Source organism: Flavobacterium lacustre (genome assembly GCF_027474525.2).
In the GTDB taxonomy this organism is placed as follows: Bacteria; Bacteroidota; Bacteroidia; order Flavobacteriales; family Flavobacteriaceae; genus Flavobacterium; species Flavobacterium lacustre.
Window position 1 is genome coordinate 2,363,634 of record NZ_CP114882.2, and the last position, 57,671, is coordinate 2,421,304.

The following is a 57,671-nucleotide window of genomic DNA, read 5'->3' on the forward strand; positions in this document are numbered from 1 at the left end:
TTGATCCCGTTGTAACGGTTGTTGATCCTGAATTGGCTTCTCAAATTGTTTGGTTAGATGCTTATATTACTAATGTAGATCGTACTTTCAGGAATACGAATATGTTGATTTGGCATAAAGAATTATGGTTGATTGATCATGGTGCTTCGCTTTATTTTCATCATTCGTGGAGTAATTGGAAGAATCATGCACAAAGTCCTTTTGCATTGATAAAAGATCATGTGTTGTTCCCTCAGGCTTCTTTATTATCTGAAACGGATGTCTTATTTAAAAAAATATTGACTGCCGAAGTATTGCACTCTATTGTGGATTTGATTCCAGAGGAGTGGTTACTTTGGGAAGATACTGATGAAACTCCAGAAGCTATTCGGGAGGTGTATTTTCAGTTTTTGATTACGCGTTTGAATCATTCCGAAATTTTTATAAACGAAGCACAAAATGCAAGAGAAACACTTATATGAGTATGCCGTAATCCGTGTTGTGCCAAAGGTAGAACGCGAAGAATTCCTCAATGTGGGTATTATTCTTTTTTGTAAGAAAGCGAAGTTTATACAAGTACTTTGTTCTATTAACGAAGCTAAACTCCAATTGTTTTCGGGGGATTTAGATTTGGAACAACTGCATTTTAATTTACTGGCATTTGAGAAAGTGGCACATGGTGATAAAACGGGAGGACCAATTGGTCAGTTTGATATTCCTTCCCGGTTTCGTTGGTTGACTGCTATTCGTAGTTCTGCGATACAAACGTCTCGACCCCATTCTGGTTTGTGTGATGATTTGGAACAAACGGCGCAACGATTGTTTGCAGAACTGGTTTTGTAATTGGTTGTCTCTTTTCTTATGATTGTATATGCGATTCTATTTTTTTCTCTAATACGATAAATTCTAAAGGTTCTTTTGCAATTGCACTATGTGCGTGGCTTGCCGGAAAGGGTTCTCTTGCTCCGGTATCTTGATAGCCGTTGCGTTTGTACCATGCTATTAATTCTTCCCGAACGGATATTACGGTCATTACTATTTTTGGTAAACCTAGTGCCAAAGCCTGTGTTTCGGCTTGGTGTAAGAGTTGTTTTCCTATGCCGCTGTTTTGTAAATCGGGGGAGACGGTCAGCATTCCTAAGTATAATTGTTGCTCTTTTTCAATGAGTAGCACACATCCTATAATTTGTTCGTTCTGTGTGAACTTGAGGATGGTATTTTTCTTGTCTTGTATGGTTTCTGTAAGTTCTTGTTCGGTGGTTCGGAGTCCTTCGAGCAGGTTGGCTTCGGTGGTCCATCCTTTCTTGGATGTTTCTCCCCGGTAGGCTGAATTGATTAATTGATTTAGGGCTGAAACGTCTTTGAGTGTTGCTTTTGTAATCATGATTCTTCTTTGTGTTCCGATTTTTTTTGTGTTTTCAAAGATAAAGAAAAGGATAACATGATTGTGTTTTGAACTTGCGCTTCTGTGTGAGGATGAGTGCTTCTTTTGCGGCTGTAATTTGGTTGTTTATTCTTATATTTAAAAGTTAAAGTATTGATAATCAAAGTATTTTATCGATTGGTACTGAATTTTTTTTAACTTTGGATAAAGAAAATTATAACAATTTAATCCGTATCATTATGAGAAATTTAAATATTATTTGGGTGATAGTGATGGCTTGTGTATTGAACATGACGCCTGTATTTGGACAATCGGAAGCTAAAAAGAATAAGATTATTGCTGACAGTCAAACGGCGAAAAAGGAGTTTATTAAGAGTGATCCTTTGATGAAAGCCCTTTTTGATCAGGCTTATGGTTATGTTATTTTTCCTAATGTGGGGAAAGGTGGGCTTGCGATAGGCGGGGCAGCCGGAAACGGTGTTGTTTACGAGCATAATAAAAGGATTGGTATGGCGAAGTTGTCGCAATTGAGTATTGGGTTTCAAGCTGGCGGACAAGCGTATCGGGAGGTTATATTCTTTGAAACAAAAAATGAGATGGAACGTTTTAAAGAGAGTCGGTTTGAGTTTTCTGCACAAGCTTCGGCAGTGGCGGTCACGGAAGGGGCTTCTGCAAATGTAAAATATACCAATGGTGTCATGGTGTTTACCATGCAAAAAGGCGGACTTATGTATGAAGCATCGATTGGTGGACAAAAATTTAAGTTTAGTTCTTTATAAAACTCTTTTGCGGATAGGAAAATTACAAATGTGCATGAGAGAATCGCAACTGCAGGCACAAGAATCACAACTGCAGCCCCGAGAATCGCAACTGCAGGCACAAGAATCGTAACTGCAGCCCCGAGAATCGCAACTGCAGGCAGGAGTATCGCAACTGCAGCCCCGAGAATCGCAACTGCAGGCAGGAGTATCGCAACTGCAGGCAGGAGTATCGCAACTGCAGCCCCGAGAATCGCAACTGCAGGTAGGAGAATCGTAACTGCAGGCACAAGAATCTTTTAAATAAAAAAGGAGTTTACTGTTAGTAACTCCTTTTTTGTTTGTTTATAATTTATGTTTTAATTGGATGTCTGGAATTGTGATATCCCGTGTTGTGTTTATTTTATGAATGTAAATTTTATACCACTGATTTGTTTGTACTCCGGACTTGTGGAACCGTAGAGGGATTTTATGTAGTTCTTGACATCTTTGGCGGTGTCTACAAGCCCTGTGATTGGGGTGTAAAGTGATTTGTTTCTGGCAATCATGGCGTTGCTGTATGGCGTGTATGTGGCGGTTACGGAGGCGTTTGCTGTTTCGAGTTGGGTTATGTATGTAGTGAGGGTCACTACTTTGATTGGGGTTTCGTTTGGGATGTATTTGGGTTCTGTTTTTACGAGTTCTACTAAGTTTTTGAAATGATCGATTCTCATATCATAACTTTGTTGGGAGGTCGAGATTGTTTTGGCGGCTGCTTCTCCCTCTGCTGTTGCTGTGCCGGTAGCGGCGCTTTTGCCTTGTATTTTTTTGTTGATGGTCTCGGCGTCTTTGAGCAGGGTTACTGGGGCATTGACTGCTTTTAAGGCTCCCAAAACTTTGGTTGCTAATGGTTTTAGGGGTTTGAACGCCAGCATTCTCACTCCCTCGGCATTGTCTGCGGGAACTTTGGTTGTTTTTACGGTTTGAATGGTTGCTTTTGCACTTGTTTTCATTGTATTGAGTGCTGCCAGTGCTATGCTGGTGTTTGAGGGGTTGTAAGTTGCGCCGTAGCCTGTGCAAAAAGAGATGAGTGTCTCGAAGTTTGCCACGTTTTTTGTGTGTCCTGTTTCTGATGTAGAAGCCATAATTTTGAGGGTTTTAAATGTTTAATTATATACTCAAAATAATACTATTCCTACTTATTGTGCAATACCCACTTTTAGTGATATTTCATTTATTTTTTGGGGAGGGTTTGGGGATGAAACGGATTTAAAACGATTTTCGCGGATTTGTTTTGGTGTTTAAGAGCGGGATGCTCGCGCTAGCGTTACTATTTAGCTATTTGTATTCTTTTTTGACTGTAACATTTGTAGGTTTTTTTGGGAATCAAAATCTTTTGCTATTCCGCTGTCGATTCCTTCTTGAATTGCAATTCTTAGAGCAATAACTTTATTTTCTTCTTCTTCAAGCATTCTGAGTCCGGCACGAATGACTTCGCTAGCATTTTGAAAACGACCTTTTGAAACACTTTTTTCGATAAATGTTTCGAAATGATTACCTAACGATATGGATATGTTCTTTCCCATGATAATTGTATCAAAATTTTGTAATTGTTGTAGGTTACTCTCGAAAATTTGAGATAACGTTCAGGTCCTACAGCGGGTTTGGGACTAAATTAAACCTATTCTTCGGATTTGCCAAAATTCCCAAATACAAAACAAACTTTTGATTAAGTCAATTGCCTAAATCCGTTGTAGATGTTGGAAGTAGTTACGATAAGGCTTTAATTTTTCTCCATTGAATTTCAATAATAGTACGTGATGACTTAATTATATTTTCTCGTATCTGTCTGAATTTCCCAATATTAAAATCTTTATCTGTAAGCAATAAAATATCTAACATGTCTTGTAAATAGTCATGAAAAATAGCATATTCTTTTTTGTTTGGATTGATTAACATTTCAAGCTTGGCTTTAGTGTATAAAAATTTTTCATATATCGGATGAGTTATGTCATCTTTAACTGGACTTGAATCATCCGGCATAAGGATAGTTGAATATGAAATGAAATCACTCACAGAATGGCGGAATTCGTTGATCCAATCTTGACGATTTTTTGTTGCTATTGTTGACTTGAATTGGGTTAGAGTAATTTCTTTAGCGTTTTCTATTTGCTTATTCATATTTATTTCGTTTGACTTACGTAAACAATGTGCAATTATTAAATTGATAACGGCAGAAGCCACTCCGATTAACAAAGCAGCTATCCAAGGCATATTATTATGATAAAAACTTTCAGATTCTTTACGAACAGTCACGTCTTTAATTTCAATTGGATTTTTAGAATCAATAATGAAATTAGTTAAAGTTATTTCTTTCTCCTTCAAATTTTCTTTTGAATAAATATTGAAAAAAGATAAAAATATTATATGAACGAGGAGAATTTTTCTCATAAATGTTGGCGTTTTAGCTGTTGTTCGTAATTTTTATTTTAATGTCTCTATTATATGTTCAATATCCTTTAGGTCTAATTCAAACCATTCTCCTCTTAATCTTTTTTCCGAATATGTTTCATGTAATGCCTTTTCAATACTTTCTGCTATTTTTCTAATTGGAAATTTCTTGGATACAATTATTTCGATTGTTGGTTTTTCACTTTGTAAAGTTCTTTCTCTATATTCTGGTTTGTTAGAAATTCCTATTTTGTAATAGTTGTTACTTGTATCGTGCATTAAATAAACAGAACAAAAATCTGTTGTTATTTCTTTAACCATTACTGCTTGTTTTAATTCAGTTGGTTTGTAATCGGGTATGTTTTTCTTTACGAATTCGACATATTCTCTTGTAAATTTTTTAATTACTATTTGAATATTGTTTTTCGTTGAATAAAAGTCATCTCCACCAATTTCTCCACCTAAAATATCTCTTTTATCGCTAACTAGTGAGATTTTCCATTTAATGAAAATAGAATTTGAAAATATTTCAAGTTCAGTTTTTGTAATTAATCCTTTGTATTCTAAAATTTTTTCGTTTAGGCTGTTTTTCGATGATATTGGGTTTTCATGTAATTCAAATTGAATTTGTTTTCCATTTTCAAATAAAAATAAGACTTTATCAGATTGCCTTGGTCTTATTTGTTTTGGGTTAAAATGAAATATGATGTAGTCATTGTTATCAATGTAATTTAAAGTAAAAAGAAAATCTGTTATAGAGTCATCAGATTTTGTTTTAATACCTGTATTTCTTCCAAATCTTGAGCTGACTGTATGCCAATTAATTATTCTTGAGTTAGTAAATTCGTCAACAATAAGATTAGGTATGTTAATGAATCGCTCACTAATTCTTTGCTCATCACTATTTCTAATTATATATATTAACTCATAGTCTTTTAAAAGAACAACCTTGCAAGGGTCAATTTGAAAAATGAAGCCATCTTTTTTTGAATAGTTTGTCTGCTTTTGACGGTTTGAATCATTGTATGTAAAAATTGGTTCACCAATTTTTACATATGCACCATCTTTGACTAACCATTTGTCAAACGAATAGTTATAACTAGGACTTTTAAAATATTCTTTAAACTCTGAATTTTCTATCGAATTTTCATTTTGGAATTCTCCTTTTGGATGAAGTTTGTAAAAAAAAATTCCATTAGAAAGGATGTCGTCTTTTTTTAAAGTATGTTCTAAAATTCCAGATCTTGAAGCAATTATACTCGCTGATGTGAAGTTAAATCCGCTTTTTTCTCCAATACGAATTATACAAATTGGCTGGCCAATTTCAATCCATTCTCCATTCGGTTTATTGTATTCGTAAAAGTAAAAGGATTTATTTCTATCATTTTCTGGAAAGTCATTTATTTCAAATTCACCAAGACCAAATTCAGACGATTTATCTGTTTCGTTTTCAGAAACATTTTCAATTTTTTTCTGGTCAGATTTAAATATGTTTCTAAAAAAAGTCATTTTTGGTTAGGTTTAAGTTTCTTAAAATTACTCACAACTAATATATTGTGTATTAGAGTTGCAACTGGAAACACTAATTAGTTAGCTTGTCGCTATTACTCCTTTGCTTAACAAACGTAATGATTTTACTTACATATAACTAATTTTCGTAAAAAAAAACCGACTGAAATAGTTCTCAGTCGGTTTATATGGTGTTTAGTAGTTTTGCTGTTAGGCTAAGAAGGCTTTGAGTTCTTCGTAGGTTTTGATTTTTACGCTTACTTTCTCTTTGTTAAGCACACTTTCGATTTGTGCCGGGATAGGTAGTTTTACGTTTAATGTAGGTTCTACGGTATCGAGAAACTTGATAGGGTGGGCAGTTTCTAAGAAAATACCAAGTGCATCAGGATGGTTTTGTAATTCTTTTTTCAATCCCAAATAGCCTACTGCTCCGTGAGGTTCTGCAATGTAGCCATCGGTATTGTAAATGGTTTTCATGGCTGCAAGGGTTTCTTCATCGGAGAAAGTGAAAGAAGAGAAGTCTTGTTTGAACTGCTCTAAATCGTTTTGGTACATTTCCTGAATGCGGATGAAATTACTTGGATTCCCTACATCCATTGCATTTGAAATGGTGGCAATAGATGGTTTTGGATCGTATAATCCGTTTGCCAAAAAGCGTGGTACAGTATCATTTGCATTGGTAGCGGCTACGAAATGTTCGATAGGTAATCCCATTTTTTTGGCGATGATTCCGGCGCATATGTTTCCGAAATTCCCACTTGGGCAAGAGAAAACTAATGGTTTGTTTTGTTTCTTTAAGGCTTTGTAAGCAAAGAAGAAGTAAAACATTTGTGGTAACCAACGGGCTATATTGATGGAGTTTGCCGAGGTTAGTTTCTGGTGTTTTAAGCTGTCGTCTAAAAATGCTTTTTTGACCATGTCCTGGCAGTCATCAAAAACGCCATCGACTTCGAGTGCTTTGATGTTTTGTCCTAAAGTGGTTAATTGACGTTCTTGTATGTCACTTACTTTTCCTGAAGGGTATAAAATTACGACTTCGACACCGGTAACGCCAAGGAATCCGCTGGCTACGGCGCCTCCTGTATCACCAGAAGTGGCTACGAGAACGGTATTTTTATTGTCTTTTTTATCTTTGTTGAAGTAGCCTAAACAACGGGACATGAAGCGGGCGCCTACGTCCTTGAAGGCCATGGTTGGACCATGAAAAAGCTCTAAGGAATAGATTCCTTTTTCGACTTCGACCACCGGAAAATCGAAACACAGGGTTTCGGCAATGATTTGTTTTAGGGTTTCTGCCGGAATTTCGTCGCCTACAAATTGTTGGATGGCTTCAAAAGCGATTTCTTCGTTGCTCTTATTTTCGATATCTTCAAAAAAAGAAGGGGCTAACGGGGTTATTGATTCCGGGAAATACAATCCTTTATCGGTTGCTAATCCTTGTATTACGGCTTCTTGGAAAGAAACTTTCGGTGCGTTATGGTTTAAACTGTAATATTTCATTTTTACTAATTTTAGCATCCTAAACGCTCCCTAAAGGGAAGGGAGGCGAAAGGGATTCATCCTGTGTTATTGTGTGTTATCTTCCTTTAATGCGTGGGAATTAGATGATTTTCATTCCTTCGTCATTTACTTTAGAAACGTGAATTTCATACGGTAAATTCATTTCTTCGTAGACAGCGCTCATGGCTTCGGCTATTTTTTGTGCGGTTGCTTCCCCTTTGCTTAAAGCGAAAATAGAAGGACCTGAGCCTGATATTCCTGAACCTAATGCGCCGTGTTCGTAGGCTGTTTTTTTGATTAAATCGAAACCCGGAATCAAGACACTGCGTAAAGGTTCTACGATTTCGTCATGAAGGGAACGGCCTATTAAGTCGTAATCCTGAGTGTATAATCCGGCTACTAATCCGCCTACATTTCCCCATTGCGTGATGGCACTTTTGAGGGAAACGGTTTGTTTTAAAACCGAGCGGGCATCCGAAGTTTTTAACTCAATCTGAGGATGTACTACGGTTGCGTATAGTTCCGGTGGGCTTTGAATTTTGATAATGTCTAAAGGATTAGAACTGCGCACCAATGTAAATCCGCCTAAAAGGGCAGGAGCGACGTTATCGGCATGGGCGTTTCCGCTGGCCAGTTTTTCGCCTTGCATGGCAAAAAGCACTAATTCTTTTCGGGTGAATGGTTGTCCCAATAATTCATTGATACCAAAAACGGCACCTGCAGCACTTGCAGCACTACTCCCAATTCCGCTACCGGCTTTGATGTGTTTGTAGATTTCGATATCAAAACCAAATTCGGTATCTATTGCTTCTAACATTGCCAAAGCGGCTACACCAGCTACGTTTTTTTCGGTTTCTAAAGGCAAGTCGGCACCTACTATTTTAGTGATGCGAACGCCTTTTGTAGCTGATTTTCGAATAATCATTTCGTCACCTGCCGTTTCTAAACACAGTCCGAGGACATCAAATCCGCAGGATAGGTTGGCGATTGTGGCGGGGCAAAATATTTTTATTTCATTCATAATAGTAGTCTTAAAGTCTAAAGTCTAAAGTCATAAAGAGGTAAAGTCTTAGGAATGAATATAAAATCAAGTGGTTAACTTTTAGACTTTATGACATTCGACTTTACGACTTATTTATACGTTTCCAATTCTGATTACATCAGCAAATATTCCTGAGGCTGTAACTGCTGCTCCGGCACCTGCACCTTTTATCAATAACGGTTGGTCTACATAACGGTCTGTGAAGAATAAAACAATGTTGTCTTTTCCTTCCAGATTGTAGAACGGATGCTCTTTTGGAATGAATCTTAAACCAACGCTTGCTTTTCCGTTTTCGAATTGTGCTACATATTTCAAACGGGAATCTTTGCTTAAGGCTTCTTTGTAAATGGCATCAAAATGCGCGGCATGTTCGATTAACGATTCAAAGAACGCTTCGTTTGAAGTGGTTTGTAAGCAGGCAGCAGGCATAAACGATTCATTGGCAATGGCATCGATTTCCATTTTATATCCACTTTCACGGATTAGAATCAGAATTTTTCTGGCTACGTCAATTCCGCTTAAGTCAATTTTAGGATCCGGTTCCGTAAATCCTTGCACACCCGCTTCTTTTACCACATCATGGAAAGAGTTATTTTCGTCGAAATTGTTGAAAATAAAGTTTAAACTTCCAGATAAAACGGCTTGTATTTTATGGACTTTATCGCCAGAAGCGATTAGGTTTTTTACGGTATCAATGATAGGTAATCCTGCACCAACATTAGTTTCAAACAAGAAAGGCGCGTTGTACTGACGGGATAAGTTTTTCAGGTTTTTGTAGTTGTCATATTCCGAAGCACATGCAATTTTGTTACAAGTTACTACGGCAATGTTTTGTTTTAAATACTGCTCGTAAGTTTTAGAAACGCTTTCGTTAGCAGTGATGTCTACAAAAATACTGTTGCGTAAATTGAGTGATTTTACTCTTGAAATGAATTCCTCTTTATCTGCAGGTTCTCCAGTTTCTAAAGCAAACTGCCATTCTTTCAACGGAATTCCGTCTTCGTCAAAATACATTTTTCTTGAATTTGACAATGCAATAACGCGCAGGTTTATTTTTAGATTCTCTTTTAAGAATTTCTTTTGTTGGTGAATTTGCTCGATGAATTTTTCGCCTACATTTCCAACCCCCATTACAAACAGGTTCAACTGTTTTGTGTTTTCTTCAAAAAAGTTCTCGTGTAATGTATTCAGTGCTTTTTTTACATCTCTTTCGTTGATAACTGCAGAGATGTTTCTTTCGGAAGCTCCTTGTGCAATGGCGCGAATGTTGACGTTGTTTTTACCCAAAGTGCTAAACATTCGACCGCTAAGCCCTTGATGATTCTTCATGTTTTCGCCTACCAAAGCAATAATGCACAGGTTTTTCTCTACAATACAAGGATCGATTTTGTTTTGCAGGATTTCATTTCCAAAGGCTTTATTGATGGCGTTTTCTGCTGTTTCAGCATCGGAATTTTGAATACCGATACAAATAGAATGCTCAGAAGAAGCCTGAGTAATAAAGATTACGTTGATGTTTTCCTGAGATAATACCTCGAAAAGTCTTTTGGAAGAACCTGAAACACCAATCATTCCCGGACCTTCAAGAGTTAGTAATGAGATGTTATCGATATGACTGATTCCTTTGACCGGATTGGTTTGAGAAGAAATAGTATTGGATATTAAAGTTCCTTCTGCTCCCGGTTCAAACGTGTTTTTGATCAGGATAGGAATATTTTTTCTCAATACCGGTTGAATGGTTGGCGGATACAATACTTTGGCTCCAAAATGAGATAATTCCATTGCTTCCTGATAGGAAATAGTGGCTATAGGTTGTGCTTGTTTTACAATTTTTGGATTGGCAGTAAACATTCCGTTTACGTCTGTCCAGATTTCTAAATCGGTTGCCTCTACCGCAGCAGCAATAATAGCCGCAGTGTAATCTGAACCGCCACGACCTAAAGTAGTGTTGATTCCGTCAAGTGAGGAAGCGATAAACCCAGGCATGATTACAACTTGGCTTTCATTTGTGGCAACGAAATTTGAAATCAATTGATTTGATACTTCAAAATTTACGGCTGCTTTTCCGAAATTATTGTTGGTTTTTATCAATTCGCGACTGTCTTTGTAGGCGCTGTTTTTGAGGTGTTGTTTTAATGCTTCGGCAATGATGTAAGACGACAATAATTCTCCGAAACTTAAAATAGTATCTGATGTTCTAGGGGATAATTCTCCTAAAAGGAAACAACCGTCTAAAAGGGTTTCCAGGTGATTGACGATTCTTTTGATGTGGCTTAAAAGGCTGCTTTGTTCGCTTACGGGAATAAGTTCTTTTAAGGCGTCTAAATGTTTTTTCTCGATTAAGGCTACGATTTCTTTGAAGCTTTCGTCGTTTGCGGCAGCTTTTGCGGCAGCGAGTTGCAGTAAATCAGTCACTTTACTTAAAGCAGAAACTACTACGATTACTTTTTCTTCTTTTGCTTTATGTAGAACAATATCTAAAACCAGTTTTATATTTTGTGCATTGGCTACCGAAGTTCCGCCAAATTTTAATACTTTCATTTTGTTTGTTTTATTTTAAAAATGCAAATGTTATTTATATATCCAAGACCTTTCTTCCGTTAGGAAAAGTATAAAATAGGATTATATGTAAAATGTATACCCCTAAGGGGTAGTTGTAGTTGTTGTAGTAAATGTAACAGCAGAAGCAACTCTTTTTGGAGTTGTTATCGAAGATTGATATGATGTGCTGTTGTTTTTCATTTGATTCCCCAAAAGTACAGTTTTTTATAAAAAACAAAAACCATAATTCGGTTTTTGCGAATATTTTAAAAATATAGCGCTAATTAATTGAATATTGGTTATTTGGTAACAGATGTGTAGGATGGTTGTTAGATTCTTATTTTTAGACGAAATTAAACGGAATGAAAAAGGGATTTGCTAACTGTTTTATTTAATGAAATTTCCTGTTTTGACGGGTTTGGATTTGGTTGCAGTGCAATTAGCGCTGTTTGCAGGAAAGAAATCGTTTGGATTATTAGTACTTTACCATCACTTAAAGTGTGTGGTGTAAACGGTTTAGGATGGAATTGTTAATCTTTGAGTCTGTTTAATCGTTGATTTTAAATTATTATCAACAAATGTTGCTTTTTAATATTGATTTATTGAATTTTGGGTATTCAAATACGATACAAATGGATAATACACATTACATAAGCACACAAGTACTTTCGTTGGAAAACGTACAGGAAATTATTGCGCATGATAAAACATTGGCATTATCAGAAGAAGCTAAGGTAAATATCCAGAAATGCAGGGATTATTTGGATAAAAAAATGGCGGCCCAATCTACTCCTATATATGGTATCAATACTGGTTTTGGTTCGCTTTGTAATGTGAAAATTTCAAATGAAAACTTATCAAAATTACAAGAGAATTTAGTGAAATCGCACTCTTGCGGTACAGGTGATGAAGTGCCAAGCGAGATTGTTAAGCTGATGTTGTTGCTCAAAATCCAATCGCTGAGTTACGGGCATTCGGGTATTCAATTGCAAACGGTTGACCGATTGATCGCTTTTTATAACAACGGTATTCTTCCTGTTATTTATACGCAAGGTTCTCTTGGTGCTTCGGGTGATTTGGCTCCATTAGCGCATTTGTCTTTGCCTTTATTAGGCGAAGGCGAAGTTTATTTTGAAGGTAAAAAAGTGCATTCGAGTGTGGTTTTAAAACAGTTTAACTGGGAACCTATTGTTTTGCAATCTAAAGAAGGATTGGCGTTGTTGAACGGAACGCAGTTTATGAGTGCTTATGGTGCGCATATTTTGATTAAAACCAATAAGTTTTCCTATTTGGCAGATTTAATTGCAACGATTTCTCTAGAAGGATTTGACGGACGTATTGAGCCTTTTCATGAATTGATTCATTTTATCAGGCCTCACAAAGGACAAATTGTAACGGCTAATCGTGTGAAAGGTTTTCTGGAAGGAAGTGAAATCATCGAACAATCAAAAACACATGTTCAGGATCCGTACTCTTTTCGATGTATTCCGCAAGTGCATGGCGCTTCAAAAGATGCGATTGATTATGTGAAAAAAGTATTTAAAACCGAAATCAATTCGGTAACAGATAATCCTAATATATTTATAGAAAGCGACCAGATTATTTCCGGAGGGAATTTTCATGGACAACCTTTGGCTTTAGCCTTAGATTTTATGGCAATTGCATTGGCAGAACTGGGAAGTATATCCGAGCGCAGAACGTATCAGTTGATTTCGGGCTTGCGCAATCTTCCTGCTTTTTTAGTAGACAATCCGGGACTGAATTCCGGTTTGATGATTCCGCAATATACAGCCGCCAGTATTGCGAGTCAAAATAAACAATTGGCTACGCCATCAAGTGTAGACAGTATTGTATCGAGCAACGGTCAGGAAGATCACGTAAGTATGGGTGCTAATGGCGCCACCAAAGCGTTGCGAATTATGGATAATTTAGAACGGATTTTGGCTATTGAATTGATGAATGCTTCACAGGCAATTGCTTACAGGCGTCCGTTACAATCCAGTGATTTTATAGAGCTGTTTTTGAGCGCTTACCGAGAAGAGGTCCCTTTGGTAGCAGAAGATCGCATCTTGCATTATGACATAGAAAAAACAGTATCTTTTTTGAATAGTTTTCAAATTGAAGACGATTTGTTAACAATGGCTTAACATTGGCTTAAAATAATGAACTAATTTTGTAACTCTAAATTTAATAAAATGTCGATAAATAGTATTTTCCAATTTTTAGTTCCAAAAGACAAAAAATTCTTTCCTCTTTTTGAAGAAGCGTCTAGTAATTTAATTGAATTAGCTTCTAATTTGCATGAAGCTGTAAACCTTCCTTTGAAAGAAAGAGAAGTTCTTTTTCAGAAGATAGATGCATTAGAGCAAAAAGGAGAAGACATTACGCGTCAAACCAATCTGGAATTGAGCAGAAATTTCATTACACCATTTGACAGAGAAGATATTCACTCTTTGATTACTTCGATAGATAATGTTGCGGATAATCTTCATGGTGCGGCCAGCAGAATGCGTTTGTATCAAGTAGATAAGATTACAAAATCAATACGAAAATTGACAGAAATCAATCTTGAAGCATGTCAAAATATTGATGTTGCCGTAAAAGAATTGAAAAACCTTAAAAAGATTAAGAATATTACAGATGCTTGTGCAAGAATCAGTAAGCTGGAAAATAAATCGGATACGGTTTACAATAAAGCGGTATTTGAAATTTTTGAAAATGAAACGGATGCCAAAAACATTATTAAATATAAAGAAGTGTTGTCCGTTTTAGAAACAGCAACTGATAAATGTAAAAGTGTTGCCAGTGTTTTAGAATCAATTTCGGTAAAACATTCTTAATTCAATCAGTTTATACTGAACTATATTTATGGATTTCACACTACTTATTATAATCATAGTTTTAGCATTAATTTTTGATTACATCAATGGTTTTCATGATGCAGCTAATTCTATAGCGACGATTGTGGCCACTAAAGTATTGACACCTTTTCAAGCGGTACTTTGGGCAGCATTTTTTAACTTTTTGGCCTATTGGGTTTTTGGTTTTGGAGTGGCTGATACCGTTGCAAAAACAGCTCATACCAGCAGTATTAATTTAACCGTAATATTAGCGGGTATTATTGCAGCAATTATTTGGAACTTATTCACTTGGTGGAAAGGGATTCCTTCTTCTTCCTCGCATACATTAATTGGCGGATTTGCAGGTGCAGCTATTGCACACGGATTTTCTGGAGTAGTTCAGGATCCGGAACATTATGGACTTAAAATAGTTAGTTGGTTAAAAGCCGCAAAAGAAGGAGAATTGTTGCCTTCAGGTGTTTTAATTGTAATTTTATTTATTGTTTTTGCACCATTGTTGGGAATGATTATATCGTATTTCATTTCGTTATGGATGATGTATTCATCAAAGAAAAACATATATCCGAAATTACTGACTGTAGCATTGATGCTTTTAGTTGTTTGGTTTTTATCATCGGTGTTAATTCCTTACGCAGAGATAAAAAAGCCTCGATTTGAAAGTCATTTTTGGAGTGTTATTACTGAACCCCACAATATAAAATGGTTTTTGGTTGCTTTCATCTTTTTTAGTTTAGCGATATTTAATTTGTTTTTTAGTTCTTTTTCTACCTCACAATCAGAGGCTGTATTGAAAAAGATGCAATTATTATCTTCAGCAGCTTTCAGTTTGGGACATGGAGGAAATGATTCACAAAAAGTAATGGGTATCATTGCAGCAGCAGTAGCTGTTTATATCAGAATGAATCCGCATGTTGACTTATCAGGAGGATGGTTAGATTTAAATGTAATTTTACCAGATGAAGATAAAGGTATTGCGGCTAATATGCCAAGTTGGATTCCGTTAACTTGTTATTCTGTTATTGCTTTAGGAACATTGAGCGGTGGTTGGAAAATTGTAAAAACAATGGGTTCAAAAATAACAAAAGTGAATGCTTTTGAAGGCGTTGTAGCAGAATCTGCCGGAGCATTGACTTTATTTATGACCGAACATTTTAAAATTCCGGTTTCAACTACACATACTATAACAGGATCTATTATTGGTGTTGGTGTAACCAAAAGAGTTTCAGCAGTACGCTGGGGTGTTACTGTAAGATTGATTTGGGCTTGGATTTTAACCATTCCAGTTTCGGCAGTTTTGGCAGCCATGGTTTACTCGTTACTTAATATGATTTTATAAAATATAATTAGACTTCATAAAAAAACCACTCAAATTGAGTGGTTTTTTTATGAAGTCTAATTTTGAATCAAATTTTTATGAATGCGTCTTCGTTTATAATGCGTTTGCCTAAGATTATTTTCACCTGAAATGATACTAATATTACCGTCAATTTCTAACATAGCTAGTTTTACATCTTTGAAATATTCGACACCATGTTCTCTCATGGCTTCTTTTAATTCGTCGGAAGTAATATTTAATTTACTTAATATTTCAAAATCCAGATTGCCGTTATGAATTAGAATTTCGGGTTTTTCCTGCATGAAATCACTAAACTTTCGGTATTTGTACATTAATTTCTTTAGTATAAAATTAATGGCAAAAAGTACGGTTGCAGCTGCTAAACCGCCCCAAAGACTGGTGTTATTGCCAACCATGGCATTTTGAACTGAATTACTGATCAGTAATATTAAAATGACATCTGCAGTATTGAGTTGGGATAGTTCTTTTTTACCAAAAATGCGTAAAGCGATTACCATAAAAAGATAAACGGCCGCACTGCGAATGATGATTTCAAGATAGGTGTTTATCATTTTGTTTGGTATTTAGAAGATGGCTTTACACTTTTTTGTTATTTCTAATTTAAGATTCTAAAACTGAAATACAGATTATAGCTTAAAGTTTTTTTCAATGGCTTTTATCATTTCGCCTGCAATATCTTTATTCGTAGCGCCTTCAATTCCTTCGAGTCCCGGTGAAGAGTTTACCTCGAGTAGTAAAGGCCCTTTTGAAGAACGAATAATGTCAACTCCGGCTACTTTTAAATCCATGGCTTTTGCGGCTTTAATCGCAATCTTTTTTTCTTCTGGTGTAACTTTTATGATAGAAGCCGTTCCTCCTAAATGGATGTTTGCTCTAAATTCTCCGGGCATTGCTTCACGCTGAATTGCCGCAACTACTTTCCCGTCTATTACAAAACAGCGAATATCTTTTCCATTGGCTTCTTTGATGAATTCTTGGACTAAGATATTAGCATTTAAACTTTTGAAAGCATTGATTACACTTTCTGCTGCTTTTTTAGTTTCGGCTAATACAACTCCTTTTCCTTGGGTTCCTTCCAGTAATTTTACAATCAAAGGAGGTCCGCCGACCATTTTTATTAAATCATTGGTGTCCAAAGGGGAATTAGCAAAACCAGTGGTAGGAATTTCTACACCATGATTCAGTAATAATTGCAATGAAAATAATTTGTCCCGAGATTGTGTAATTGCTGTTGATGAATTCAAACAAAACACTTTCAGGGCTTCAAATTGTCGGGTCAGGGCACAGCCATAAAAGGTGATGCTAGGACGGATTCTTGGTATGACAGCATCAAATTCATTTAATATTCGGCCACCGCGATAATGAATTTCGGGATTTTTTGCATCCAGTTTCATGTAGCATTCTTTTATATTCAAAAAATGCATTTCATGTCCTCTCATTTCGCCAGCTTCCATGATTCGTTTGTTGCTGTACAATTCCGGATTACTGGCCAATAAGCCAATGCGTAAACCAGAACTTGCTTTTTCGGAGTTTTTATAAAGTTCTTTTAGACTTTCTGGAGTTGGTTGTCCTAAAAGGTATTTTTGTTCCGGATCAACCAGAACTCTTCCGCTCATGGCTTCTCTTCCTAAAAGCATTCGAAAACCCATAGAATCTCGATTGGTCAATGTCATTTCTATTGGCCATTTAGAGTCGCCAATTTTTAAATGTGTCTGAATTACATAGCGTTGTTCTCTGAATCCACTAGAACTTTTTACGATGCGTTTGTCTATTAATGGGGCTTCACAATGAATAACTGTTTTGAGATTATTCTGAATTGGGTTAATGTCAAATTTTACCCAATTGGATTCGTTTTTTATGAAAGGGGCGATATTTATAGCGTGTAACGCTGATGTTTTGGCGCCTGAATCTACTCGTGCTTTTATGGTTGGAATTCCTAATTCAGGGAAAGAACACCATTCTTCGCTACCTAAAATAACTTTATTATCGGACATAGATTAATTGTATTGGATCTGTTTTTATGAGGGTCAAATGTAAATATTTGTTTTTAAAATAATATGGGATTTACTATAAAGAATATACCCGCTATGTTATGAAAACGTAACGGGTATATTTTATAATAGTTAAACTAAAGAATTTATTGGTTTGTTGGTTCTTCCGCTTTATGAACTTCAACGGTTAATTCTTGTGAACCCTCTTCAATATCCATGAAAATTTCGTCTCCGGATCCAATTTTTGAAGTGATAATTTCTTCGGCGAGTGAATCTTCCACATATTTCTGAATGGCTCTTTTTAATGGTCTTGCGCCAAATTGTTTGTCAAAACCTTTCTCGGCAATAAATGCTTTTGCTTTGTCTGAAAGGCTTAATTTATAACCCAATTCAGAAACACGGGCATACAATTTTTTTAATTCGATTTCGATAATCAAATCGATGTGTTTTTTTTCTAAAGCATTAAAAACAATTACATCATCAATTCTGTTAAGGAATTCCGGAGCAAAAGTTTTCTTTAAAGCGTTTTCAATAATACTTTTCGAATTATCATCGGCTTGAGCTACTTTGGCAGCAGTTCCAAATCCAACTCCTTGTCCAAAATCTTTTAATTGTCTGGCTCCAACATTAGAAGTCATGATAATTATAGTGTTTTTGAAATCAATTTTTCGTCCTAAACTATCGGTTAGATAACCATCATCAAGAACTTGTAGCAACATATTGAAAACATCAGGATGGGCTTTTTCAATTTCATCCAATAGTACAACACAATATGGTTTTCTTCGAACTTTCTCCGTTAATTGACCACCTTCTTCATAACCCACGTATCCCGGAGGCGCTCCTACTAAACGGGAGATTGCAAATTTTTCCATGTATTCGCTCATGTCAATGCGGATTAACGCATCCTCAGAGTCGAATAATTCTTTTGCTAATACTTTTGCCAATTGGGTTTTACCAACTCCTGTTTGACCTAAGAAAATAAATGAACCAATTGGTCGGTTTGGATCTTTTAATCCAGCACGATTTCGTTGTATAGAACGGGCGATTTTCATTACCGCTTCTTTTTGTCCAATAACTTTACCTTCAATAAGTTCAGGAAGTTTAGCTAGTTTATTGCTTTCCGTTTGAGCGATACGATTCACGGGAATTCCTGTCATCATAGAAACCACATCGGCTACATTATCTTCGGTAACTTCAATTCGGTTGTTTTTAGCGTCTTCTTCCCATTGTTCTTGGGCAACAGCTAACTCTTTTTCAATGCGTTTTTCATCATCACGAAGTCTTGCCGCTTCTTCATATTTCTGTTTTTTAACGACTGCATTTTTCAATTCTCGAACATCTTCTAATTGACGTTCTAAATCTAAAATTTGTTTCGGTACTTCAATATTAGTTATATGAACACGAGAACCGGCTTCGTCTAAAGCATCAATAGCTTTGTCCGGCAAGAAACGTTCAGACATATATCTGTCAGTTAATTTTACACAAGCTTCAATTGCTTCCGCTGAATAAGTCACGTTGTGGTGATCTTCGTATTTGTTTTTAATGTTATTCAAAATGGTAATTGTTTCCGCAACAGAAGTTGGTTCTACAATTATCTTTTGAAAACGTCTTTCAAGAGCGCCATCTTTTTCTATATATTGTCTGTATTCATCCAGCGTGGTTGCGCCAATACATTGTATTTCGCCTCTTGCTAATGCAGGCTTAAACATATTTGAAGCGTCTAATGAACCCGTAGCGCCGCCAGCACCAACGATAGTGTGAATTTCATCAATAAAAAGAATAATATCATCATTCTTTTCTAATTCGTTCATCACGGCTTTCATGCGCTCTTCAAATTGTCCACGGTATTTTGTGCCGGCAACAAGACTCGCTAAATCTAAGGTCACGACTCTTTTATTGAATAAAATTCTGGACACTTTCTTTTGAATAATACGCAGCGCTAAACCCTCGGCGATTGCTGATTTCCCCACACCTGGTTCTCCTATCAAAAGTGGATTGTTCTTTTTTCGACGGCTCAAAATTTGTGAAACACGTTCGATTTCTTTTTCACGTCCAACCACAGGATCTAATTTTCCCTCTTCGGCCATTTCTGTTAAATCTCTCCCAAAATTATCAAGAACGGGTGTTTTTGATTTTTTGTTTGATTTGTTGGCGGGATTATTAAAATTTCCTTCTTTAAGACTGTCATCTTGTCCTGAATCGTCATTGTATGATTCATTTCTTGGCAAGTTTTCTAAAAATTCTTCTTCGCTTGGAGTCATATTTAAATATTGTTCTTTAACTACATCATAATCAATTTTTAATTTATTGAGTAGTTTGGTTGTTGGATCGTTTTCATTTCTTAAAATACACAACAATAAATGTGCGGTGCTAATCGAGGAACTTTGAAATACTTTTGCTTCGAGAAAAGTTGTTTTTAGTGCTCGTTCTGCCTGACGGGTCAGGTGTAAGTTCTTTTTTTCAACGCTTATTTCAACGCTGGGGCTTGCGGGGCTTAGAATTTCTACTTTTCTGCGCAGATGATCTAAATCCACCGATAAGTTATTCAATATTTGAATTGCTTTCCCGTTACCGTCTCTTAATATGCCTAACATCAAGTGTTCGGTCCCAATGAAGTCATGTCCCAATCGCAAAGCTTCTTCTTTGCTGTAGGTAATAACATCTTTTACTCTTGGTGAAAAATTATCATCCATAATATATATTTGATACTGTAAATTTAGTCAATTAGTGATTGAAAAACAAAAATCGTTCCCTTAAGAACTTATGTCAGCTAATTGACAAAAAAATCGTTTAAATCAAAGTTAAATATTCTTTAATTTATTAACTAAAAAGCGGAGTTGATTTGTTAATAAATCAAGTAAATTTATATCAATATATGTCCTAAAAATGCTCAGGAAAGGTTATATTAGCGAGATTTTTTAAAACAAAATAATTTTAATTTAAGTATATATTATGTCTGACGGAGAAAAGTTAATTCCTATTAACATAGAGGACGAAATGAAATCAGCTTACATCGATTATTCGATGTCTGTAATTGTATCAAGAGCACTTCCTGATGTGAGAGATGGATTGAAACCAGTACATCGAAGAGTATTGTACGGGATGTATGATTTAGGAGTTTTTTCTAATAAAGCCCACAAAAAATCCGCCAGAATTGTTGGGGAAGTTTTAGGTAAATATCACCCTCATGGTGATACTTCTGTCTATGACGCGATGGTTCGTATGGCTCAGGAGTGGAGTATGCGTTATTTATTAGTGGATGGTCAGGGTAACTTTGGTTCTGTTGATGGAGATAGTCCGGCAGCGATGCGTTATACCGAAGCCAGAATGCGTAAGATTTCGGAAGAAATAATGGCAGATATCGAAAAAGAAACTGTTGATTTTCAATTGAATTTTGATGATACTTTATACGAGCCAAAAGTGATGCCTACCAGAGTTCCTACTTTATTAATAAATGGAGCAACCGGTATTGCAGTAGGTATGGCGACTAATATGCCTCCTCATAATCTTACAGAGGTTATCAATGGTACATTAGCTTATATTGATAATAATGACATTGAAATTGATGAATTAATTACTTATATCAAAGCACCTGATTTTCCTACCGGTGGAATCATATATGGTTATGAAGGCGTTCGTGAAGCTTTTAAAACCGGAAGAGGAAGAGTCGTAATTCGTGCTAAAGTTGGTTTTGAAGAAGTAGACGGCAGAGATTGTATTATTGTTACCGAAATTCCATATCAAGTTAATAAAGCGGATATGATTAAGCGTACAGCTGATTTGGTTAATGATAAAAAAATTGAAGGTATAGCCAACATTCGTGATGAATCAGATAGAAACGGTATGCGTATCGTTTATATCCTGAAACGTGATGCAACTCCAAATGTGGTTTTAAACACCCTTTATAAATTTACACAATTACAATCTTCTTTTAGTGTAAACAATATTGCATTAGTAAAAGGTCGTCCACAAATGTTGAATCTGAAAGATATGATTCACTATTTTGTAGAGCACCGTCATGATGTGGTGATTCGAAGAACCCGATTCGAATTAAGAAAAGCCGAAGAAAGAGCGCATATTCTGGAAGGATTAATTATTGCTTCGGATAATATTGATGAGGTGATTGCTTTGATCAAAGCTTCTAAAAATACTGAGGAAGCCAGAGAAAAATTAATCGAAAGATTTAAATTATCAGATATTCAGTCACGCGCAATTGTTGAAATGCGTTTGCGTCAATTGACAGGTCTTGAACAAGACAAATTGAGAGCTGAGTATGAAGAAATCATGAAATTAATTGAGCATTTAAGAGCTTTATTAGAAGATGTAAATTTAAGAACTGCTTTGATTAAAGAAGAACTTACTGAAATTCGTGAAAAATACGGAGATGCCCGTCGTTCATTAATTGAATATTCTGGTGGAGATGTAAGTATCGAAGATTTAATTGCAGACGAGAATGTAGTAATTACGATTTCGCATGCAGGATACATCAAGCGTACTAATTTATCAGAATACAAAACGCAAAATAGAGGCGGAGTTGGTCAAAAAAGTGCCGGAACAAGAGATCAAGATTTCTTAGAGCATATGTTTGTGGCCACTAATCACCAATATATGATGTTCTTTACTCAAAAAGGAAAATGTTTCTGGATGCGTGTTTATGAAATCCCAGAAGGTAGTAAAACCGCCAAAGGAAGAGCAATTCAGAACTTAGTTAATATAGAAAGTGATGATAAAGTTAAAGCTTTCATTTGTACTCAAGATCTAAAAGATAAGGATTACATCAATAGTCATAACCTTATCATGGTTACCAAAAAAGGTCAGGTTAAGAAAACATCTTTAGAGAAATATTCTAAACCCAGAGTAAATGGAGTTGCTGCAATTACCATTAAAGAAGGTGATGAATTATTAGAAGCAAAATTAACTAATGGTGAAAGTCAAATTATATTGGCTGTAAAATCCGGTAAATTAGTTCGTTTTGAAGAAACTAAAACTCGTCCGATGGGAAGAACTGCTTCCGGAGTTCGTGGAATCACGCTTAAAGATGATACGGATGAAGTAATTGGTATGGTTACTGTTAATGATATGAATAGTGAAATTCTTGTTGTTGCCGAAAACGGATATGGAAAACGTTCAAGTCTTGACGAATACAGAATCACAAATCGTGGTGGTAAAGGAGTGAAGACTTTGAATATTACTGAAAAAACCGGAAAACTAATTTCTATCAATGCCGTTACCGATGCAGATGATTTAATGATTATCAACAAATCTGGATTAACGATTAGAATGGCAGTTGAAGATTTGAGAGTTATGGGACGTGCTACTCAAGGTGTGAAATTAATCAATATAAAAGGAAACGATTCGATTGCGGCTGTTACAAAAGTAATGAAAGATGATGTTGCAGAAGTGGTTGTTGATGAAGATGGAAATGTTATAGAATCGGAAGCTATCGAAAGAGTAAAACCTGTTCTTGAAGTTCTTGAAGATGAGGGTGCAGCTGATGACGATGACGATGATGATACGGAGGTTGAAGACGAGGACGAAGATGCTGAAGACGAAGATGATTCGGATGACGAAGCATAATTAGAATACAATTAATCAATAATAAATTTAAATTAAATACCATGAAAAGTAAATATGTAATACTTGCGTCAGCCATGCTGATATCAGTAGCTACTTTTGCGCAAAAAGATCAAATTAAAGCAGCTGAAAAAGCATTAAAAGGAGGTAATTCTCAAGAGGCATTGACTATTTTACAAGGGGCAGAATCTCTATCAGCAACTGCACCGGATGCTGAAAAAGCACAATTTTTCTTTGTAAAAGGAAATGCTCTTTTGGACTTAGCCAATAAAAATGTTGAAACGGGAAAAAATCTTTCTTTAGCTGCAAAAGCTTACCAAGATTTAATAGCTACTGAGAAAGTGTCCGGTAAAATGAAATATTCGACTCAGGCAGCAACTTCAATTACAGAAATAAAATATAAATTAATTAATAGTGCGATAGCAGATTCTAAGGCAGACAAGAATTCTGACGGTGCAATGAAGTTATACGACGCTTATTTGTTGGATAAAAAAGACACTATCAATTTATATTATGCAGCTTCTACTTATATTAATGCAAAAGATTATGATATGGCTTACAAGCTTTATGATGAGCTTAAAACATTAAATTATTCAGGAAAAGGAACTAGTTATTTAGCTGTAAATAAATTAACAGGAGAAGAAGATTTTTATGCAACTGCTCAAGAAAGAGATAAGTTTGTAAAATTAGGAACTCATGAAAAGCCAAGAACAGAAGTAATTCCATCAAAAAAAGGAGAGATTTACAAAAACATGGCGTTGATTTTAGTTCAAAACGGAAAAACGGAGCAAGCTAAAAAAGCAATTTCAGATGCCAGAATAGCAGATCCTGCAGATACTTCATTGATTTTGACAGAAGCTAATTTGTATTTGGAAACGAAAGATTTTGATACTTACAAAAAATTAATTGCTGAGGTTTTAGAAAAAAATCCTAATGATGCCGATTTGATATTCAATTTAGGAGTTCTTAGCGCTAATGCTAAAAATCCGGTTGAAGCTGAAAAATACTATGCTAAAGTAATCGAAATCAATCCGAAATACATCAATGCTTATATTAACTCTGCGGCTTTAAAGCTTGAGAACGAAAAGGTGATAATTGACGAAATGAATAAATTAGGCACTTCTACTAAAGACATGAAGCGTTACGATGAATTGAAAATTAAACGTCAAAATTTATTTAAAAGTGCAATTCCTGCGTTACAAAAAGCAGTTGAATTAGATCCTAAAAATCTAGATGTTGCAAAAACTCTTTTGAATGTTTACAGTGCATTAGAAATGACAGCAGAATACAAAGCTTTGAAAGCTAAAATGTAATAGCTTGTTTTTTAGAATTAAAAAAACCTGTCTGGATTCAGACAGGTTTTTTTTATATAATTTTTTTGATTACTCGCAGTTTGTGAGTATGCTTGTTAATTTCGGCATTGTAAATTCCAAGATGGTCTAATCGATCTATTCTGACCTTTCCGCTGGCATGAATGATGTAATTATTTTCCATAATAATTCCAACATGAATTATATTTCCTTCGTCATTATCAAAAAAAGCTAAATCTCCAGGTTCACTTTCTTCAATAAAGCTTAAGGGTTCTCCTTGTGTAGCTTGTTGGGAAGCATCCCGGAGTAATTTGTACCCATTGAGCTTGTAAACCATTTGTGTAAAACCGGAACAGTCAATCCCAAAAGGTGTTTTTCCTCCCCATAGATAAGGAGCGTTTAAATACATAAAAGCCGTATTTATGAGCTCTTTTTTTGGTTTTATACCGCTAATTTTAGTTCCTTCAAAATCAAAATTCACAGTGTTTATTTCACTATGATTCAAAAAAGATAAAGAAGAAGCAAGTGGTATTGGAATTAATAGGTTATTTGGAGCAGTAATGTATTCAATCAAATCTGCATTCAAAATGATAGCATCTTCGGATAATTGATTGAAATTAGATTCTGAAATTGGTTGAAATTGTTTTGAATCTACCCATCCTTCATAGTCGTCATATTGCATTTTAATTCGGGCCCATTGTTTGAATTGTTCTAAAATTTCAAAATGTTCCCCAAATAAAACTTGAGAAACAATTTCACTTTTGTCACTGGGTTCAAATCGTAAAGGGATAATAGCTAGATTGCAAATTCCGAACATTTAGGCTGATTTATTGAGTTAAGAGTTAAGAATTATAGGTTAAAAAAAACATATAATTCTTAACTTATAATTATTTATGCTTTTTCGATGATAATAGCTGAAGCGCCACCTCCACCATTGCAAATTGCTGCAGCACCAATTTTACCATTGTTTTGTTCTAAAACATTTATTAGAGTAACGATGATTCTAACGCCAGAACAACCTAAAGGATGTCCTAGTGATACTGCACCTCCATTTACATTAATTGTATCGTTATTTAGGTCTAAAATTTTAGCATTTGCTAAACCAACAACGGCAAAAGCTTCGTTAAATTCAAAATAGTCAACATCGCTAACTTTTAATCCCGCTTTTTCTAATGCTTTTGGAATTGCTTTAGCCGGACTTGTGGTAAACCATTTTGGTTCTTGCGCCGCATCAGCATATCCTCTGATGTAAGCTAAGGGTTTTAATCCTAATGCTATTGCTTTTTTTTCAGTCATTAATACAACTGCAGCAGCTCCGTCATTTATGGTTGATGCATTAGCTGCGGTAACGGTACCTTCTTTTGTGAAAACAGGGCTTAATGAAGGAATTCTGTCTAATTTTACATTCGTAAATTCTTCATCTTTTGATATTATAATGGGATCTCCCTTTCTTTGGGGAACCGCAACAGGAATAATTTCATTATCAAATTTACCGGATTCCCAAGCTTTAGCACTTCGTTCGTACGACTGAATTGCAAAGTTATCTTGATCTTCTCGAGTGAAGTTGTATTCAGAGGCGCACAAATCGGCACAAACCCCCATTGCATTATTATCATAAGCATCTGTAAGGCCATCTTTCTGCATTCCGTCTACCATTGTGCTTGGGCCAAATTTAGTTCCGTTTCTCAAATGCATATAATGAGGAATCAAACTCATATTTTCCATTCCGCCAGCCACAACAATTTCTGCATCGCCACACAAAATAGCTTGCGCTCCAAGCATCACTGATTTCATGCCGGAGGCACATACTTTATTGACGGTTGTGCAAGCTACTGAATTTGATAAACCGGCAAATATTGCTGCTTGTCTGGCGGGAGCTTGTCCTACACCAGCCTGAACTACATTACCCATAAATACTTCGTCAATTAAATTTGGATCTAAATTTATTTTATCTAAAGCTCCTTTTATAGCAACCGCACCTAATCTTGGTGCAGAAACAGTAGATAATCCACCCATAAAACTTCCGATGGGAGTTCTAACGGCAGAAACGATAACAATTCTTCTGTTCATGATATTATTTATGTTGATTTATTAAGCAAATTTAATCTTTTTTAAGCAATTTCAAATTTTGATTCGACTATTCTATTTTTTAAAGATTATGTAATTTTTATTTTTCTGTATATGTTTGATAGTGAAGTGTTTTTAGATAAACATAAAAAAAAACATAAAAAAAGGCGCTAAATAGTTGTGAGTAATGTAAAGTTATCTTAAATTTGCAACCGCAAAACAAGACACGTTTCTTTGAGCTTGGAGGGGTGCCAGAGTGGTAATGGAGCAGTTTGCTAAACTGTCATCGAGCAATCGATGCCAGGGTTCGAGTCCCTGTCCCTCCGCTTATTGTTTTTGTTTTACGGGGTGTAGCGTAGCTCGGTTATCGCGCCTGCTTTGGGAGCAGGAGGCCGCAGGTTCGAATCCTGCCACCCCGACTAGATTTTTTGATTACTGACTTAATAAGTTAGTGTTTAAATTAACTAATGGAGGCATAGCTCAGCTGGATAGAGCACCTGCCTTCTAAGCAGGCGGTCGAAGGTTCGAATCCTTCTGCCTTCACAAAAACCTTCTCTTAATTGGGAAGGTTTTTTTGTTTTTACTTATTCCATATAATTATCCAAATTATACTATTTTTATAAAAAATAGTAGTTATGAATTTTCAACCGAAACCATTTATTCTTCTGTGTTCTCTTTTTTGTTTTATTTCCTGTAAATCTCAAGTTGCTTTTTCTGAAACAGAGTCCTTAAAAGCAGTCAGTGATACCACATTTGTTAATTTGAAAGAGTACAGCACTGATTTTGTCTATGATATGAAATATGCTACAGAAGATAATTTTTTAAAGGCAAAAGTCTATGATTGTGCTGAATGTTTCTTGCGATTAAAAACAGTAGAAGCATTAATTGAGGCCAATAAAAAATTCATGAAAAAAGGCTTTAGAATAAAACTGTTTGATTGTTACCGCCCTTTAGATATTCAGAAAAAAATGTGGGAAATTGTGTCTAATCCTGAATATGTTGCTAATCCAGCCAAAGGCTCCATTCATAATAGAGGAGCAGCAGTGGATATTACTTTGGTTGATAGTGAAGGAAAAGAATTGGACATGGGAACCTCTTTTGATTTTTTTGGTAAAGAAGCTAGTCATAATTATCTCAGTTTTTCAGATGAAATAATGAGCAATAGAAAATTATTAAAAAAAATAATGATCAAAAAAGGGTTTAATTCCTTTGATTCTGAATGGTGGCATTACAATTTTAAATCAGGCTTAAAAGACAATGTTTCTAATGTGAAATGGGATTGTAATTAGCTTATTCAATACATTTTATAGTATTGATAAAATAAGTTTCCGGTTGATAAATTTCATTGTTTAATTCAGATGTAAATTCTTTTTTTAGTACATAATCTTCAGTATCTGTTAAGTATTTGATTCGCATCATTGAAATTGGAGAGCTTTTTAGTTGCTCAAAACTATCTTTCATAAACATGAATTCTCCGGTAATGACCCTGTTGTCATATCCTTTATCATCTCGTATCATGGTGCCACAATTTTCTTGATCCACATGCAAAAGTGTGATGATTTTACCGTTGTTTAACTGTAAAAATAATTTAGAATTTTTGTCAAAACAATTTGCTTTAAGGAAAGATTTGCTTTTTTGAATCAATTGTACATTCAAGGTAGGCATCCCGTCAGTTGATAGTAATGAAAAAAAGATATAGCTAGAAGTTCCTGCAAAATTCTTTTCACAAATCATGTATTCTCTAGTAGATTTATAAGTTCCTAACGAATCGGTCACGTTTGTGCTATAGTCACATGGTTTTTGAGCAAATACAGTACTGCATATGACGAATAAAGCGATTGTAATTATGTGTTTCATTATTTATTTTATTTTGGTGCAAATTAAAACTATTTTATGATTATTTTCATCAGTTGTAAAAAAAGTATACTTATTTCCGCCGTCTTTTATTTTCCATTTTTTTCGAATGTTTTCTACTGTATCAGGAAAATTTCGAGTCGTAATATTAGCCTGTTTGTTTTCAAAATGTATTTTCATCTCTGACTTGCTGTATGGAATTGAATTTTCAATTTTAAAAACTCTTCCAGGAAATAAAATCAAATCTTTTGATGTATATAAATGGGAGTGTTTATGAAGTTTATTTAAATGATAAAAAGAACCAACGGCATCAAATCCTCCTGATTTCATAATAGCGCTATTGGGTTCATATAGGTATTTTTCGGGCTGACTATAGTTTGTAATTTCAGATTTTTGATTTAAAATGTAATCAAAAATCTCAAAGTTTTCTTTTAAAATATTAACGGTTTTTAGTGTAACAGGACCTGAATAATCCTTGTGTAATTCCCATAAGAGTTCTTTAACTTCGTTTTCTAAAGCTACTATATGTATGTTTTTTACATTTTTAAGTTCTAATAATCCCGCAGAAATATCGAGTAAGGGCGCTGTTTTTATTAAAATAGAATCTGTTTTTTTGAAATAAAAATCAAGATTTTCAGGAACGTTGGGCAAGCAATCCTTAAGCATAAATACTTTGCCTTTAGCATCGTTTCGTCTTGAAGGATCAATGTAAATCCAATCCCATTTTTGATTTAAAAATTCTAATGTTTTTTGGCTGTCTCCAGCATAACAAATGCAGTTTTTTACGTTCAACTGTTCAAAATTATGCTTTACAATATTTGATAATTCCGGATTGATTTCACAATGGGCAACTTCTTTTATTCTTTTTGAAAAATAGTAATCATCCACACCAAAACCACCTGTTAAATCAATTAAACTGTCACCTGAAATTATGGTAGCTTTATATGAGGCTGTTTTTTCAGACGAGGTTTGTTCAATCGAAATTTTACTTGGATAGACAATAGATTTAGTGTTAAACCAAGTCGGTAATTTGTCTTTAGCTTTTGATTTGGCTTCAATTTGGTTTAAAATAGAAATCCATTCTACAGCAGGAAAAGGATTTTTTTGAAAGGCTAATTGCGCTATTTTTTTGTCAACGTTTGCATCGATGAATGCTTGAATTTCAGCACTTAGAATAGTAAAAACCAAAATTAAATATCTTTAGTTAGTAATTGTATCACTTTATTTTCTGGGAAAAATTCTTTACCAATTACTTTTATTATGGTATACAAAGGAACGGCTATGACCATGCCTAAAATTCCAAAAAGAAAACCGGCTATTAATATGACCAGAAAAATTTCCAGTGGGTGAGAACTAACGCTTTTTGAAAAAATGATGGGTTGGGAAAGATTGTTATCGATAACTTGTACAATCCAAAATCCAATTAGAACATAGATAGTGGTAGGTAGAATTTCAGTCTGAAAATCACTTCCTAAGTTACTTATCATAGTTAAAATGGCGGCTAATACAGAAGCAATCAGCGGACCAATGTAAGGGATGATATTTAAAACAGCACATAAAAAAGCAATCACAAGAGCATTTGGAACTCCAAAAATGATTAAAACAATGATGTATAATAGGAAAACAATGAATAACTGAATCAGCAATCCAATAAAATAGCGGGATAACAAATGATTTATTTTTTCTAATGAATTTAAAATTTGATCTTCGTAAGTGTCCGGTATTAATTTTTTTGCACTTTTAATAAAAAGTAATCGGTCTTTTAAAAAGAAAAAAGTAATAAATAACACGGAACCTAATCCTACCCCAAAACTGCTGATGGTTGACAGAATAGAGTTTAAAAAATTTGGAATAAAATTGAAATTTATTTTAGAGGTAATATTAGCTTCTTTTAGCATTTTAGAAGAATCAATATTATGACTTTCTAAAAACGCCGCTATTTGATTGATTAATTGAAGGGTGTTTTTTTCTATTTCGGCAGTATTTAAAAGCGATAAGTTTTCTCCTTGTGATAAAATTAAAGGAATAAACATCATTATAAATCCAGCAATGAGTAAAATAAAAATGAGGAGTGTTGCTATAGTTGCAAATATATGGTTGAATTTTAAGCGTCTTTTGAAAAAATCTAAAATGGGATTTCCGATTAAGGTAAGTACAAAAGCTACCAAAAGATAAATAAGTACCGACTGAATTTGGTATAAAAAATAAAGAAATAAACTGACTATTACTAAGAATCCTATGGCTTTCAGAATACCGTTTGTTATAATTTTTGATGTAATCATTTATTTATTTTTTGGATATAAAGATAAAAAAAACTCGCTAACAAGTAGCGAGTTTTAAAATCTAAAAAAAACTAAAAAAAAAATTATATTCCGAATGCTGCTCTTGCACCACCAGTAACAAATATGGCAGCCATTCTTGTTTTTTGACCATTAGAGAACATATACATTCCTCTATCATCAGTATAATCCATGTAATTCATAGTCATTTCTACTGGAGTTCCAGTACATGTGCTAAGATGCGGATAAGTAGGAACACCGTAATTTGCTGTATTGTGTGTAGGTGTATCAGTAACTAAATCACTTCCACAAGTCGCATCTCCCCATATGTGACGTAAGTTCATCCAGTGACCCACTTCGTGAGTTGCAGTTCTTCCTAAATTGTAAGGGTAGCTTGCTGTTCCTGATAATCCAAAATATTTAGAATCAATTACAACACCATCCGTAGCTGAACTTCCTCCAGGAAACTGTGCATAACCTAGAATTCCACCACCGATTGTACAAGCCCAAAGATTAAGTTTTGTAGTTGGAGAAGTTGGGTCTAAACCACCTTGTTTTGTTTTTTTCATTGTATCTCTGGTTCCCCAAGATGTTTTTGTTGTCGCTTTTCTATTGATTTTTTCTAAAACGAAGGTGATTCCAATATTTGCAGCAACCCCTGAAAATAAAGTAGGAACACTGCTAAAATCTGAATTTGCAGCATTAAAATCTTGATTCAGAACGTCAATTTGAGTTTGGATTTGTGCGTCAGATATATTTTCTGCAGCAGTTCTGTAGAGAACATTTACTATAACTGGAATTTCAACTTTTCCATTTACTAAACGACCATTTGTCATTGATTTTTGTGTAAAAGCTTCTATTTGATTCATGCGGATTGCTAAGGTCGGGTCTGCTTTTAATTGAGCTTCCAATACTTCTTGAGAGGCGCAACTACGTTGAGTAATAGCATTTGTTACTAAATCGGTTGCTTGTGTTTCTTCGTTTTGACAAGAAAAAAGCAACATAACTGCTAATGTGCTTAAAATAATTTTTTTCATAATAATGCCGGGGGTTTGTTATAAATAATGGTTTTAGGTTAATTGTTTAACAATTTTATAACAAATTATTGAATTAAAAAAATAATTTTAAAAAAAATAGCGATTTTTATACCTTTAGTGTTAATCTCTTAATTTTTTGTGGGATTATGATTATTTGTTGTTGATAATTTCATAAAGTGCTATGCTGGTAGCTTGAACAACATTCATACTGCTATTTTTTCCATACATATTGATATGTACAATTTGGTTCGAAATGTTTAAAATCTCATCACTTACACCATTGATTTCACTACCTACAACTAAAGCCATTTTTTTTGATATAGGAATTTTTAACTCCTTCATCGGTTTGCTGGTGTCTGTGATTTCTAATGAAATAATTTCATAATTATTCGATACTAAATATTCAATACAAGCATTGGTTTCTTCAATTGCAATATGCGGAACATGTAAATGTGTGCTTCGAGATGTTTTGTTTATTTTTCTGGGATTTAAAGGAATATCCGCTCCTATGAAAATGATTTTTTCAACACCAAAAGCTTCACTGATTCTAAAGAGCGAACCAATATTTTGTTGAAAATAGATGTGATCACAAACTAATATGACAGGAAATGATTTTTGCTCAAATTCAATATCCTCATGTTGGAGTTGTATCGTTTTCAATTAATTAGAAAAAATATAGTTTATAATATTTGCGCCCATTTTTAAAGCTTTTTCGCGTACTTCTAGAGGATCATTATTTACCTCTGCATCTTCCCAACCATCCCCTAAATCGCATTCATACGTATAAAGCAGCACTAATCTGTTGTTTATAAAGATTCCGAATGCTTGAGGACGTTTCCCGTCATGCTCATGAATTTTGGGTAAACCATTTGGGAAAAGGTTAGGTTTTTGAAAAATGGCATGATTTGCAGGAATTTCAACCAAATCATTGGCTGGAAATATTTTTTTTATCTCTTTTCTAACATATTGATTCATTCCGTAATTATCATCGATATGAAGAAAACCTCCGGCAAGCATGTACTTTTTGAGATTACTTATGTCAGTATCATTAAAAACGACATTTCCATGACCTGTTATGTGAATATATGGATAAGAAAATAAATCAGGACTTCCAGGTTCTACGGTAGCTGGTTTTGATTTTATTTTTGTATTGATAGTTGCATTGCAATATTGTATCAAATTGGGCAATGATGTAGGATTAGCATACCAATCTCCGCCACCACTATATTTCACAAGGGCAATTTCTTGCGAAAAGCAATTAAGAGATAGAAACAGAAATGTTAATACTATTTTTTGCATAGATTTGCCAATTAAAAAAAGTTTAATTTTCATTAAAAAAAACAACGCTGTGGCAAGCGACAACTGCCGCCGTTTCTGTTCGCAATCTGGTATTTCCTAATGAAACCGGAATGTAATTGTTTTTGAGAGCCAATGCGATTTCTTTTTCAGAAAAATCACCTTCAGGTCCTATTAATAAGGTTACATTTTCGTTTGGTTTCAAAACAGATTTTAGAGTTTTCTTGTCCGTTTCTTCGCAATGGGCAATCAGTTGTAATCCTTTATTTTGTTGTTTTATGAATTCTTTGAAAGTAACAGCATTGTTCAACTTTGGAAGAAATAATTCATTAGACTGTTTCATTGCCGACAAAATAATTTTATCAAATCGTTCTGCATTGATCACTTTTCGTTCCGAACGATCACAGATAATAGGTGTTATTTCGTGAATTCCAATTTCAGTTGCTTTTTCCAGAAACCATTCAAAGCGATCATTCATTTTAGTAGGCGCAACGGCTAAATGCAATTTGAATTTTGACTCTTCTTTTTTCTCAAAAGAAATAATTTGGACCGTACATTTACTATCAGAAGCCAAAGTAATTTCGGTTTTAAACAGAAATCCCAAACCATTTGTCACAAATAAAATATCGGTATCTTTTTTACGTAATACTTTAATAATGTGTTTGCTTTCTTCTTTATCAAAAGAAAAATATTCGGTCGTTTCGTTTATGTTCGGATTGTAAAATAATTGCATAGTTTAGAATTGAATTCGTGCTTTGGAAACAACAGATGAAGTTTCGAATTTTTGTGATAAAAACTTTTGATAACCTACAATTCCAATCATTGCAGCATTATCGGTGGTGTATTCAAATTTTGGAATAAAGGTTTTCCAACCGTATTTATTTTCGGTTTCTTTTAATGTATTTCTAATACCGGAATTAGCAGAAACTCCTCCGCCAATAGCGATTTGCTTGATTCCGGTTTCTTTTACGGCTAATTTCAGTTTGTCCATCAAAATTTCGATAATGGTATGCTGAATAGAGGCACAAATATCATTCAGGTTTTCTTCTATAAAAGCAGGATTTTCTATTTTTTTCTTTTGGATAAAATATAAAATAGCGGTTTTTAATCCTGAGAAACTAAAATCCAAACCGGGAACTTTTGGTTTTGTAAAAGTAAAAGCTTTTGGATTACCCAATTGCGCATATTTATCTACTAATGGTCCGCCAGGATAAGGAAGTCCCAGTATTTTTGCACTTTTATCAAATGCTTCTCCTACAGCATCATCTGTAGTTTCGCCAATAATGGTCATGTCAAAAAAACCATCCACTCGCACAATCTGCGTGTGTCCGCCACTTATGGTCAATGCCAAAAAAGGAAAATTAGGTTTGTCAAATCCTTCTTCATCGATAAAATGTGCTAAAATATGGGCATGCATATGATTGACAGAAATCAAAGGAATTTGTAATGCCAAAGCCAATGATTTTGCAAAAGAACTCCCTACAAGAAGCGAGCCCATTAATCCTGGACCTTGTGTAAAGGCAATTGCGGACAACTGTTCTTTTTGTATATTTGCTTTGCGAAGCGCGGCATCAATAACGGGAACAATGTTTTGTTGATGTGCTCTTGAGGCAAGTTCAGGAACAACTCCTCCGTATTGATTATGGATAAGTTGATTGGCAACAACATTTGACAAGACTTTGTCGTTATGTAAAACGGCTGCTGCGGTATCATCACAAGAACTTTCGATAGCAAGAATAAAAACCTCGGGATTTTGCATATAAAGGCACAAATTTTGAATTATATTTGACAATCTGTTTCAACAAACAGAGAAGGGACCAAAATTAAAGAATTTTTATCAAAGGTCTTGCCGTTTCTTTGGGCAAATTAGAATTTCAAAAAATTAAAATAATATTTCAAGTATCAAAAAAATTAAAAAAATAGTATTTCGCTCTCTGCTCGTACTGATCCTGCTTTTGTTGGTTCTTGGGATTACATTAACATTGCCTTTTGTTCAAACTAAGATTGCGCACTATTTCATGCGAAGTATCAACAAGGATTTTGGAACTCATATTACTATAGATGAAGTTGCAATATCTGTTTTTGGAGGGGTAAAATTCAAGAAAGTCTTAATTCTTGATCATCATAATGATACTTTAATTTATTCAAACAGGATTAAAACCAGTATTATAGATGGAACAAAATTGCTGGATGGCGATTTGATTTTTAGTGAGTTGCGTTTAAATGGAATGTTGTTTAATTTAAAGACTTACAAGAACGAAAAACTAACCAATTTAGATGTTTTTATTAATGCGTTTGGAACCAGTAAAAAACCGTCACAGAAGCATTTTCTGTTAACGGCTAAAGATGCATACATTACAAACGGTCATTTTATTTTAACAGATGAAAATCGGGCAGTTCCTAAAGATGTTGATTTCACAAAGCTTAATGCCTATATATCTGACTTTAAATTATATGGTCCTGATGTAAATACAATCATTCATAAAATGTCGTTTCTCGATCACCGAGGTTTGTATGTGAAAAATTTAAGCTCCATATTTAGTTATACCAAAAAGCAAATAAAACTCGATAAATTAGATTTAGTTACCAAAGAATCTAAAATAAAAGGGACAGTTGCTCTAAATTATAAGATTGAAGATTTTGCTGATTTTAATAATAAAGTCAAATTTGATGTAAAGTTAGAGCCGTCAATATTGGCGTCTAATGATATTCGTTGTTTTTATAAAGAATTGGGTAAAAACCAGCTTTTTTATGCCAGAGCAACGATCAAAGGTACTTTGAATAATTTAAATTTGACAAAATTGCGTTTGACCGATTCGAGAAAATCTCAAATAATAGGAGCAATACGGTTCAAAAATCTTTTTCCAAAGAAGGAACAAAAATTCTATATGAATGGAAAATTTGACAAGCTTTCTTCCAGTTATGACAATTTGGTTGTTTTGTTGCCAAATGTTTTGGGTAAAAGACTCCCCGTAGAATTAAAAAAATTAGGCAATTTTAATCTTGTTGGAAATTCTCAAATTACGACAACAGCTATCAATGCGAGTTTTATGATGACGACAGCTTTGGGAAAAGTAGAATCGGATTTAGTCATGGAAAACATTGATTTTATTGATAAAGCTTCTTATGTAGGAAATGTTATTTTGGATGATTTTGATATTGGAACTTTTTTAGACAACAAAGATTTAGGTAAAGTGACTTTAAATCTGGATGTTGACGGAAAAGGATTCACGAAAAAATATTTGAATACCGCCATAAAAGGCGATGTATCAAAGATTGATTATAACAAATATACCTATCATAATGTAGTGCTAAATGGGAATTTTAAATTACCATTATATAAAGGACAAGTTTCTGTAAATGATCCTAATTTAAGTATGACATTTGATGGTTTAGTGGATTTGAGCAAAAAGGATAGTAGATTTGATTTTCATATTAATATAGAAAATGCCGACTTACATCAATTGCGATTTGTAAAAGATACAACTTCACTTTTTAGAGGAGATGTTACGGTTCAAGTATCCGGAAATACGATTGAAAATCTTCAAGGAGATATTTTTATCAATAAAACGACTTATCAAAATACAAAATCTACCTATGTTTTTGATGATTTTGCGATTAATTCAAGTTTTGATAAAAATTGGGTTAGAACTATTACAGTAAATTCACCTGATATCGTTGAGGGGAAAATTGTTGGTAAATTTCAATTTAATCAACTGAATAATTTAATAAAAAACTCATTAGGAAGTCTTTACACTAATTTTAAACCGCATAAAGTTAAAAAAGGACAATTTTTGAAGTTTGATTTTACGATTTACAGCAAAATTGTCGAAATCATGTATCCCGAAATTTCGATTGGTACGAATACAGTTGTAAAAGGAAATTTGAATTCGGACAGCAGTGAATTTAAACTCAATTTTAATTCACCGCAAATTATTGCATCCAAAAATACATTTGACAATATCAGAATTTCTATTGATAATAAAAATCCGCTGTATAATGCATATATAGAATTAGACAGTATAAAAACAAAGTATTATAAAATTCGCGATTTTAGTTTGATTAATGTGACGATGAAAGACACTTTATTCTTTCGTTCAGAATTTAAAGGTGGACAAAAAGGAGAAGATTATTATAATTTAAACTTATACCACACCATAAATGCTGCCAATAATAATGTGGTAGGAATTAGTAAATCTGAAGTGAAATTTAAGGATTATTTGTGGTTTTTGAATGAAAAAGAAGCACCTAATAACCAAATTGTTTTTGATAAAGCATTCAAGAATTTTAAGATTGACGATATTATTCTATCCCATGAAAACCAGCAAATTGAGCTCATGGGAGCCATAAAAGACAGTACGTATAAAGATCTGAAATTAAGTTTTAAAGATGTTGATTTGAATAAAATTACTCCCGAAAACAATAAATTTATCTTCAATGGAAATATTAATGGAGATGTTAATTTTAAACAGAACAAAGCCGTTTTTCAGCCAACAGCCGCTATAGTTATTGATCATTTGAACTTAAATAAAACCGATTTAGGTACTTTGGATTTTCAGATTGAAGGAAATGAAAGTTTGAAGAAATTCACGATTAACTCTTCATTAGATAATGAAAATTTTGAATCTTTTAATGCTGATGGAAGTTTTGAAATCATCAATAAAGAGACTTTTTTGGACTTAAGACTGAAGTTTGATAAATTTAATTTGGCAGTATTAAGCCCGTTGGGAGGAGAAGTACTCTCAAACATCAGAGGTTCTGTTTCCGGGAATTCAACCATTGAAGGAAATCTTAAAAAACCGGATATTAATGGGCGACTTTATGTTGATAATGCAGGAATGAAAATCCCATATCTCAATGTTGATTATGAGTTGAGTGATAAAACCGTTATAGATTTGACAGACGAAAAGTTTCTGTTTAGAAACAATATGCTTACAGATACAAAATACAAGACTAAAGGGATTTTAAACGGAAGTGTTGAGCACAATAATTTTTCAGATTGGAAATTAGATTTAGCAATAACTTCTAAAAGATTTTTGGCATTGGATACAAAAGACAGCGAAGATTCGGCCTATTTTGGTACAGCATTTATTGACGGTATAGCAACTATAAAAGGTCCGACAAATAGCTTATTTATTAAAGTTGCAGCTAAATCAGAGAAAGGTACAGCGGTAAAAATTCCAATTAATAATGCCGAAAGTGTGAGTGATAATAGTTTCATTCATTTTCTTACGGCTAAAGAAAAATATAATTTTAAAAATGGTATTGTAGAGAATACACGAAATTATAACGGACTAGAATTAGAATTTGATTTTGACATTACGCCAGATGCCGAAGTTGAAGTTATTCTGGATCGAAATACGGGTCATGGGATGAAAGGAAAAGGTTTTGGATCTCTTTTATTTAAGATAAATACATTGGGTAAATTTAATATGTGGGGCGATTTCCAGGCATATGAAGGAACATATAATTTTAAATATGGCGGACTTATAGATAAGAAGTTTGCGGTTAAAAAAGGAGGTTCAATTTCATGGGAAGGGAATCCTATGAGAGCGCAATTAAACTTAGAAGCGGTATATAAAACGACGGCAAATCCAGCGGTTCTCTTGGAAAATTCATCATTTAATTCCAAAGTTCCGGTAGAAGTTGTGATTGGTCTTCGTGGGGATTTAACAAGTCCGGAACCTGATTTTAATATTAATTTTCCAACGGTGAGTAATGTATTAAAATCTGAAATTGAATATAAATTGAATGATAAGGATGTAAGGCAAACTCAAGCCTTGTATTTACTTTCTTCTGGCGGTTTTTTGAGTCCGGAAGGAGTGAGCCAATCTGATTTTTCCAGTAATTTATTGTTTGAGACTGCGACGGGTTTATTAGATGATATTATACAATCTGAAGATGATAAATTCAGGGTTGGGATTAATGTTATTGGAGCTGATAAACGATTGGGAAGAGAAACTGATGGTAGATTTGTAGCTACAATTTCATCAAAAATAAATGAAAGGATTACTATAAATGGTAAAGTTGGGGTTCCTTTTGGAGGAATTAATGAGTCTGCGATTGTTGGCGATGTTGAGGTTTTATATAGAGTTAACGAAGACGGGACATTAAATCTGCGTATTTTTAACAAAGAAAATGATATTAATTATATTGGACAGGGAATTGGATATACTCAAGGATTAGGGGTTTCTTATGAAGTAGATTTTGATACTTTCAAAGAATTTGTCAATAAAATATTTAAAAATCATAAATTAGAGAGAGCCACAAAAACGGAAGATAATATCGATCAGGATTCTAATTTATCACCTGATTATATTAATTTCTCCAATTCAAATAAACCAACAAAACAAGCTCCAAAAATAAATCAGGAAGCAGTTATGCCGGAAGAAGATTAGTTTTTTACAGTGGATAATATGTTTTGTTTATTTTGGATAATGATTTGATTTTTAGATTTTTAAATTCAAAAATAGAGGGGTGTTGTTTTCATGTATTAGGTTGTGAAAAAGAGTTCAATCATGACTAATTTCGGCCTTAATTTCGGTCTTTTTTTGAAGAGTTTCAAATCGTTAATTGTCAATTTTTATAGCTTATAAATCATTAATTGTTAAATAATAACCGATTAATTAAATTTTATGGAATAAAACGTGATTTTTTTGGTTTTTTGAAAACTTATTAACGAAAACGTTTGAATTTCAGTAGGCTTACTAATTTATTAAAAACATAGCCTTATAAGTGCTGAATGTTTGTTAAATTTACACTTTAATACTTAAATAATGTCAAAAACAATAAAAAAAATAGGGGTTCTGACATCAGGAGGAGATTCACCTGGGATGAATGCCGCTATACGATCAGTTGTTCGAACATGTGCTTTTCATAATATAGGATGTGTTGGAATTTACAGAGGATACCAAGGAATGATAGAAGGCGACTTCAAAGAAATGGGACCTCGTAGTGTAAACAATATCATAAATAAAGGTGGTACAATTTTAAAGTCAGCTCGTTCTGTAGACTTTAGAACGCCAGAAGGAAGAAAAACAGCACACAAAAATTTAGTTGAGGCAGGAATTGACGGATTAGTAGTAATTGGAGGTGATGGTAGTTTTACCGGAGCTTTATTATTCAATTCAGAGTTTGATTTTCCAGTAATTGGAATTCCAGGAACTATCGATAATGATATTTACGGAACAAGTCATACCTTAGGATACGATACGGCTCTTAATACCGTTGTTGATGTGATTGATAAAATTAGAGATACTGCAAGTTCTCACAATAGATTATTTCTCATTGAAGTAATGGGACGTGATGCAGGACATATTGCATTGAATGCAGGAATAGGTGCCGGAGCTGAAGAAATCTTGATTCCTGAAGAAGATTTAGGATTAGACAGATTATTAGACTCTCTTAAGAAAAGTAAAGCGGCAGGAAAATCATCTAGTATTGTTGTTATTGCAGAAGGAGATAAAATAGGCAAAAGCGTTTTTGAACTTAAAGATTACGTTGAGTCTAATTTTCCTGAATATGACGTGAGAGTTTCTGTTTTAGGCCATATGCAACGTGGAGGTTCACCATCATGTTTTGATAGAGTTTTAGCCAGTAGATTAGGGGTAAAAGCCGTAGAATCTTTGTTAGATGGGAAATCAAATTACATGGTCGGTTTATTATCTGATAAAATCACATTGACACCATTGGAACAAGCTATTAAAGGTCACACTGAAATAGATCAAGAATTATTAAGAGTTTCTGATATCATGTCAATATAAAATAATGTTTTAGTGTTTAAGGTTTGATGTTGTGAAAACCATAAACGATAAACATCCAACTTTAAATAAATTAAATAAAAATTAAAATCAAATTAAAATGTCAAAAGTAAAATTAGGAATAAACGGTTTTGGAAGAATTGGAAGAATTGTTTTCAGAGAATCTTTCAACAGAGATAATGTTGAAGTTGTAGCTATCAACGATTTATTAGATGTAGATCACTTAGCTTACTTATTAAAATATGATTCAGTTCACGGTCGTTTCAATGGAACTGTTGAAGTTATAGATGGAAAACTTTTTGTAAACGGAAAAAACATTCGTATTACTGCTGAAAGAAATCCTGCAGATTTAAAATGGAATGAAGTTGATGTTGATGTAGTTGCTGAATGTACAGGTTTCTTCACAACTATTGAAACTGCAAACGAGCACATCAAAGGTGGAGCAAAAAAAGTGATTATTTCAGCTCCTTCTAATGATGCACCTATGTTTGTAATGGGAGTTAATCATACTGAAGCTAAAGCTTCTGATTTGATTGTTTCTAATGCATCTTGTACTACTAACTGTTTAGCTCCATTAGCTAAAGTTATCAATGATAATTTTGGAATTGTTGAAGCGTTAATGACTACTGTTCACGCAACAACTTCTACTCAAATGACTACTGATGGTCCTTCAAGAAAAGACTGGAGAGGTGGACGTGCTGCTTCATGTAACATCATCCCATCTTCTACAGGTGCTGCTAAAGCGGTAGGGAAAGTTATTCCTTCATTGAACGGAAAATTAACAGGTATGTCAATGCGTGTTCCTACAACTGATGTTTCTGTAGTTGATTTAACTGTAAAAGTTGAAAAAGAAACTACTTACGAAGAAATCATGGCTGTATTGAAAAATGCTTCTGAAACTACAATGAAAGGTATCTTAGGATATACTGAAGATTTAGTTGTTTCTCAAGATTTCGTTTCTGATTCAAGAACATCTATCATTGATGCTAATGCAGGTATTGGTTTGAATTCTACTTTCTTTAAAATCATTTCTTGGTACGATAATGAATATGGATATTCAAGTAAATTGATTGATTTATCTGTTCATATTGCAGGTTTAAAATAATCCATATACATTCTTAAAATCCCGTTATTAAATAAATAACGGGATTTTGTTATTTTAATTATTTTATAAATGTAAAAAACACACTTTTAAAATAAAAGGTTGAGATAACAAGCCTAAACCAAAAAACCGAAAAAAATGAAATTAATAGTTGATAGTGGTTCTACCAAAGCCGATTGGATTGCGATAGATGAAAGTGGAAAAGTTTTATTTACAACTCAAACCTTAGGATTAAATCCGGAGATACTTGAAGGAGATGAGATTATTGATCGACTTAACGATCGTTTTGATATCTTACAAAATAAAAAAAATGCGACTCATTTATTCTTCTATGGTGCTGGTTGTGGAACAGACAGAATGAAAATAGAATTATCTCAAATTTTCCAAACCTATTTTCCTAATGCAATTATTGCAGTGCATGAGGATACTTATGCTGCAGTATACGCAACAACTCCAAAAGGGGAACAAGCAATTGTAAGTATTTTAGGGACGGGATCAAATTGTAGTTTCTTTGATGGTAAAGAATTGCATCAAAAAGTTCAATCTCTAGGATATATCGTTATGGATGATTGTAGCGGAAATGTTTTTGGAAAAGAATTAATCAGAAAGTATTATTTCAACAAAATGCCAAAACATTTGGCTGTTGAATTTGAAAAAGAATACGATTTAGATCCAGACTTTATCAAAAGTAAATTATACAAAGAACCAAACCCTAATGCTTATTTAGCCACTTTTGCTAAGTTTTTAATTCAGCATAAAGAAGATGAATTTTGTAAAAAAATTATTTTCAAAGGCATGAAATCTTTTGTGAAAAACTATATTCGTCAATATGATAATTACAAAGAAGTTCCTGTGCATTTTGTAGGTTCAATCGCTTTTTATTTAAAAGAAGAATTGCAAATTACATTTGATAAATATGAGATGCAATTAGGTAATGTATTAAGAAGACCAATTGACGGACTTATTGCTTATCACGTTGCAAATAAATAATAATTTATGGAAATAGCTATTATTGCTCATGATGGTAAAAAAGTTGATTTAGTCAATTTTTTGATTAAAAATAAAACGCTTTTACAGCAGGAAAAAATAAAGCTTATTGCTACCGGAACTACTGGAGGAAAAGCCGAAGATGCAGGTTTTAAAACAAAAAGAATGCTTTCAGGACCATTAGGAGGCGATGCTCAAATTGCGGGCAGAGTCGCTGAAGGAAAAACTCAGATGGTTTTCTTTTTTAAAGACCCGTTATCAAGTCATCCTCATGAAGCGGATATCAATATGCTAATTCGTGTTTGCGATGTTCATAATGTGCCATTGGCTACTAATGAGGCAACAGCACAATTATTATTGAATGCTATAGCACTGCAATCATAGAGATTTCTATATTTACATTTTTTGGCAAACATGCCACTTGAACCGTTTCACGAGCTGGAGCGGTTTTTTCGTTAAAATAAGTTCCGTAAATTGTATTTATTTTTCCAAAATCAGCCATGTCCATAATAAAAATAGTTGTTTTAACTACATTTTCAAAGGTCATCCCGGCAGCTTCTAGCACTGCTTTCATATTTTGCATAACTTGTTGGGTTTCGGCTTCAATACTGTCTAAAACTAATACTCCTGTAGCTGGATGTATTGCAATCTGACCGGAAGTATACAGTGTATTTCCTTTTAGCACTGCCTGATTGTAAGGACCTATTGGTGCTGGGGCATTTTCGGTAAAAATGATCTTTTTCATGTGTAAATTATCGGTTAGTTGTACTTCGTTTATCCCATTTTATATCGCTTAATACACCGGATTTTATTCCGATGAAAAACCCCCAATTCGCATTGTCTCCAAATGGAGTCCAATTGAAATCCATTCTCCAACTTAACAAATCTCTTTCAAAACGCAATTGGGTAAATGTTACTCCTTTTTGTACAAAATCATAACCGGTGGATACTCCGGCTTTCCATTTTGGTGTTATATCAGCATTGGCAGAAATCATTACCGAGTTACCGATAATTTTCTTTTCTCTATTGTTATTTCCGTAAGTTAGGGAATAGGCAAATGTCATATCCCATGGTAATTTAGAACTGAAAAATTCTGAAATAACATCTTCGCCATCATCTTCAGAATCTCCAAATTGACTTTTACGATTATCACTTAAATCAGTATTTGTTCCAAATAAATCATCCTCACGACCACCATTTCTTTCGCTTTGTGTGTTTTTATCCTCCTTTTTGTCTTTCTCGCTATCTTTGCTTGAAAGAGAATAATTTAATGTCATATTAGCACTAGTCATACGGAACAAACTTCCGCCGTTGTCAATGTTAAACATATTGATTCTTTTTCCAGAATTGTCAATAGCATAAGGGTCTAATGTCGCTCCAAAATTAACATTCATCTTATTATTGAATAATTGGGTTCCACCACTAACTCTCACAGGTGACCAAGCCAGAGCGGTTACTCCATCTGCATCAAGATTATAACCTGTTGAAAGGTTTAAGTTATTCAATAACATTATTTTTTTAGGTTCAACTTTAGTACTGTCTTTATCAGTAACTTTTGCTTCAAAAGTATTGCTTAAATCAAAGCCTAAAGTATTTGAATTTGATATTCCGGGAGCACCAAAAATACCTCCTTCAAATCGAGAATATTGTTTAATCATCGTACCGCTTGCATCGGCAGCGTAAGTGTCATAATATTTCTCAAAACTAGGAGTGTAGCCATAGGAAACTGATGGACGCATGACGTGGCGGATAGATTTTATTTTTTTATCTTCTCCAAAATTAAATGTTCCATAAATAGTTGTTCCTACGCTAGAAGAAAAGGAATAAGTTCTATAAGCATCAAATCCTTTTACATTAGTATCAACCACTTTGCTTAAATCTGAATCATAACTTCTTTTGATTGTTTTGGTATACCAAACTTCTTTATAATTAAAAGAAGAAGAAGCGCTGAAGTATTTAAATATCTTAAAATTAGTACTTAACGGAATTGTATGTTGAAGTCCTATTTTTGCATCATCAAACATTTGAGGCTTAAAGAATAAGGAATCGTTTGTGGTGATGCTGTTTTTTCCGCTTAAATCGTATTGTAAATTTATATTCTTAAAGAAACCTTTTTTAACACCATCTTTCCCTACAAACGGATACACACGGTCAACACTAAATTGTAGCGTTGGCAACGTCATATTAATCTCTTCAGTCTGCGTGTTTTGAGAATGTGTGGCCGTCAATGAAAGTCTTGCCTGAGGAACAATTCTATTAAAAGTTTTGCTGTATGAGACCGAAGAACTTAAGGTATTATTTAAATTGGAACCAATATTATTCTGATTGATGGATTGTTTAAAGTATTTACTGCTTCCAAGATTCACCGATGCTGAAAAACTGGAATTAGGATTTGCTTTTGAATCTTTTTGGTGTGACCATTGAATGTTATAGATTCTTTGTTTCGAATAATCAGGATATCCTCTTTCACTGGAAATTAAGTTTTCAAATCGAATATTAACGTTTCCCCGATAATTATATCTTTTGGCATAATTAGATTCAAAACGCATTCCATAACTTCCGTTGGTGTAATAATCCCCCAAAACCGTTAAATCATAATTATCGCTTAAAGCAAAATAATAACCACCATTTTGCAATGAGAATCCTCTGGTATTAGAGTCATTATAACTTGGTAAAAGAATCCCGGAAACACTGGTTTCTTTACTCATTGGAAAAAATGCAAACGGCAGAGCAATAGGGGTTGGTACATCAGCGATAACCATATTGGTTAAACCAGTAACTACTTTTTTTCCAGGAATGAATTTTACTTTATTGGTTTGAAAATAATATTCGGGATTATCAATGTCTTTTGAAGTTGTAAATCTGGCGCCTTTCAGGAAATAAACAGAATCATTTTCTTTCTTGGTAACAGATGCTTTTATTTTAAATTCCCCTTGTTCTGATCTTGAATTCCAAATTAATGCTTTTTTAGTTTTGAAATTAAATCGGATAGAATCCGGTTCTACCACATTTGTGCCTTGTTTGAAATTTGGAAATTGAGTATATGCTCCTGTCGAATCTTTAATTCTGCCGGCATACACCTCATTTTTTTCATAATCCATAACTATAATACCTGATTTCAGTTCGATATCCTGATAGTACAATTCGGCTTTGTCATATAAAGTAATAAGTTTTTTCTTTTGGTCGATTTTAGCATAGTTTTCGGCTTTGTATTTTACTTTACCATCAAGAAATGCTTTTTTGGGTTTTATGCTGTCTTTTTTTATGGAATCAGCTTCCTTTTTGATAAGATCAGGAGTTTTTTGAATGGAATCAACTACAGTTTTACTGCTATCTATTTGTTTTCTAGCGGGTATAGTAGTTGTTTTTTTTGTTATATCTTGTGAATATAAATTACCGCATCCTAATGTTAGGAAAATTGATAATAAAACGATATTAAATAAGTTTGTACGCAAAGGTTTAAATACTATTTTTGTAAAATTATGGCTTGTTTTTTGACGTGTCAAACTTACATATAATTTTTTGTCAAAAATAGGCATTTATAAAATTTATAGCCCCAGTGTTTTAATTAAAATTAACTTTTAGATTTATGCATATTACAAACAAAATTAAAGTATACCTTACTTTATTTCTTACTATAGTCACTTTAGGCATCAACGCACAATCTAATGTATTCAAAGTCACTTTGGATGCCGGTCATGGAGCACATGATTTTGGAGCAGTCTATAGTGGACGTGTTGAAAAAAATATAGCATTAGCTGTTGTTTTAAAAGTGGGGAAGCTTTTAGAAGCAAATCCTAAAATTGATGTGATTTACACCCGAAAAACAGATGTATTTATTGATTTAATCGAAAGAGCGAATATTGCCAACAGAGCAGATGCTAATATTTTTGTCTCAATTCATTGTAATGCAAATAAAAATACGGTTGCCGATGGGACTGAAACCTATGTAATGGGTATGAATAAAATTGCTTCAAATTTAGAAGCGGCCAAAAAAGAGAACTCCGTTATTACATTGGAAAAAGACTACAAACAAAAATATGAAGGTTTCGACCCTAATTCTCCCGAAACCATGATCGGGATGACTTTGATGCAAGAGGAATATTTAGACAATAGTATTTCATTAGCCAGTAAAGTGGAAGAATCTTTCGGTGCTTTAGGAAAAAAATTAAGACACGGAGGGGTAAAACAGGCGCCTTTTATGGTGTTGCATAAAGCATATATGCCAAGAGTATTGGTTGAAATGGGATTTATATCGAATCCGGTTGAAGGAGATAAATTGAATTCAGAAGAAGGACAAAACGAAATAGCCAGAGCCATTGCAGATGCTATTATTAGTTATAAAAACGAGTATTTTGGTAGTGGAGAAGCGGAAACACCCGATGTCAGACCTTCACAAAAAATTATTGAGAAACCAATCAAAGATACTTCAACTCCTGTAAAACCTAAAGTAATTATAAATTCTTCGGAACTTAAAAAAACAGAACTCAAAAAAAATGCTTCCGATGTTATTTATAAAGTACAACTTTCTGCAAGTGTAAAAAAGTTGGCTTTAGAACCTAAAAATTTTAAAGGATTAAATTCGATATCTATGTCTTATGACAATAAGGTTTACAAGTATATGTATGGTGAAACATCCGATTATGATGAAGCTCAAAAACAAATGCAGGAAGCCAGAAATAAAGGATTTAATTCCGCTTTTTTAATTGCATTCAGAAACGGTGAAAAAATCAGTATCCAAGAAGCAATTAAATAATACCCCCAAGTTCAATTATTTTATATTAATTTTGTAAAAAATACTCACATTTTGAAAATATCAAGAGAAATCAAAACCGCCATATTAGTCATTGCTTCTATTTTATTGTTTATTTGGGGCTATAGTTTTTTAAAAGGAAAAGACCTTTTTACAGATTACAAAACATTTTATGTAGAATATGATAACGTAGAAGGACTGGCTACTTCAGCGTCTGTTACTTTAAACGGACTGGTTATTGGTAAAGTAAACAGTATTACCATAAATGAAACTACAGGAAAATTATTAGTGGAGTTACAGTTAAAAACTGATTTTCCAATTTCTAAAACCAGCGTAGCGGCTATTTACGAGCCTGGTTTTATCGGAGGGAAACAAATTGCGATTCACCCTGATTTCAATAATAAAGTTTTGGCAGTTGATGGCCAGAAATTACAAGGAAACGTAAAGTTAGGATTAACTTCTTCTTTAAGTGAAAAGTTGGTTCCTATTCAGGAAAAGTTAGAAAAAGTAATGAGTAATGCTGATAGTTTATTGTCAGGATTAAATAATATTTTGGATAAAAAAGCGCAAGAAGACTTGAAACTGACTTTGTCTGAATTGAGTAAAACAATGGTTCAATTTAATAAAGCTTCTGTTAGTGCAAATTCAATTTTAGATGACAATAAAGCGCAAATAAAAGGAGTTGTAACCAACTTTAATAAAGTGTCAAGTGATTTTTCTAAAATTTCCGATTCATTGAACAAGGCCGATTTAGGAAAAACAGTTAAAAATCTCAATAAAACATTAGCCAAAGTAGATGGTATGATGGGGGATTTAGAATCCGGTAAAGGCACAGCAGGTAAATTATTGAAAGATGAAGCTTTGTATGCCAATTTGAAATCAACTACTAAAGAATTAGAATTATTGTTACAAGACGTAAGACTTTATCCAACACGATATGTAAATGTTTCTCTTTTTGGAAAGAAAAATAAACCTTATGTTGGTCCGATAAACGATTCTATTTCTAAAGCTAAAAATTAGCAATCATGAGCTATTTAGACAACATTTTATTTGCAATCCTACTAATTATTGGTTTTGGTTATTTTTATAACAGCGTCAAAAAGATTATTAGAAACATAAATCTGGGTACAGCAATAAATCGCAAAGACAATCCTAATGCCCGTTGGAAAAACATGGCAATGATCGCTTTGGGACAATCTAAAATGGTCAAAAGGCCCATAGCAGGAGTACTACACATTATAGTTTATGTGGGTTTTGTAATCATCAATATTGAATTACTGGAAATAATAATTGATGGACTCTTTGGTACGCACCGAGTTTTTTCTTTTTTAGGAATTACATATGATGTTTTGATTGCTTCTTTCGAAATATTGGCGCTGTTGGTTTTAGTGGCAGTAACTATTTTTTGGATTAGAAGAAATAGTATAAAACTCAAACGATTCATAAGTTCAGATTTGAACGGATATCCAAAAAAAGATGCCAATTATATCTTATATTTTGAAGTTGTTTTAATGACCTTGTTTTTGTTGATGAATGCTTCCGACTTGCATTTGCAAAATGTTCCTGGAGGTTTTTCTCATTTTGTAAAAGCAGGAGCTTTTCCGGTAAGTCAGTTTATAGAACCTATTTTTAATGGTGTTTCAAATGAGTTGGTTATGCTTCTTTCAGAAATATTCTGGTGGTTGCATATTGTTGGGATATTGCTTTTTATGAACTATTTGTATTTTTCAAAACACTTACACATATTGTTGGCTTTCCCCAATACTTATTTTGCAAATCTAAATCCTCAAGGACAATTTGATAATTTAGAATCAGTGACAAACGAAGTCAAAATGATGATGGATCCTAATGCTGATCCTTTTGCGGCAGCACCGGCAACAGAAACCGAAGTGCCAGCTAAATTTGGCGCCAGTGATGTTCAGGATTTAAATTGGGTACAATTATTAAACGCTTATACCTGTACCGAATGTGGCCGTTGTACTTCCTCATGTCCCGCTAATTTAACAGGCAAAAAACTGTCTCCTCGAAAAATCATGATGGATACCAGAGACAGACTCGAAGAAGTAGGTAAAAACATAGACGCTAATAAAGGTGTTTTTGTTCCCGATAACAAATCATTATTAAACGATTATATCACCGCCGAAGAGCTTTGGGCTTGTACATCCTGCAATGCTTGCGTAGAGGAATGTCCGGTAAGTATCAGTCCGCTTTCCATAATTATGGATATGAGACGCTATTTGGTAATGGAACAAAGTGCCGCACCAATGCCTATAAATGCTATGATGACCAATATTGAAAACAATGGAGCACCATGGCAATACAATCAGCAAGACCGATTAAATTGGAAAAACGAATAAAATAATTTGGGCGTGACCCTCCGTAAAAACTACGGGTCGGGCTATCCGTTCCCGCTTTTTTTGTAAGGCGAAAAAAGCCTCACAAAAAAGAGCTCCACTTCTATCCCTCACGCACACCGCAAATAAGAGCAAAGAAGGAGCATATAAAACTAAATCGAATAACAGATAAAAAGGATACAATGTCAGAAGTTTTAGTAGTACCAACAATGGCCGAAATGCTGGCCCAAGGAAAACAACCAGAAGTCTTGTTTTGGGTAGGTTGTGCAGGAAGTTTTGATGATAGAGCAAAGAAAATTACAAAGGCATTTGTACGCATATTAAATCGCACAAACGTTTCTTTTGCAGTACTTGGTACAGAGGAAAGTTGTACAGGTGATCCCGCTAAAAGAGCAGGAAATGAATTTTTATTTCAAATGCAGGCTATGACTAATATTGAAGTCATGAATGCCTATGAAATAAAAAAAATTGTTACAGCTTGCCCACATTGTTTTAATACATTAAAAAATGAATATCCTGAATTAGGCGGTAAATATGAAGTTGTTCACCATACTGAATTTCTAAAATCATTATTAGATGATGGAAGATTAACCATTGAAGGTGGTCAATTCAAAGGAAAACGAATCACTTTTCATGATCCATGTTATTTAGGCAGAGCCAATAATGTCTATGAAGCACCCAGAGATTTAATCCAAAAATTAGATGCTGAACTTGTAGAAATGAAACGTTCCCGTGCTAATGGATTGTGTTGTGGTGCCGGTGGAGCTCAGATGTTTAAAGATTCTGAACCAGGAAACAAAGAAATCAACATCGAAAGAACAGAAGATGCATTAGAAACCAAACCACATATTATTGCGGCAGGTTGTCCTTTTTGTAACACTATGATGACCGATGGAATTAAAAATAAAGAAAAAGAAGGCGAAGTAAAAGTGATGGATATAGCCGAACTTATCTCTAATGCACAAGATTTGTAAGTGTTAAACAGTACAAATCAAAAATAGTTAATTAGAATTCTAAAATATAAAATCATGTACGTTCCATTTGAAAATTTACCAGAAGAATCCAAAATTTGGATTTATCAATCAAACAGAAAATTTTCTGATGAAGAATTTGCTGAAATAGAGACCGCTTTGCAATCCTTCCTTGAAAGTTGGGCAGCACACGGTACCAGTTTAGAATCTTCCTATCAGCTAAAATACAATAGATTTATTATATTGGCTGTTAATCAGGATGTTCAGGCTGCAACAGGTTGTTCCATTGATTCCTCAGTAGAATTCATACAAAGCTTAGAAAAAAAATACAGCGTTGATTTGTTGGATAAAATGAATGTAACGTTCAAGTTGGGCGAACATATCGCTCACAAACCATTGATTGATTTCAAAAAAATGGTAAAAGATAAAGCGGTTACAGAAAACACAATCGTCTTTAATAATTTGGTTAACAACATCGAAGAATTTAACGAATCATGGGAAGTCCCGGCTGCAGACAGCTGGCATAGTCGTTTTTTCTAAAATATAAAATTGAATGAAAATTTTCTGTATCAGAATTGGTTTTTTCTTTGCCTTATTGTTTTTGGTTACTAATTGCGGAAGTGCTAAGAAAAGTATTGTAACACTCCCTTTTGAAAGACCCGCTATTTCTTTAGACGAAGAAATCTATGTTCCACACCTTAAATCGGAAAGAAAGAATTTTTTCAAAGATTCTGATGCCGAAATAAAGTGGGTTGACAGCATTTATAGTCAATTGACTTTAGAAGAAAAAATTGGCCAACTTTTTATGGTTGCCGCTTATTCTAATAAAGATACTACACATGTTAATGCAATCGATAAATTAGTTCGAGAGAATAAAATTGGTGGCGTTATATTTTTTCAAGGCGGGCCATTACGTCAAGCCCGTTTAACCAATCGCTACCAATCCCAATCAAAAATCCCTTTATTTGTAGGTATTGATGCAGAATGGGGACTAAGTATGAGACTCGATTCTACCTATCGGTATCCTTGGAACATGACTCTTGGCGCTATTCAGGATTTAAAACTGATAGAAAAAGTAGGCGAAAAAATGGGGAAAGAAAGTAAACGTATGGGAATACAGTTCAATTTTGCACCTGTTTTAGATATCAATACCAATCCTAAAAACCCAATTATAGGGAATCGTTCCTTTGGAGAAAACAAAGTGAATGTGACTGAAAAAGCGATTGCTTTGATGACTGGAATTCAGAATCAAGGTATTTTTGCTACCGGAAAACATTTTCCCGGACATGGTGATACTGCAACAGATTCACATACGAGTTTGCCAACAGTTAGCTTTTCTCGTGAACGCCTTGATATGGTTGAGTTGTATCCCTACAAAAGAATGTTCGATGAAGGATTAGTTTCGGTAATGGTCGCACATTTGAATGTTCCGAGTTTAGAATTACGTCAAAATTATCCAACATCAGTTTCGTTCAATGTAGTCACTAATTTGCTTCAAAGAGATTTAGAATTTGACGGTTTAATTTTTACCGATGCTCTAAATATGAAAGGTGTAAGTAGTTTCAAAAAGCCCGGAGATATAGATTTAGAAGCTTTCTTGGCAGGAAATGATATTTTACTTTTTGCAGAGAATGTTCCTTTGGCGATTGAAAAAATTTCTAAAGCGTATCAAGACAGCCTTATTTCGGAGGAACGAATTGCTTTTTCTGTAAAGAAGATTTTGCGTTATAAATTTAAAGCGGGTTTAAATAATTACAAGCCAATAGTAATTCCCAATTTATATACCGATATCAATCCTGTCGAAAATGATGCATTGCAATACCAATTGTTTGAAAATGCAACCACGGTTTTAAAAAATAAAAATGAAATCTTACCAATAAAAGAGTTAGCAAATAACAAAATTGCCTATGTGAAATTAGGCGATGATACAAATAGTTCTTTTGTTACAACCTTAAAAAAATATACAGAAGTCACTGAAGTATCAGACACCAATATTGACAGTCTCAATGTTAAATTAAAAGAATTTAATACAGTAATTATTGGATTTCATAAATCAGATAAGGCTTGGAAAAGTCATGATTTTACCGAAAACGAATTACTTTGGTTACAAGAAATAGCTAAAAAGAACAATGTCATTCTCGATGTTTTTGCAAAACCATATTCGCTATTGCCTATTACCAATTTTGAGGAAATAGAAAGTGTAATCGTTTCGTACCAAAATAATGCGATTGCTCAAGAAGTTGCTGCGGAGCTGATTTTTGGAGCTATTGATGCGAAAGGTAAATTGCCGGTTTCAATCAATCAGAATTTTAAAGTAAATGAAGGATTGACTACCGAAAAAATAAATCGGTTAGGATTTACAGCTCCTGAAAATGTGGGGATGAGTACGGCAAAACTAGCCCAAATTGATGTTTTAGCCCAAAAAGCAATATCAGGCAAAATGGCGCCCGGAATTCAGGTTTTGGTCGCGAGGAAAGGAAAAGTAATTTACCAGAAATCTTTTGGATACCAAACCTATGAACCTATCATGAAAATAGATAATTCAACTATTTATGACGTGGCTTCATTGACAAAAATTCTGTCTACTTTGCCTAATGTCATGCAACAATACGATCAGAAAAAAATCAATATGGAAACTACATTGGGAACCATGTTGCCTATTTTTAATAATACAGACAAACAAAATATCCATTTCAAGGAACTGTTATCGCATTATGCAGGACTTGTGGCTTGGATTCCTTTTTATAAAGGAACGCTAAATAGTGCTTCAAGACCTTTAGAAAAATATTATAGAAAAATACCAAGTGAGCAGTTTTCTAAACAAGTAGCCGATAGTCTTTTTATCAGAAACGATTATCATGACACTATTATGAAAATGATTGTTGACAGTAAATTATCGCTTAAAAAAGAATACAAATACAGTGATTTTACCTTTATGATTCTTAAGGATTATTTAGAAAAAACAACAGGTAAAAAGATAGATTTATTGAGTTTTGAAAACTTTTTTAAGCCTCTGGGAGCCAATAAAACCATGTATAATCCATTGCAAAAGACCAATAAAACTGACATTCCTCCAACAGAAATTGATACGTATTTTCGTCATCAGACGATTCAGGGGTATGTTCATGATATGGCAGCAGCTATGGAAGGCGGAATTGCAGGACATGCCGGTATTTTTTCGAATGCTATGGATGTGGCTAAAATAATGCAGATGTATCTTCAAAAAGGAAATTATGGAAATCATACCTATTTTTCAGAGCAAACATTTAATGATTTTAATACCTGCTATTTTTGTCCTGAAGGAAATAGGAGGGGAATTGGGTTTGATAAACCACAATTAGGAATTGAAGGTCCAACATGTGGTTGTGCTTCAATGACTAGTTTTGGACACACTGGTTTCACAGGGACGATGGCTTGGGCTGATCCGGATAACGAGATTGTTTATGTGTTTTTATCCAATAGAACTTTTCCAAACGACGCTAAGAACACATTATCTAAAGAGAATATCCGAGAAGATATCCAGAAAGTGATTTATGAAGCAATTGTCAAATAAAACCTCAAATTATTACTGTTAAATCGGAATTCAATCATAAGATTTAACGTAATTTTTCTAAAAATGCATTTCTATTTTCAGTAAATTCGTATCCTTAAAATATTTAAATGAAAATAGCAATAGTTTGTTATCCTACCTTTGGCGGAAGTGGCGTTGTAGCTACAGAGTTAGGTCTTGAATTGGCTCGACGCGGACATGAAATTCACTTTATAACCTATAGTCAGCCCGTACGTTTAGCATTATTAAATCCAAATGTACATTACCACGAGGTGAATGTTCCTGAATATCCTTTATTTCATTATCAGCCCTATGAATTGGCGTTATCCAGCAAATTGGTTGATATGGTTAAACTATATAAAATCGAATTGCTTCATGTGCATTATGCTATTCCACATGCATATGCAGGATATATGGCAAAGCAAATGCTGAAAGATGAAGGAATCAATATTCCGATGGTAACGACGCTTCACGGAACCGATATCACCCTGGTTGGGAATCATCCTTTTTACAAACCTGCGGTAACATTCAGCATCAACAAGTCTGACTTTGTGACTTCGGTTTCCCAAAGTTTAAAAGAAGATACTCTTAAATTGTTCAATATTAAAAATGAAATTCAGGTTATTCCTAATTTTATTGAATTAGAAAAAGAGGAAAAAGATCTTCATAAGCCTTGTCAGCGTTCGGTTATGGCAAATGAAAATGAACGTATTATAACACACATCAGTAATTTTAGAAAAGTAAAACGAATTCCGGATGTTATCAAAATATTTTATAACATTCAAAAAGAAATTCCAGCTAAATTAATGATGGTGGGTGATGGTCCTGAAAAAGAAAAAGCAGAATATTTATGTCAGGAATTAGGGATATTAGACAAAGTGATTTTCTTTGGTAACAGTAATGAAATTGATAAAATATTAGGATTAACAGATTTATTTCTGTTACCATCTGAAACAGAAAGTTTTGGTTTGGCTGCTCTTGAAGCTATGGCTTGTGGCGTTCCTGTGATTTCGAGTAATTCAGGAGGTTTACCGGAAGTGAATTTTGATGGAATTTCAGGATATTTAAGTGATGTAGGAAATACGGATGAAATGGCTCAGAATGCACTAAAGATTCTAAAAGAAGATGCTGTTCTTTCAAAATTTAAATCGAATGCCTTAGTTGTTGCTCAAAAATTTGATATAAAAAACATTCTGCCTTTGTATGAAGAATTATATCATAAAGCAATAAACAAATTTGTATAATTACTCTTTAAATAATTAAAAATGAAGAAAGGACTTTTATTCGGATTGAGTTTAATTTTGTTCTCATGTGGTGTTTCCTCTACCAAAAATTCGGAGAAATTACCTTTGTTTGAAGTTCTGACACAACAATCGGATGGTGGTGCCAGTATTCGTTTTTTTGAAATTCTGACAGAACCTAATGAAGTGAAAATGTTAGAAAATGATGCCAGTTTAAAGAATAAAATAAAGCCGACAGATATTGAGCATTCCAATTTTATTGTTTTAAATATGGGAGAAAAAACATCCGGCGGCTATACAATAGGAATTGAAAGTGCTTTAGAAACTGATAAAAATATCATTGTAACCATAAAAGAAACAATACCTGAATCCGGAAGTATGGTAACTCAAGCTTTTACAAATCCTTTTTGTGTGGTCAGAATAAATTCTAAAAAAGAAATCATCATAAAATAAAAAATCCCGTCATAATCAATATGACGGGATTTTTTATTGTTTTCAATTTAATTAGAACTGAAATTTAACTGCTAACGCAATATCTGATCCGTAGTGATTGTCGTAATAATCACTTCCGCCAATTTCTGGTCTGAAATCCAAAGAAATCAATAAAGGAATATCAAAATTGTACTCAATACCAATATCTCCGGCTGCAAAAGCAAAAGTTTCATTATTGTAGTTTGAATTGTCATAATAATCTCTATTATAAGTACCTAAACCACCACCTATACCAGCGTACCAGTTGAATCCACCGTCAATATTCCAAACCCATTGGTATAAACCAGTTAATTTGATAGCATTGTCATCGAAATCATTATTGTTGTAGTTATTTCTATTTCTCCAACCTAAATCTAATTCAAGACGATTGTCATTAGATAGAGCTCTTTGGTATGATATTTCAGTACCAAAACCGCCACTGTCACCAAAACGAAGACCTAAAGCATTTTTTGAAATTGTTTGTGCTTGTGCTGTAAATGCTAATCCAATTAACATAAAAGCTGATAAAATAATTTTTTTCATAAAGGGGTTTTTTTTATTACTGCAAACTTAGAACTATTGTAAACGTAAAAATTATACAATAATTGGAAAAAGTTATATAATTCACACTTATATGATTTCTAAAAAAGGTTTTATTTGTGTTTTTTATTTTTAAGTCATTGTAAAATAATTGTTTAATTCGTTGTGCTTTTGTGGTTTAAAAAGTAAACCTTTTAATAAAAAGATCAGAATTTACTACTTGGTTGCAAAGTTCTTTGTCTTGACTTCCATAAGTTTCAAGTGCGCATCTGTAAGGATAACCAATTCAAATTATTTTTTTTTCAATGTAATTTAATTTCAAGTTTTACAAATTAATAGCATTATTGTTAATTGAAATTAAACTATAAGTTAAGGAATTGACGGAAATAGTGCTAAATAGTGAATAATGATGAAAAGTTTATCTTGAAATTTCGGTTTAAACTTTTGAACTTTAAACTAAAATGGTACTTTTGTTCAAAACAAATCACAATGGCAGGAAATAGCTACGGAACACTATTTAGAATAACTACTTTTGGCGAATCTCACGGAGAAGCATTAGGCGGAATAATTGATGGCTGTCCATCAGGAATAACTTTAGATTTAGAAGCTATTCAACAAGAAATGTCAAGAAGAAAACCAGGACAATCCGCTATCGTTACGCAACGAAAAGAACCAGATGATGTACAATTTTTATCTGGAATTTTTGAAGGAAAAACGACAGGAACTCCAATTGGTTTCATCATACCCAATACCAATCAAAAATCAGACGATTACTCTCATATCAAAGATAATTACAGACCGAGTCATGCTGATTATGTTTATGAAAAAAAATATGGCGTTCGCGATTATCGTGGCGGTGGACGCAGTTCTGCCAGAGAAACTGCCAGTAGAGTAGTTGCCGGAGCAGTTGCAAAGCAAATGTTACCGGATATTAAAATAAACGCCTACGTTTCCTCGGTTGGACCTATTTATTTAGAAAAACCATACCAAGAATTAGATTTTTCTAAAACCGAAAGTAATCCTGTTCGTTGTCCGGATGAAGAATCTGCTGCAATAATGGAAGATTATATTCGTGATATTCGTAAACAAGGTGATACTGTAGGAGGAACCGTAACATGTGTAATTCAAAACGTACCAATTGGCTTGGGAGAACCTGTTTTTGATAAATTACAT

General features: G+C 33.9%; 47 protein-coding genes and 3 tRNA genes (2 of these 50 cut by a window edge). 26 read left to right on the forward strand and 24 right to left on the reverse strand.

Annotated elements, in window-relative coordinates:
- Together O6P34_RS10260 and O6P34_RS10265 are read left to right on the forward strand one after the other, a co-directional pair.
- Positions 1–461: the 3' portion of a HipA family kinase gene (locus tag O6P34_RS10260; protein WP_269684415.1), read on the forward strand. Its footprint begins 334 nt before the window's first position; only the last 461 of its 795 coding nucleotides appear in the window; its start codon lies beyond the left edge, outside the window; it ends in the stop codon at positions 459–461.
- On the forward strand, positions 439–822 hold the full coding sequence (locus tag O6P34_RS10265; protein ID WP_269684416.1) for a DUF3037 domain-containing protein: 384 nt from the start codon (positions 439–441) through the stop codon (positions 820–822). Before O6P34_RS10260 ends, O6P34_RS10265 begins: the two co-directional genes overlap by 23 nt.
- Before the next feature lie 16 nt (positions 823–838).
- On the opposite strand, the gene O6P34_RS10270 is transcribed toward O6P34_RS10265, so the two are convergent.
- Positions 839–1,363 carry a GNAT family N-acetyltransferase gene (locus O6P34_RS10270; RefSeq protein ID WP_269684417.1) on the reverse strand — a complete coding sequence of 175 codons (525 nt, stop codon included), beginning with the start codon at positions 1,361–1,363 and terminating at the stop codon, positions 839–841.
- Positions 1,364–1,563: 200 nt separating this feature from the next.
- On the opposite strand from O6P34_RS10270, the gene O6P34_RS10275 reads away from it, so the two are divergent.
- Entirely contained in the window at positions 1,564–2,142 is a 579-nt protein-coding gene (locus O6P34_RS10275; protein WP_269684418.1) for a lipid-binding SYLF domain-containing protein, read from the forward strand.
- Positions 2,143–2,519: 377 nt separating this feature from the next.
- Here the strand turns inward: O6P34_RS10275 and O6P34_RS10280 are convergent, their stop codons facing one another.
- From O6P34_RS10280 to thrA, 7 genes are all read right to left on the reverse strand, one after another.
- The gene (locus tag O6P34_RS10280; RefSeq protein ID WP_269684419.1) at positions 2,520–3,113 is read right to left on the reverse strand and encodes a hypothetical protein; all 594 of its coding nucleotides are present in this window, start codon (positions 3,111–3,113) and stop codon (positions 2,520–2,522) included.
- Between the two features lie 321 nt (positions 3,114–3,434).
- Entirely contained in the window at positions 3,435–3,686 is a 252-nt protein-coding gene (locus O6P34_RS10285) for a type II toxin-antitoxin system ParD family antitoxin (protein ID WP_269684420.1), read from the reverse strand.
- Between the two features lie 184 nt (positions 3,687–3,870).
- Positions 3,871–4,551, reverse strand: a complete 681-nt coding sequence (locus tag O6P34_RS10290) for a hypothetical protein (RefSeq protein ID WP_269684421.1) — start codon at positions 4,549–4,551, stop codon at positions 3,871–3,873.
- 33 nt (positions 4,552–4,584) lie between these two features.
- Complete coding sequence (locus tag O6P34_RS10295) at positions 4,585–6,060, reverse strand: GIY-YIG nuclease family protein (RefSeq protein ID WP_269684422.1); 1,476 nt, start codon at positions 6,058–6,060, stop codon at positions 4,585–4,587.
- Between the two features lie 210 nt (positions 6,061–6,270).
- On the reverse strand, positions 6,271–7,560 hold the full coding sequence (thrC, locus tag O6P34_RS10300; protein ID WP_269684423.1) for a threonine synthase: 1,290 nt from the start codon (positions 7,558–7,560) through the stop codon (positions 6,271–6,273).
- 100 nt (positions 7,561–7,660) lie between these two features.
- Positions 7,661–8,581 (reverse strand): homoserine kinase, encoded by a 921-nt coding sequence (locus tag O6P34_RS10305; protein ID WP_269684424.1) that lies wholly within the window; start codon positions 8,579–8,581, stop codon positions 7,661–7,663.
- Between the two features lie 114 nt (positions 8,582–8,695).
- Entirely contained in the window at positions 8,696–11,143 is a 2,448-nt protein-coding gene (thrA, locus tag O6P34_RS10310) for a bifunctional aspartate kinase/homoserine dehydrogenase I (RefSeq protein WP_269684425.1), read from the reverse strand.
- Positions 11,144–11,775: 632 nt separating this feature from the next.
- Here thrA and hutH point away from each other — a divergent pair.
- From hutH to O6P34_RS10325, 3 genes are read left to right on the forward strand one after another with little or no spacing between them, the layout of a single operon-like run.
- Positions 11,776–13,290 carry a histidine ammonia-lyase gene (gene hutH, locus O6P34_RS10315; RefSeq protein WP_269684426.1) on the forward strand — a complete coding sequence of 505 codons (1,515 nt, stop codon included), beginning with the start codon at positions 11,776–11,778 and terminating at the stop codon, positions 13,288–13,290.
- A 48-nt stretch (positions 13,291–13,338) separates the two neighbouring features.
- A complete protein-coding gene (locus O6P34_RS10320; protein WP_269684427.1) occupies positions 13,339–13,983 on the forward strand; it encodes a DUF47 domain-containing protein in 645 nt (214 codons plus the stop codon).
- Positions 13,984–14,011: 28 nt separating this feature from the next.
- On the forward strand, positions 14,012–15,340 hold the full coding sequence (locus O6P34_RS10325) for an inorganic phosphate transporter (protein ID WP_269684428.1): 1,329 nt from the start codon (positions 14,012–14,014) through the stop codon (positions 15,338–15,340).
- A 56-nt stretch (positions 15,341–15,396) separates the two neighbouring features.
- Here O6P34_RS10325 and O6P34_RS10330 read toward each other — a convergent pair whose 3' ends face one another.
- From O6P34_RS10330 to O6P34_RS10340, 3 genes are all read right to left on the reverse strand, one after another.
- On the reverse strand, positions 15,397–15,912 hold the full coding sequence (locus tag O6P34_RS10330) for a DUF421 domain-containing protein (protein WP_269684429.1): 516 nt from the start codon (positions 15,910–15,912) through the stop codon (positions 15,397–15,399).
- 75 nt (positions 15,913–15,987) lie between these two features.
- Positions 15,988–17,355, reverse strand: coding sequence for a 30S ribosomal protein S6--L-glutamate ligase (gene rimK / locus O6P34_RS10335; protein ID WP_269684430.1), 1,368 nt, complete (start codon positions 17,353–17,355; stop codon positions 15,988–15,990).
- Between the two features lie 143 nt (positions 17,356–17,498).
- Positions 17,499–20,045 (reverse strand): ATP-dependent Clp protease ATP-binding subunit, encoded by a 2,547-nt coding sequence (locus O6P34_RS10340; RefSeq protein ID WP_269684431.1) that lies wholly within the window; start codon positions 20,043–20,045, stop codon positions 17,499–17,501.
- Positions 20,046–20,304: 259 nt separating this feature from the next.
- On the opposite strand from O6P34_RS10340, the gene gyrA reads away from it, so the two are divergent.
- A complete protein-coding gene (gene gyrA, locus O6P34_RS10345; RefSeq protein WP_269684432.1) occupies positions 20,305–22,929 on the forward strand; it encodes a DNA gyrase subunit A in 2,625 nt (874 codons plus the stop codon).
- 41 nt (positions 22,930–22,970) lie between these two features.
- On the forward strand, positions 22,971–24,239 hold the full coding sequence (locus O6P34_RS10350) for a tetratricopeptide repeat protein (protein WP_269684433.1): 1,269 nt from the start codon (positions 22,971–22,973) through the stop codon (positions 24,237–24,239).
- A 52-nt stretch (positions 24,240–24,291) separates the two neighbouring features.
- On the opposite strand, the gene O6P34_RS10355 is transcribed toward O6P34_RS10350, so the two are convergent.
- On the reverse strand, positions 24,292–25,053 hold the full coding sequence (locus O6P34_RS10355; protein ID WP_269684434.1) for a C40 family peptidase: 762 nt from the start codon (positions 25,051–25,053) through the stop codon (positions 24,292–24,294).
- Between the two features lie 74 nt (positions 25,054–25,127).
- Entirely contained in the window at positions 25,128–26,306 is a 1,179-nt protein-coding gene (locus tag O6P34_RS10360; protein WP_269684435.1) for an acetyl-CoA C-acyltransferase, read from the reverse strand.
- 239 nt (positions 26,307–26,545) lie between these two features.
- Here O6P34_RS10360 and O6P34_RS10365 point away from each other — a divergent pair.
- The 4 genes from O6P34_RS10365 to O6P34_RS10380 all read left to right on the forward strand — a co-directional run bounded on the left by O6P34_RS10365 (position 26,546) and on the right by O6P34_RS10380 (position 27,592).
- A tRNA-Ser gene (locus O6P34_RS10365) sits at positions 26,546–26,629 on the forward strand.
- 18 nt (positions 26,630–26,647) lie between these two features.
- Positions 26,648–26,722, forward strand: a tRNA-Pro gene (locus tag O6P34_RS10370).
- A 50-nt stretch (positions 26,723–26,772) separates the two neighbouring features.
- Positions 26,773–26,846 (forward strand) — tRNA-Arg (locus O6P34_RS10375).
- Positions 26,847–26,938: 92 nt separating this feature from the next.
- Positions 26,939–27,592 (forward strand): M15 family metallopeptidase, encoded by a 654-nt coding sequence (locus tag O6P34_RS10380; RefSeq protein WP_269684436.1) that lies wholly within the window; start codon positions 26,939–26,941, stop codon positions 27,590–27,592.
- 1 nt (position 27,593) lies between these two features.
- On the opposite strand, the gene O6P34_RS10385 is transcribed toward O6P34_RS10380, so the two are convergent.
- The 8 genes from O6P34_RS10385 to tsaD form a co-directional block, all read right to left on the reverse strand.
- Positions 27,594–28,160, reverse strand: a complete 567-nt coding sequence (locus O6P34_RS10385) for a hypothetical protein (protein WP_269684437.1) — start codon at positions 28,158–28,160, stop codon at positions 27,594–27,596.
- Positions 28,161–28,163: 3 nt separating this feature from the next.
- Positions 28,164–29,345 carry a THUMP-like domain-containing protein gene (locus tag O6P34_RS10390; RefSeq protein ID WP_269684438.1) on the reverse strand — a complete coding sequence of 394 codons (1,182 nt, stop codon included), beginning with the start codon at positions 29,343–29,345 and terminating at the stop codon, positions 28,164–28,166.
- 2 nt (positions 29,346–29,347) lie between these two features.
- The gene (locus tag O6P34_RS10395) at positions 29,348–30,439 is read right to left on the reverse strand and encodes an AI-2E family transporter (protein WP_269684439.1); all 1,092 of its coding nucleotides are present in this window, start codon (positions 30,437–30,439) and stop codon (positions 29,348–29,350) included.
- Between the two features lie 83 nt (positions 30,440–30,522).
- Entirely contained in the window at positions 30,523–31,473 is a 951-nt protein-coding gene (locus O6P34_RS10400; RefSeq protein ID WP_269684440.1) for a zinc metalloprotease, read from the reverse strand.
- 150 nt (positions 31,474–31,623) lie between these two features.
- Positions 31,624–32,133, reverse strand: a complete 510-nt coding sequence (locus O6P34_RS10405) for a TrmH family RNA methyltransferase (RefSeq protein WP_269684441.1) — start codon at positions 32,131–32,133, stop codon at positions 31,624–31,626.
- Positions 32,134–32,772 carry a DUF4159 domain-containing protein gene (locus O6P34_RS10410; protein ID WP_269684442.1) on the reverse strand — a complete coding sequence of 213 codons (639 nt, stop codon included), beginning with the start codon at positions 32,770–32,772 and terminating at the stop codon, positions 32,134–32,136.
- Between the two features lie 22 nt (positions 32,773–32,794).
- Positions 32,795–33,502 carry a 16S rRNA (uracil(1498)-N(3))-methyltransferase gene (locus O6P34_RS10415; RefSeq protein WP_269684443.1) on the reverse strand — a complete coding sequence of 236 codons (708 nt, stop codon included), beginning with the start codon at positions 33,500–33,502 and terminating at the stop codon, positions 32,795–32,797.
- A 3-nt stretch (positions 33,503–33,505) separates the two neighbouring features.
- On the reverse strand, positions 33,506–34,528 hold the full coding sequence (gene tsaD / locus O6P34_RS10420; protein WP_269684444.1) for a tRNA (adenosine(37)-N6)-threonylcarbamoyltransferase complex transferase subunit TsaD: 1,023 nt from the start codon (positions 34,526–34,528) through the stop codon (positions 33,506–33,508).
- 259 nt (positions 34,529–34,787) lie between these two features.
- On the opposite strand from tsaD, the gene O6P34_RS10425 reads away from it, so the two are divergent.
- The 5 genes from O6P34_RS10425 (at position 34,788) to O6P34_RS10445 (ending at position 43,002) form a co-directional block, all read left to right on the forward strand.
- The gene (locus O6P34_RS10425) at positions 34,788–39,167 is read left to right on the forward strand and encodes a translocation/assembly module TamB domain-containing protein (protein ID WP_269684445.1); all 4,380 of its coding nucleotides are present in this window, start codon (positions 34,788–34,790) and stop codon (positions 39,165–39,167) included.
- Positions 39,168–39,545: 378 nt separating this feature from the next.
- A complete protein-coding gene (pfkA, locus tag O6P34_RS10430) occupies positions 39,546–40,532 on the forward strand; it encodes a 6-phosphofructokinase (protein ID WP_269684446.1) in 987 nt (328 codons plus the stop codon).
- A 97-nt stretch (positions 40,533–40,629) separates the two neighbouring features.
- Positions 40,630–41,634: a type I glyceraldehyde-3-phosphate dehydrogenase gene (gap, locus tag O6P34_RS10435; RefSeq protein ID WP_269684447.1), complete on the forward strand. Its 1,005-nt coding sequence runs from the start codon at positions 40,630–40,632 to the stop codon at positions 41,632–41,634.
- A gap of 135 nt (positions 41,635–41,769) precedes the next feature.
- Positions 41,770–42,621, forward strand: a complete 852-nt coding sequence (locus O6P34_RS10440) for an N-acetylglucosamine kinase (protein ID WP_269684448.1) — start codon at positions 41,770–41,772, stop codon at positions 42,619–42,621.
- A 6-nt stretch (positions 42,622–42,627) separates the two neighbouring features.
- Complete coding sequence (locus O6P34_RS10445) at positions 42,628–43,002, forward strand: methylglyoxal synthase (protein ID WP_269684449.1); 375 nt, start codon at positions 42,628–42,630, stop codon at positions 43,000–43,002.
- Here the strand turns inward: O6P34_RS10445 and O6P34_RS10450 are convergent.
- Together O6P34_RS10450 and O6P34_RS10455 are read right to left on the reverse strand one after the other, a co-directional pair.
- Entirely contained in the window at positions 42,983–43,363 is a 381-nt protein-coding gene (locus tag O6P34_RS10450; protein ID WP_269684450.1) for a RidA family protein, read from the reverse strand. The genes O6P34_RS10445 and O6P34_RS10450 overlap by 20 nt on opposite strands.
- A 7-nt stretch (positions 43,364–43,370) precedes the next feature.
- The gene (locus O6P34_RS10455) at positions 43,371–46,157 is read right to left on the reverse strand and encodes a putative LPS assembly protein LptD (RefSeq protein WP_269684451.1); all 2,787 of its coding nucleotides are present in this window, start codon (positions 46,155–46,157) and stop codon (positions 43,371–43,373) included.
- Between the two features lie 50 nt (positions 46,158–46,207).
- Here O6P34_RS10455 and O6P34_RS10460 point away from each other — a divergent pair, with 50 nt between their 5' ends.
- The 8 genes from O6P34_RS10460 to O6P34_RS10495 all read left to right on the forward strand — a co-directional run bounded on the left by O6P34_RS10460 (position 46,208) and on the right by O6P34_RS10495 (position 55,940).
- Positions 46,208–47,374: an N-acetylmuramoyl-L-alanine amidase family protein gene (locus O6P34_RS10460; protein ID WP_269684452.1), complete on the forward strand. Its 1,167-nt coding sequence runs from the start codon at positions 46,208–46,210 to the stop codon at positions 47,372–47,374.
- Positions 47,375–47,425: 51 nt separating this feature from the next.
- A complete protein-coding gene (locus tag O6P34_RS10465) occupies positions 47,426–48,391 on the forward strand; it encodes an MlaD family protein (protein WP_269684453.1) in 966 nt (321 codons plus the stop codon).
- A 5-nt stretch (positions 48,392–48,396) separates the two neighbouring features.
- Positions 48,397–49,728, forward strand: a complete 1,332-nt coding sequence (locus tag O6P34_RS10470) for a 4Fe-4S dicluster domain-containing protein (protein ID WP_269684454.1) — start codon at positions 48,397–48,399, stop codon at positions 49,726–49,728.
- 179 nt (positions 49,729–49,907) lie between these two features.
- Positions 49,908–50,699, forward strand: a complete 792-nt coding sequence (locus O6P34_RS10475) for a (Fe-S)-binding protein (protein ID WP_269684455.1) — start codon at positions 49,908–49,910, stop codon at positions 50,697–50,699.
- A gap of 54 nt (positions 50,700–50,753) precedes the next feature.
- Positions 50,754–51,236: an ABC transporter ATPase gene (locus O6P34_RS10480; protein ID WP_269684456.1), complete on the forward strand. Its 483-nt coding sequence runs from the start codon at positions 50,754–50,756 to the stop codon at positions 51,234–51,236.
- Positions 51,237–51,249: 13 nt separating this feature from the next.
- Complete coding sequence (locus O6P34_RS10485) at positions 51,250–54,249, forward strand: serine hydrolase domain-containing protein (RefSeq protein ID WP_269684457.1); 3,000 nt, start codon at positions 51,250–51,252, stop codon at positions 54,247–54,249.
- 107 nt (positions 54,250–54,356) lie between these two features.
- Complete coding sequence (gene bshA / locus O6P34_RS10490) at positions 54,357–55,490, forward strand: N-acetyl-alpha-D-glucosaminyl L-malate synthase BshA (RefSeq protein WP_269684458.1); 1,134 nt, start codon at positions 54,357–54,359, stop codon at positions 55,488–55,490.
- Between the two features lie 21 nt (positions 55,491–55,511).
- Entirely contained in the window at positions 55,512–55,940 is a 429-nt protein-coding gene (locus O6P34_RS10495) for a protease complex subunit PrcB family protein (RefSeq protein ID WP_269684459.1), read from the forward strand.
- A 51-nt stretch (positions 55,941–55,991) separates the two neighbouring features.
- On the opposite strand, the gene O6P34_RS10500 is transcribed toward O6P34_RS10495, so the two are convergent.
- A complete protein-coding gene (locus O6P34_RS10500) occupies positions 55,992–56,501 on the reverse strand; it encodes a hypothetical protein (RefSeq protein WP_269684460.1) in 510 nt (169 codons plus the stop codon).
- A gap of 486 nt (positions 56,502–56,987) precedes the next feature.
- On the opposite strand from O6P34_RS10500, the gene aroC reads away from it, so the two are divergent.
- Positions 56,988–57,671 carry the 5' portion of a chorismate synthase gene (gene aroC, locus O6P34_RS10505; protein WP_269684461.1) on the forward strand. It continues 378 nt past the right edge of the window, so the window shows 684 of its 1,062 coding nt (coding positions 1–684); it begins with the start codon at positions 56,988–56,990; its stop codon lies off the right edge, out of view.

Bases quoted from the DNA above. Each gene is read 5' to 3' on its own strand.
- O6P34_RS10265 (WP_269684416.1), top strand. From the start codon at position 439: ATGCAAGAGAAACACTTATATGAGTATGCCGTAATCCGTGTTGTGCCA.
- O6P34_RS10270 (WP_269684417.1), bottom strand. From the start codon at position 1,363: ATGATTACAAAAGCAACACTCAAAGACGTTTCAGCCCTAAATCAATTA.
- O6P34_RS10280 (WP_269684419.1), bottom strand. From the start codon at position 3,113: ATGAAAACAAGTGCAAAAGCAACCATTCAAACCGTAAAAACAACCAAA.
- O6P34_RS10285 (WP_269684420.1), bottom strand. From the start codon at position 3,686: ATGGGAAAGAACATATCCATATCGTTAGGTAATCATTTCGAAACATTT.
- O6P34_RS10290 (WP_269684421.1), bottom strand. From the start codon at position 4,551: ATGAGAAAAATTCTCCTCGTTCATATAATATTTTTATCTTTTTTCAAT.
- O6P34_RS10295 (WP_269684422.1), bottom strand. From the start codon at position 6,060: ATGACTTTTTTTAGAAACATATTTAAATCTGACCAGAAAAAAATTGAA.
- thrC (WP_269684423.1), bottom strand. From the start codon at position 7,560: ATGAAATATTACAGTTTAAACCATAACGCACCGAAAGTTTCTTTCCAA.
- O6P34_RS10305 (WP_269684424.1), bottom strand. From the start codon at position 8,581: ATGAATGAAATAAAAATATTTTGCCCCGCCACAATCGCCAACCTATCC.
- thrA (WP_269684425.1), bottom strand. From the start codon at position 11,143: ATGAAAGTATTAAAATTTGGCGGAACTTCGGTAGCCAATGCACAAAAT.
- hutH (WP_269684426.1), top strand. From the start codon at position 11,776: ATGGATAATACACATTACATAAGCACACAAGTACTTTCGTTGGAAAAC.
- O6P34_RS10320 (WP_269684427.1), top strand. From the start codon at position 13,339: ATGTCGATAAATAGTATTTTCCAATTTTTAGTTCCAAAAGACAAAAAA.
- O6P34_RS10325 (WP_269684428.1), top strand. From the start codon at position 14,012: ATGGATTTCACACTACTTATTATAATCATAGTTTTAGCATTAATTTTT.
- O6P34_RS10330 (WP_269684429.1), bottom strand. From the start codon at position 15,912: ATGATAAACACCTATCTTGAAATCATCATTCGCAGTGCGGCCGTTTAT.
- rimK (WP_269684430.1), bottom strand. From the start codon at position 17,355: ATGTCCGATAATAAAGTTATTTTAGGTAGCGAAGAATGGTGTTCTTTC.
- O6P34_RS10340 (WP_269684431.1), bottom strand. From the start codon at position 20,045: ATGGATGATAATTTTTCACCAAGAGTAAAAGATGTTATTACCTACAGC.
- gyrA (WP_269684432.1), top strand. From the start codon at position 20,305: ATGTCTGACGGAGAAAAGTTAATTCCTATTAACATAGAGGACGAAATG.
- O6P34_RS10350 (WP_269684433.1), top strand. From the start codon at position 22,971: ATGAAAAGTAAATATGTAATACTTGCGTCAGCCATGCTGATATCAGTA.
- O6P34_RS10355 (WP_269684434.1), bottom strand. From the start codon at position 25,053: ATGTTCGGAATTTGCAATCTAGCTATTATCCCTTTACGATTTGAACCC.
- O6P34_RS10360 (WP_269684435.1), bottom strand. From the start codon at position 26,306: ATGAACAGAAGAATTGTTATCGTTTCTGCCGTTAGAACTCCCATCGGA.
- O6P34_RS10380 (WP_269684436.1), top strand. From the start codon at position 26,939: ATGAATTTTCAACCGAAACCATTTATTCTTCTGTGTTCTCTTTTTTGT.
- O6P34_RS10385 (WP_269684437.1), bottom strand. From the start codon at position 28,160: ATGAAACACATAATTACAATCGCTTTATTCGTCATATGCAGTACTGTA.
- O6P34_RS10395 (WP_269684439.1), bottom strand. From the start codon at position 30,439: ATGATTACATCAAAAATTATAACAAACGGTATTCTGAAAGCCATAGGA.
- O6P34_RS10400 (WP_269684440.1), bottom strand. From the start codon at position 31,473: ATGAAAAAAATTATTTTAAGCACATTAGCAGTTATGTTGCTTTTTTCT.
- O6P34_RS10410 (WP_269684442.1), bottom strand. From the start codon at position 32,772: ATGCAAAAAATAGTATTAACATTTCTGTTTCTATCTCTTAATTGCTTT.
- O6P34_RS10415 (WP_269684443.1), bottom strand. From the start codon at position 33,502: ATGCAATTATTTTACAATCCGAACATAAACGAAACGACCGAATATTTT.
- tsaD (WP_269684444.1), bottom strand. From the start codon at position 34,528: ATGCAAAATCCCGAGGTTTTTATTCTTGCTATCGAAAGTTCTTGTGAT.
- O6P34_RS10425 (WP_269684445.1), top strand. From the start codon at position 34,788: ATGCGAAGTATCAACAAGGATTTTGGAACTCATATTACTATAGATGAA.
- pfkA (WP_269684446.1), top strand. From the start codon at position 39,546: ATGTCAAAAACAATAAAAAAAATAGGGGTTCTGACATCAGGAGGAGAT.
- gap (WP_269684447.1), top strand. From the start codon at position 40,630: ATGTCAAAAGTAAAATTAGGAATAAACGGTTTTGGAAGAATTGGAAGA.
- O6P34_RS10440 (WP_269684448.1), top strand. From the start codon at position 41,770: ATGAAATTAATAGTTGATAGTGGTTCTACCAAAGCCGATTGGATTGCG.
- O6P34_RS10445 (WP_269684449.1), top strand. From the start codon at position 42,628: ATGGAAATAGCTATTATTGCTCATGATGGTAAAAAAGTTGATTTAGTC.
- O6P34_RS10450 (WP_269684450.1), bottom strand. From the start codon at position 43,363: ATGAAAAAGATCATTTTTACCGAAAATGCCCCAGCACCAATAGGTCCT.
- O6P34_RS10455 (WP_269684451.1), bottom strand. From the start codon at position 46,157: ATGCCTATTTTTGACAAAAAATTATATGTAAGTTTGACACGTCAAAAA.
- O6P34_RS10460 (WP_269684452.1), top strand. From the start codon at position 46,208: ATGCATATTACAAACAAAATTAAAGTATACCTTACTTTATTTCTTACT.
- O6P34_RS10470 (WP_269684454.1), top strand. From the start codon at position 48,397: ATGAGCTATTTAGACAACATTTTATTTGCAATCCTACTAATTATTGGT.
- O6P34_RS10475 (WP_269684455.1), top strand. From the start codon at position 49,908: ATGTCAGAAGTTTTAGTAGTACCAACAATGGCCGAAATGCTGGCCCAA.
- O6P34_RS10480 (WP_269684456.1), top strand. From the start codon at position 50,754: ATGTACGTTCCATTTGAAAATTTACCAGAAGAATCCAAAATTTGGATT.
- O6P34_RS10485 (WP_269684457.1), top strand. From the start codon at position 51,250: ATGAAAATTTTCTGTATCAGAATTGGTTTTTTCTTTGCCTTATTGTTT.
- bshA (WP_269684458.1), top strand. From the start codon at position 54,357: ATGAAAATAGCAATAGTTTGTTATCCTACCTTTGGCGGAAGTGGCGTT.
- O6P34_RS10495 (WP_269684459.1), top strand. From the start codon at position 55,512: ATGAAGAAAGGACTTTTATTCGGATTGAGTTTAATTTTGTTCTCATGT.
- O6P34_RS10500 (WP_269684460.1), bottom strand. From the start codon at position 56,501: ATGAAAAAAATTATTTTATCAGCTTTTATGTTAATTGGATTAGCATTT.